The organism is Cellulosimicrobium cellulans, from assembly GCF_016907755.1.
GTDB classification, from domain to species: Bacteria; Actinomycetota; Actinomycetes; order Actinomycetales; family Cellulomonadaceae; genus Cellulosimicrobium; species Cellulosimicrobium cellulans_D.
In genome coordinates this window covers 3,271,682-3,329,352 of sequence record NZ_JAFBCN010000001.1, presented here as the reverse complement: position 1 = coordinate 3,329,352, position 57,671 = coordinate 3,271,682, and the positions used below count along the sequence as shown (strand labels likewise).

General features: G+C 69.9%; 43 protein-coding genes, 3 tRNA genes and 1 pseudogene (2 of these 47 running past the window's edge). 29 read left to right on the top strand and 18 right to left on the bottom strand.

What is annotated here, in order from left to right:
• Positions 1-1,096, top strand: partial view of a DNA primase gene (dnaG, locus tag JOE63_RS14540; protein WP_087469252.1) — the 3' portion only. The gene continues 851 nt to the left of window position 1, outside the view; the window shows 1,096 of its 1,947 coding nt (coding positions 852-1,947); the start codon falls outside the window, past its left edge; the stop codon is at positions 1,094-1,096.
• Between the two features lie 13 nt (positions 1,097-1,109).
• Here the strand turns inward: dnaG and JOE63_RS14535 are convergent, their stop codons facing one another.
• From JOE63_RS14535 to JOE63_RS14525, 3 genes are all read right to left on the bottom strand, one after another.
• A complete protein-coding gene (locus JOE63_RS14535) occupies positions 1,110-2,573 on the bottom strand; it encodes an MDR family MFS transporter (protein ID WP_204542297.1) in 1,464 nt (487 codons plus the stop codon).
• 131 nt (positions 2,574-2,704) lie between these two features.
• Positions 2,705-2,777: transfer RNA gene (locus tag JOE63_RS14530), tRNA-Asn, on the bottom strand.
• Between the two features lie 55 nt (positions 2,778-2,832).
• Positions 2,833-3,348: a hypothetical protein gene (locus JOE63_RS14525; protein WP_087472407.1), complete on the bottom strand. Its 516-nt coding sequence runs from the start codon at positions 3,346-3,348 to the stop codon at positions 2,833-2,835.
• Positions 3,349-3,486: 138 nt separating this feature from the next.
• Here JOE63_RS14525 and JOE63_RS14520 point away from each other — a divergent pair, with 138 nt between their 5' ends.
• Positions 3,487-4,335, top strand: a complete 849-nt coding sequence (locus tag JOE63_RS14520) for a hypothetical protein (RefSeq protein WP_204542295.1) — start codon at positions 3,487-3,489, stop codon at positions 4,333-4,335.
• A gap of 36 nt (positions 4,336-4,371) precedes the next feature.
• Here JOE63_RS14520 and JOE63_RS14515 read toward each other — a convergent pair.
• Positions 4,372-4,445: transfer RNA gene (locus tag JOE63_RS14515), tRNA-Ile, on the bottom strand.
• Between the two features lie 85 nt (positions 4,446-4,530).
• Here JOE63_RS14515 and JOE63_RS14510 point away from each other — a divergent pair.
• Positions 4,531-4,890, top strand: coding sequence for a DUF488 domain-containing protein (locus tag JOE63_RS14510; protein WP_204542294.1), 360 nt, complete (start codon positions 4,531-4,533; stop codon positions 4,888-4,890).
• Here the strand turns inward: JOE63_RS14510 and JOE63_RS14505 are convergent.
• The gene (locus JOE63_RS14505) at positions 4,863-5,975 is read right to left on the bottom strand and encodes an acyltransferase family protein (protein WP_204542293.1); all 1,113 of its coding nucleotides are present in this window, start codon (positions 5,973-5,975) and stop codon (positions 4,863-4,865) included. The two genes, JOE63_RS14510 and JOE63_RS14505, sit on opposite strands and share 28 nt — an antisense overlap.
• 142 nt (positions 5,976-6,117) lie before the next feature.
• Here JOE63_RS14505 and JOE63_RS14500 point away from each other — a divergent pair, with 142 nt between their 5' ends.
• The 3 genes from JOE63_RS14500 (at position 6,118) to JOE63_RS14490 (ending at position 8,151) form a co-directional block, all read left to right on the top strand.
• The gene (locus JOE63_RS14500; protein ID WP_244286196.1) at positions 6,118-6,924 is read left to right on the top strand and encodes a DUF1206 domain-containing protein; all 807 of its coding nucleotides are present in this window, start codon (positions 6,118-6,120) and stop codon (positions 6,922-6,924) included.
• A 68-nt stretch (positions 6,925-6,992) separates the two neighbouring features.
• Positions 6,993-7,478, top strand: a complete 486-nt coding sequence (gene def / locus JOE63_RS14495; RefSeq protein ID WP_087473029.1) for a peptide deformylase — start codon at positions 6,993-6,995, stop codon at positions 7,476-7,478.
• Between the two features lie 172 nt (positions 7,479-7,650).
• Positions 7,651-8,151 carry a DUF3145 domain-containing protein gene (locus tag JOE63_RS14490; protein WP_047233028.1) on the top strand — a complete coding sequence of 167 codons (501 nt, stop codon included), beginning with the start codon at positions 7,651-7,653 and terminating at the stop codon, positions 8,149-8,151.
• An 81-nt stretch (positions 8,152-8,232) separates the two neighbouring features.
• Here the strand turns inward: JOE63_RS14490 and JOE63_RS14485 are convergent, their stop codons facing one another.
• The 6 genes from JOE63_RS14485 to JOE63_RS14460 form a co-directional block, all read right to left on the bottom strand.
• The gene (locus JOE63_RS14485; protein ID WP_204542292.1) at positions 8,233-12,261 is read right to left on the bottom strand and encodes a choice-of-anchor G family protein; all 4,029 of its coding nucleotides are present in this window, start codon (positions 12,259-12,261) and stop codon (positions 8,233-8,235) included.
• 327 nt (positions 12,262-12,588) lie between these two features.
• Positions 12,589-13,833 carry a beta-ketoacyl-[acyl-carrier-protein] synthase family protein gene (locus JOE63_RS14480; RefSeq protein ID WP_087472403.1) on the bottom strand — a complete coding sequence of 415 codons (1,245 nt, stop codon included), beginning with the start codon at positions 13,831-13,833 and terminating at the stop codon, positions 12,589-12,591.
• Positions 13,834-13,932: 99 nt separating this feature from the next.
• Positions 13,933-14,181, bottom strand: coding sequence for an acyl carrier protein (locus JOE63_RS14475; protein WP_021482065.1), 249 nt, complete (start codon positions 14,179-14,181; stop codon positions 13,933-13,935).
• A gap of 164 nt (positions 14,182-14,345) precedes the next feature.
• Positions 14,346-15,353, bottom strand: coding sequence for a beta-ketoacyl-ACP synthase III (locus JOE63_RS14470; RefSeq protein WP_087472402.1), 1,008 nt, complete (start codon positions 15,351-15,353; stop codon positions 14,346-14,348).
• Positions 15,350-16,339 (bottom strand): ACP S-malonyltransferase, encoded by a 990-nt coding sequence (locus JOE63_RS14465; protein ID WP_204542291.1) that lies wholly within the window; start codon positions 16,337-16,339, stop codon positions 15,350-15,352. Before JOE63_RS14465 ends, JOE63_RS14470 begins: the two co-directional genes overlap by 4 nt.
• Positions 16,340-16,470: 131 nt before the next feature.
• Positions 16,471-17,670 (bottom strand): PucR family transcriptional regulator, encoded by a 1,200-nt coding sequence (locus JOE63_RS14460; protein WP_374059044.1) that lies wholly within the window; start codon positions 17,668-17,670, stop codon positions 16,471-16,473.
• A gap of 120 nt (positions 17,671-17,790) precedes the next feature.
• Here JOE63_RS14460 and JOE63_RS14455 point away from each other — a divergent pair, with 120 nt between their 5' ends.
• Positions 17,791-18,477 carry a hypothetical protein gene (locus JOE63_RS14455; protein ID WP_204542290.1) on the top strand — a complete coding sequence of 229 codons (687 nt, stop codon included), beginning with the start codon at positions 17,791-17,793 and terminating at the stop codon, positions 18,475-18,477.
• A 126-nt stretch (positions 18,478-18,603) separates the two neighbouring features.
• Here the strand turns inward: JOE63_RS14455 and aceE are convergent, their stop codons facing one another.
• A complete protein-coding gene (aceE, locus tag JOE63_RS14450) occupies positions 18,604-21,366 on the bottom strand; it encodes a pyruvate dehydrogenase (acetyl-transferring), homodimeric type (protein WP_204542288.1) in 2,763 nt (920 codons plus the stop codon).
• Positions 21,367-21,795: 429 nt separating this feature from the next.
• Between aceE and JOE63_RS14445 the strand changes: the two genes are divergently transcribed.
• From JOE63_RS14445 to drmB, 10 genes are all read left to right on the top strand, one after another.
• On the top strand, positions 21,796-22,209 hold the full coding sequence (locus tag JOE63_RS14445; protein ID WP_087472398.1) for a DUF3052 domain-containing protein: 414 nt from the start codon (positions 21,796-21,798) through the stop codon (positions 22,207-22,209).
• The gene (locus JOE63_RS14440) at positions 22,193-22,690 is read left to right on the top strand and encodes a peroxiredoxin (RefSeq protein WP_204542287.1); all 498 of its coding nucleotides are present in this window, start codon (positions 22,193-22,195) and stop codon (positions 22,688-22,690) included. The genes JOE63_RS14445 and JOE63_RS14440 overlap by 17 nt, the downstream gene beginning before the upstream one ends.
• A 129-nt stretch (positions 22,691-22,819) precedes the next feature.
• Positions 22,820-22,896: transfer RNA gene (locus JOE63_RS14435), tRNA-Val, on the top strand.
• Between the two features lie 162 nt (positions 22,897-23,058).
• The gene (locus JOE63_RS14430) at positions 23,059-23,709 is read left to right on the top strand and encodes a hypothetical protein (RefSeq protein WP_204542286.1); all 651 of its coding nucleotides are present in this window, start codon (positions 23,059-23,061) and stop codon (positions 23,707-23,709) included.
• A complete protein-coding gene (locus JOE63_RS14425; protein ID WP_204542285.1) occupies positions 23,706-25,124 on the top strand; it encodes a hypothetical protein in 1,419 nt (472 codons plus the stop codon). Before JOE63_RS14430 ends, JOE63_RS14425 begins: the two co-directional genes overlap by 4 nt.
• Before the next feature lie 210 nt (positions 25,125-25,334).
• Entirely contained in the window at positions 25,335-26,297 is a 963-nt protein-coding gene (locus JOE63_RS21085; protein ID WP_239576719.1) for a hypothetical protein, read from the top strand.
• Positions 26,294-27,820, top strand: coding sequence for a hypothetical protein (locus tag JOE63_RS14415; RefSeq protein ID WP_204542284.1), 1,527 nt, complete (start codon positions 26,294-26,296; stop codon positions 27,818-27,820). The genes JOE63_RS21085 and JOE63_RS14415 overlap by 4 nt, the downstream gene beginning before the upstream one ends.
• Positions 27,817-29,514, top strand: a complete 1,698-nt coding sequence (locus JOE63_RS14410; protein ID WP_204543752.1) for a nuclease-related domain-containing DEAD/DEAH box helicase — start codon at positions 27,817-27,819, stop codon at positions 29,512-29,514. Before JOE63_RS14415 ends, JOE63_RS14410 begins: the two co-directional genes overlap by 4 nt.
• A complete protein-coding gene (locus JOE63_RS14405) occupies positions 29,511-32,984 on the top strand; it encodes a helicase-related protein (protein WP_204542283.1) in 3,474 nt (1,157 codons plus the stop codon). The genes JOE63_RS14410 and JOE63_RS14405 overlap by 4 nt, the downstream gene beginning before the upstream one ends.
• An 11-nt stretch (positions 32,985-32,995) precedes the next feature.
• Positions 32,996-34,903: a DUF1998 domain-containing protein gene (gene drmB, locus JOE63_RS14400; protein WP_239576717.1), complete on the top strand. Its 1,908-nt coding sequence runs from the start codon at positions 32,996-32,998 to the stop codon at positions 34,901-34,903.
• Positions 34,904-35,498: 595 nt separating this feature from the next.
• On the opposite strand, the gene JOE63_RS14395 is transcribed toward drmB, so the two are convergent.
• On the bottom strand, positions 35,499-36,395 hold the full coding sequence (locus JOE63_RS14395; protein ID WP_204542279.1) for a NaeI family type II restriction endonuclease: 897 nt from the start codon (positions 36,393-36,395) through the stop codon (positions 35,499-35,501).
• Positions 36,396-36,583: 188 nt separating this feature from the next.
• Here JOE63_RS14395 and JOE63_RS14390 point away from each other — a divergent pair, with 188 nt between their 5' ends.
• On the top strand, positions 36,584-37,609 hold the full coding sequence (locus JOE63_RS14390; protein WP_204542277.1) for a DNA cytosine methyltransferase: 1,026 nt from the start codon (positions 36,584-36,586) through the stop codon (positions 37,607-37,609).
• A 13-nt stretch (positions 37,610-37,622) separates the two neighbouring features.
• Here JOE63_RS14390 and JOE63_RS14385 read toward each other — a convergent pair whose 3' ends face one another.
• Positions 37,623-38,273 carry a hypothetical protein gene (locus JOE63_RS14385; protein WP_204542276.1) on the bottom strand — a complete coding sequence of 217 codons (651 nt, stop codon included), beginning with the start codon at positions 38,271-38,273 and terminating at the stop codon, positions 37,623-37,625.
• Positions 38,274-38,436: 163 nt separating this feature from the next.
• Here JOE63_RS14385 and JOE63_RS14380 point away from each other — a divergent pair, with 163 nt between their 5' ends.
• Genes JOE63_RS14380 through JOE63_RS14370 form a run of 3 tightly spaced genes read left to right on the top strand, consistent with a single transcriptional unit; the run spans position 38,437 to position 42,489 of the window.
• Positions 38,437-39,843, top strand: a complete 1,407-nt coding sequence (locus JOE63_RS14380; RefSeq protein ID WP_204542275.1) for a ParB N-terminal domain-containing protein — start codon at positions 38,437-38,439, stop codon at positions 39,841-39,843.
• A complete protein-coding gene (locus JOE63_RS14375; RefSeq protein WP_239576715.1) occupies positions 39,843-41,672 on the top strand; it encodes a DEAD/DEAH box helicase in 1,830 nt (609 codons plus the stop codon). The genes JOE63_RS14380 and JOE63_RS14375 overlap by 1 nt, the downstream gene beginning before the upstream one ends.
• Positions 41,656-42,489, top strand: a complete 834-nt coding sequence (locus tag JOE63_RS14370) for a protein NO VEIN domain-containing protein (RefSeq protein WP_204542274.1) — start codon at positions 41,656-41,658, stop codon at positions 42,487-42,489. The genes JOE63_RS14375 and JOE63_RS14370 overlap by 17 nt, the downstream gene beginning before the upstream one ends.
• A 15-nt stretch (positions 42,490-42,504) precedes the next feature.
• Here JOE63_RS14370 and JOE63_RS14365 read toward each other — a convergent pair whose 3' ends face one another.
• Positions 42,505-42,939 carry a very short patch repair endonuclease gene (locus JOE63_RS14365; protein WP_204542273.1) on the bottom strand — a complete coding sequence of 145 codons (435 nt, stop codon included), beginning with the start codon at positions 42,937-42,939 and terminating at the stop codon, positions 42,505-42,507.
• A gap of 238 nt (positions 42,940-43,177) precedes the next feature.
• On the opposite strand from JOE63_RS14365, the gene JOE63_RS21080 reads away from it, so the two are divergent.
• The 3 genes and pseudogenes from JOE63_RS21080 to JOE63_RS14355 all read left to right on the top strand — a co-directional run bounded on the left by JOE63_RS21080 (position 43,178) and on the right by JOE63_RS14355 (position 45,017).
• Positions 43,178-43,738: a hypothetical protein gene (locus JOE63_RS21080; protein ID WP_239576713.1), complete on the top strand. Its 561-nt coding sequence runs from the start codon at positions 43,178-43,180 to the stop codon at positions 43,736-43,738.
• Positions 43,735-44,085 carry a winged helix-turn-helix domain-containing protein gene (locus JOE63_RS21075; protein ID WP_307840112.1) on the top strand — a complete coding sequence of 117 codons (351 nt, stop codon included), beginning with the start codon at positions 43,735-43,737 and terminating at the stop codon, positions 44,083-44,085. The genes JOE63_RS21080 and JOE63_RS21075 overlap by 4 nt, the downstream gene beginning before the upstream one ends.
• A gap of 118 nt (positions 44,086-44,203) precedes the next feature.
• Positions 44,204-45,017 (top strand): annotated as a pseudogene (locus tag JOE63_RS14355) (IS5 family transposase).
• Between the two features lie 120 nt (positions 45,018-45,137).
• On the opposite strand, the gene JOE63_RS14350 reads toward JOE63_RS14355, so the two are convergent.
• Together JOE63_RS14350 and JOE63_RS21470 are read right to left on the bottom strand one after the other, a co-directional pair.
• The gene (locus tag JOE63_RS14350) at positions 45,138-47,159 is read right to left on the bottom strand and encodes a TY-Chap2 family putative peptide chaperone (protein ID WP_204542271.1); all 2,022 of its coding nucleotides are present in this window, start codon (positions 47,157-47,159) and stop codon (positions 45,138-45,140) included.
• A 141-nt stretch (positions 47,160-47,300) separates the two neighbouring features.
• Positions 47,301-47,429, bottom strand: a complete 129-nt coding sequence (locus JOE63_RS21470) for a hypothetical protein (protein ID WP_275582788.1) — start codon at positions 47,427-47,429, stop codon at positions 47,301-47,303.
• A 1,294-nt stretch (positions 47,430-48,723) separates the two neighbouring features.
• On the opposite strand from JOE63_RS21470, the gene JOE63_RS14345 reads away from it, so the two are divergent.
• Positions 48,724-49,044 (top strand): nucleotide pyrophosphohydrolase, encoded by a 321-nt coding sequence (locus JOE63_RS14345; protein WP_204542268.1) that lies wholly within the window; start codon positions 48,724-48,726, stop codon positions 49,042-49,044.
• Positions 49,031-50,746, top strand: coding sequence for a DUF2075 domain-containing protein (locus JOE63_RS14340; protein WP_204542266.1), 1,716 nt, complete (start codon positions 49,031-49,033; stop codon positions 50,744-50,746). The genes JOE63_RS14345 and JOE63_RS14340 overlap by 14 nt, the downstream gene beginning before the upstream one ends.
• Positions 50,747-50,848: 102 nt before the next feature.
• Here the strand turns inward: JOE63_RS14340 and JOE63_RS14335 are convergent, their stop codons facing one another.
• Positions 50,849-52,321, bottom strand: a complete 1,473-nt coding sequence (locus JOE63_RS14335; protein WP_204542264.1) for an NAD(P)-binding protein — start codon at positions 52,319-52,321, stop codon at positions 50,849-50,851.
• Between the two features lie 258 nt (positions 52,322-52,579).
• On the opposite strand from JOE63_RS14335, the gene JOE63_RS21705 reads away from it, so the two are divergent.
• The 3 genes from JOE63_RS21705 to JOE63_RS14320 all read left to right on the top strand — a co-directional run.
• The gene (locus JOE63_RS21705) at positions 52,580-56,308 is read left to right on the top strand and encodes a DUF4132 domain-containing protein (RefSeq protein WP_204542262.1); all 3,729 of its coding nucleotides are present in this window, start codon (positions 52,580-52,582) and stop codon (positions 56,306-56,308) included.
• 164 nt (positions 56,309-56,472) lie between these two features.
• Entirely contained in the window at positions 56,473-57,609 is a 1,137-nt protein-coding gene (locus JOE63_RS14325) for an ATP-binding protein (protein WP_204542260.1), read from the top strand.
• On the top strand, positions 57,600-57,671 hold the start of the coding sequence (locus JOE63_RS14320) for a DUF5682 family protein (protein WP_204542258.1). Its footprint extends 2,433 nt past the window's final position; 72 of the gene's 2,505 nt are visible here — the first part of the coding sequence; its start codon is at positions 57,600-57,602; its stop codon lies off the right edge, out of view. The genes JOE63_RS14325 and JOE63_RS14320 overlap by 10 nt, the downstream gene beginning before the upstream one ends.

Genomic DNA, 57,671 nt, shown 5'->3' with positions numbered 1-57,671 from the left:
CGCCGTCGCGACGTGCGGCACCGCGTTCGGCTCGGACCACGCGCGCATCGTGCGCCGTCTCCTCGGCGACACGACCGCCGGGGGCGGCATGCAGCTCGCGTCGGGCGCGTCCGTCGGGGGCGAGGTGGTGTTCACGTTCGACGGCGACGCGGCGGGCCAGAAGGCCGCCGTGCGCGCGTTCGGCGAGGACCAGCGCTTCTACGCCCAGACGTTCGTGGCCGTCGAGCCGAGCGGCATGGACCCGTGCGAGCTGCGCATGGCGCGCGGCCCCGACGCGGTGCGCGCCCTGGTCGACGGGCGCCAGCCCCTCTTCGAGTTCGTCATCCGGACGACCCTCGCGACGTTCGACCTCGACACCGCCGAGGGCCGCGTCGGTGCGCTGCGCGCCGCCGCCCCGGTCGTCGCCGGGATCCGCGACGCCGCGCTGCGTCCCGAGTACGCCCGCATGCTCGCGGGCTGGATCGGCATGGACGCCGAGCGCGTCCGGCGCGAGGTCGCCGCGGCGGCCAAGCGCGGCAGCGCGCCCGGGCCGGTCCGCACGTCGCGGCCTGACGGCGCCCGCCCCGGCGGAGAGGGCACGGAGCCCGAGCCCGCCGTCCCGGCACTCCCCGCACCCGACCCGCGCGACCCCGTGGCGCGCCGTGAGCGCCTCGCTCTCGCCGCCGTCCTGCAGTACCCCCAGCACGTCCCGCCCGTCTTCGACGACCTCGGCGAGGACGCGTTCGCCGTCCCGGCCTGGCGCGCCGTCCACGCCGCGATCCGCGCCGCGGGCGGGGTGCGCGAGGGCGCGACGCTCGGCGCCGGGCACTGGGTCGAGGCCGTCGTCGAGCAGGCCGCCGAGCCCGTGCGCGGCCTCGTGACCGAGCTCGCCGTCGCACCGCTCCCCGAGGACCGCGAGAACGTCGTCGGCGGCTACGTCGCCGGCGTCGTCCGTGGCCTCGTCGACCTCGGCCTGACCCGCCGCGTCGCCGACGCGAAGAGCCGCCTGCAGCGCCTCGACCCCGCGGCGGACCTCGCCGCATACCAGGAGGCGTTCGCCGCGCTCCTCGCGGTCGAGGCCGAGCGTCGCACGCTGCGCGAGGGCGAGATCGCCTGAGCCCTCCGGGAGGTCAGGCCGTCGCGTCCACGGTCGCGGCGGTCGTCGCCGCCCGGCGGTCGCGCGCCGCCTGCCGGTCCGGCGGCATGAGGGCCGCGAGGACGACGAGGACCGCGGCGCTCGCGGTGAGCAGGACGAACACGACGTGGATCGCGCTCATGAGGCCGGGGCCCTCGGGCGTGCCGTCGGCGCCGAGCGTGGTGCGGGCGTTGATGATCGCGCCGCAGACCGCGACGCCGACCGCGGACCCGAGCGACCGCGCGAACATGTTGGTGCCCGTCACGGCGCCGCGCTCCGTGAACGCGGCCGACGACTGGGCGGCGATGAGCGTCGGGACGGCGGTCAGCCCCATCCCGACGCCGACGACGAACATCGTCGCGGCGACCGCGACGACCGACGACGACGCGCCCAGCAGCAGCGTGAGCGACGTGCCGGCGAGGACGAGCGCCGACCCGATGACGGCGGTCCAGCGGAAGCCGATCCGCAGGTAGAGACGCCCGGCGTTCGAGGCGGAGATCGGCCAGCCGACCGTCATCGCCGCGAGCGCGAACCCCGCGACGAGCGGCCCGACGCCGAGGACCCCCTGGGCGTAGATCGGCACGTACGTGGACAGCGCGAGGACGATCACCCCGACGAGGAGCGAGACGGCCGTCGAGACGCCGATGACGCGCCGGCGCAGGATCGCGAGGTCGACCACGGGGTAGCGCGTGCGGCGCGCGTGCACCGCGAAGACGCCGAGCAGGAGGACCGCGGCACCGAGGACCGCGACCGAGGCGGGGGAGGCCCACGCCCACGTGGACCCGCCCTCGAGGAGACCGAGCAGCAGGAGCGTGCTGCCCGCGGTGAGCAGCGCCGCGCCGACGTAGTCGATGGGCTCGCGCGCACCCTCGCGGGGGGACTCGTGGTACCGGCGGTGCAGCATCCACGCGGCCAGGGCGCACAGCGGCACGTTGACGAAGAAGATCCAGCGCCAGCTGACGAACTCCGAGAACACGCCGCCCAGCGTCGGGCCGACGACGGACGAGATCGCCCACACCGACGCGAGGTAGCCCTGCGCCTTCGCGCGCTCCTCGAGCGTGTAGATGTCCGCGGCGATCGTCTGGGAGACGGGCATCACCGCACCGGCGCCCAGACCCTGGAGCACGCGGCCGGCGACGAGCGCGGGCATCGACCACGCGAACCCGCACAGCACGGACCCGAGGAAGAACAGGGCGACCCCCGCCAGCATGAGTCGCTTGCGACCGAGGACGTCGGACAACCTGCCGAAGACGGGCGTCCCGACCGCCTGCGCGAGCAGGTAGCTGGAGAAGAGCCAGGGGAGCTGCGCGAACCCACCGAGCTCGCGCGCGATCGTCGCCGACGCCGTCGCGATGATCGTCGCGTCGAGGGCGACGAGCGCGGTGGACAGCATGAGCGCGAGGAGGACGGGGCCGCGCTCGGAGCGCAGGCCGATCCCGGCGGAGGACGTCGTGGTCACGACAGACGCAAGCCTCAGGCAACGGTCCCGTATTCCCGGCCGCCCCCGCCGCGCCGCGTCGACGTGCGGGCCGGGCGGGAGAAACGACTCGGCCCCGGACCGCTGTGCGGTCCGGGGCCGAGCTCTCGAGGCTCCCGCGGTAGGACTTGAACCTACGACCGTCCGATTAACAGTCGGATGCTCTGCCAGCTGAGCTACGCGGGATCGATCATGGCTGCCACGGTGTGCACCGCAGCGACCGGGGAAAACTCTAGCAGGCTCAGAGGGGTAGTCCGGACGCCGACCGGACCCGTCCCTCGGCGGCGTCCACGCGGGCGGTGACCTCCGGGTCCGTCAGGTCGACGCCCGGGTCTGCGACGACCTGCGAGAAGAGCTCGCCGTCACCGTCCCGCCGCACGGCGACCCGGGCGGTGAGCCCTGCGGCGAACGTCACGGTCTCCGACAGGACCACCGACGACTGGACGCGCTCGCGCAGCGTCTGGGCGAGCGACGTGCGGCGCGCGTCGGCCAGCGCGAGGGCCAGGGGAGGGGCGCCGTCGACCCACGAGACCGTGATCGTGGCGGTCTCCGGCGCGTACCCCGCCCGGTCCACGTCCGACCACGGGCGTCGTGCGACCACCCTGCCCGTCGGGTCGCTCGTGAGGAGCTCGGTGCGGGTCGCGACCGCCCACGAGCCGTCGGCCAGCTCGGCCGAGGCGAGCACGCGATCGCTCGCCGGGACGTCGAGCGCGCGGCGGACCGGGTCGGGGAGCGCGGGGCGGCGGAACCAGGACACGCACCCACCGTAGCCGCTCGGTGGGTGCGGGCCGGCGCGCGAGCCGGCCGATCGGCTCTCGGTGGCTCTCCGCTGGCCGATCCTCCCGAAGGCAGCGAGCATCCGAGGGAGCGAGGTTCACGAACGAGGGGACGACCCATGATCGCAAGGACGGCTGCAGGACTCGTCACGACGATCGTCGCGCTGCTGTGCATCGTGCTCGCCGCGATGCCGAGCGCGGCCCTCTCGTACTCCTACCAGGCGGGTCACCCGATGTACTTCGGCGGTCCTCGCTCCGGCGTCCTGTGCACCGGCTCCTACACCATCACGGGGACGAGCGGGTCGTTCCCGGTGACCGCCGCGCACTGCGCCACGCCGCGAACCACGGTGTTCGGCACCGATGCGGCCTGGGGCGCCGTCGCCTACTCGAAGACGTACCCGAACACCGACACGGCGCTGGTCCGCGCCTCCGGCGGTGTGGGGCTGTACCAGGTGGTCGTCGACCCGCGCACCGGCGCGACGCCAGGTGACGGCAGGGTGACCGGCATCCTGCGGACGAACGCGCAGGTCCGGGACGCGCTGGTCGGCAAGATGGGTGCGACGAGCGGCTGGCAAGAGGGGCGGATCACCTTCTGGGGGTACCACCCGCAGTACGGCGGCGTCCTCGTCTGTCACACGGCGACGACTCTCGCCGGCGACTCCGGTGGGCCCGTGTGGCGCCTGGACGAGCACGGACTGCGGGCGGTCGGGATCACCGTCCTGCGGCTGGCGGACGGGTCCGGGGGGTGCTACCACCCGATCGACCACGTCCTGAAGGCGTGGGGCGCACGCCTGAACGTCTTCCCGAGCGGATCGGTGACCTACTCCGAGGCGACGCTCTCCGTGCCCGGCAGCCTGCCCTTCGTCAACCTCACGCTGGGAGGCGCGTCCGCCCGATCGACGCCGAGCTCTGGCGACACCCCCGGCACGCCGGGACGGGATGCGCCGACGGTGGTCGTGACCTATTGATGCGGCGTAGTGCCGCCAGACCGATCCCGGAAGCCGTGCCCCGTGCAGGACTTGAACCCGCGACCGAGAGATTATGAGTCTCCTGCTCTGACCAGCTGAGCTAACGGGGCGCGCCGGTGAGCATACCGCCGCGGGTCGTCCGGCGGGCGCAGGGATCGACGTGCGTTCCGGCGCGGGCAGCGGTCTCATGGCGTCATGACGATCCACATCAAGCGGGTGTACGAGCCGGCTGAGGACGGCGACGGGTTCCGCGTGCTCGTCGACCGGCTGTGGCCGCGCGGCGAGAGCAAGGAGAAGGCGCACGTGGGTCTCTGGCTCAAAGAGGTCGCGCCGTCCACCGAGCTGCGGCGGTGGTTCCACCACGAGGAGCGGCTGTTCGACGAGTTCGCCGAGCGGTACCGGGCCGAGCTCGACGCGAACGGCGACGCGGTGGGGGAGCTGCGGGACGTCGTCGGGCAGCACCCTGTGGTGACGCTCGTGTACGGGGCGCGCGACGAGGAGCACAACCAGGCCGTCGTGCTGCGGGACTACCTGGCCGCGACCGGCTCGTCCTGACGGGCGGGGACGTGCCCGCCCGGGCGGGCACGGTCGCGCCGGAGGTCGCGGTCGAGGGCGCGGCGCAGCCGCGGGCCGAGCGGACGCTCGACGGCGCGGTGGACCACCCAGGCGAGCGCGAGGCACGCGGTGACCGCGACGGCGAGCGTCGCGGCCCGGGACAGGTACGGGTGCACCGACTCGATCACCCACCGCCCCCACGACGCGTGCACGAGGTAGAGCGGGTAGGTGAGCGCGCCCAGCGCGGTGAGCCAGCCCCACGAGACTCGCGCGAGCGGGGTCAGCGTCGCGACGGCGACGACGGCGAAGCACAGGACGATGGCGACCCACCCGACGGCGGGGGACACGACGACGTCGGTGCTGTTCTCGATGCGGGCCGCCTGGATCCGGCCCGACACGGCGGCCGCGAGGACGACGTCGAGGGCGAGCGCGAGCCAGAGGACCGGTGACCGGCGCTCCCGCGTGAGCAGGTAGAGCACCATCCCGCCGGCGAAGAGCGGGGCGTCGGGCGCGACGAGGACGGTCGCGACGAGGCCGGAGCCCGCCTGCGTGGCGATCGCCCCCGCGACGGGCCAGAGCACGACGAACGCGAGCACCCGTGCCCGGGTGAGGCCGACGGCGACGAGCAGGCCGACGAGGACGTAGAACCGCAGCTCCGACCAGAGCGTCCAGTAGACGGCCTCGAGGTCGGGGATCCCGAACGCGCGCTGGACCATGGTGAGGTTGGCGGCCGCCTGCGGGAGGTCGACGTCGCGCCGGCCAGGGATCACGAGGACGAGCAGGGCGAGCGTGAGGAGCACGGCGGCCCAGTACGCGGGGAACAGCCGGCCGGCTCGCGAGGCGACGAAGCCGCGGACGTCGCGGCCCCAGGCCGTCATGAGGATGACGAAGCCGCTGACCACGAAGAAGAGCTGGACGCCGAACGAGCCGTACGCGGCGACGCCCTGCACGCCCGGCAGGGAGTCGCTCGTCCGCTCGCCCCACGCGTGGTGGTTGACGGCGACGAAGTGGTAGACGAGCACTGCCGCGGCGGCGGTGAACCGGAGTCCGTCGAGCACGGCGAGGCGCGGGTTCGTCGTGGGCATCCGAGGCACGTTACCAAACCGTGATCTGAGCTTCCCGAGGTCGGCGCTCGGCGTGCGTGCGGGGCGCGGTGCTGGCACTGTGTCCGGGCCGGAGAACCCGGCGGCGCGCTGGGGGCGGCGTCCCGACGACCGAGGAGGTCCAGTGGCACCGAGCATCAGCTCGACGGGCAAGGCGGCGGCACGCGGCGCGCGGGGCAGCAGGCTGCTCGAGATCCTCGCCCGTGCCGGGTACGCCGTGAGCGGCCTGCTCCACCTCGTGGTCGGGGTGCTCGCCGTGCAGGTGGCGACCGGTTCGACGTCGAGCGAGCAGGCGGACCAGACCGGCGCGCTCACCGCCATCGCGCAGACGCCGGGCGGGACCGTCCTGCTCTGGTTCGCCGTCGTGGCGTTCGCCGCGCTCGCGCTGTGGCAGCTCACCGTGGCGATCAGCGGCGCGGCCGAGACGTCCGACCGGCTCAAGGCCGCCGGCAAGGCGGTGCTCTACCTGGCGCTCGGCGTGCTCGCCGTGCAGGTCGTGAACGGGTCCGCGGGCGGCTCCGGCCAGGAGGAGAGCATGACGGCGACGCTCATGCAGAAGCCGGGCGGCGTGCTCCTCGTGGGCGCCGTCGGCGTCGGGATCGTCGCCGCAGGCGTGTACCACGTGGTGAAGGGCTGGCGGAAGAAGTTCCTCGAGGACCTCGAGGGCGGCACGGGCGGGAACGTCGGTCGCGCCGTCGTGACGCTCGGCCGGGTGGGCTACGTCGCCAAGGGGGTCGCGCTCGGCGTGCTCGGCGCGCTCTTCGTCGTGGCAGCCGTGCAGCACGACCCCGAGCAGGCGGGCGGGCTCGACGCCGCGTTCGCGACCCTCGCGGCCCAGCCGTTCGGCGCGGTGCTGCTCGTCGCCGTCGGGCTCGGCTTCGCGGCGTACGGGCTCTACTCCTTCGCTCGCGCCCGGTACGCCCGCATGTGACGCGGGCCCCAGGCGTGCGGGTCGTGGACCCGGCGGTCCGTCGTCGTGCGCATGGAAGAATGGCGCCCATGGCGATGAGAGAGATCCGGACCATCCCGGACCCCGTGCTCCGCACCCCCTGCGACGAGATCACCACCATCGACGACCGTGTGCGCTCGCTCGTCGCGGACCTCGTCGAGACCGTCGACCACGAGGGCCGCGCGGGCCTCGCCGCCAACCAGATCGGCGTGAACCTGCGGGCCTTCTCGTGGAACATCGACGACGAGATCGGGTACGTGCTCAACCCGCGCATCGTCGAGCTCTCCGACGACTACCAGGACGGTGACGAAGGCTGCCTCTCCGTCCCCAACCTCTGGTACCCGACGCGGCGCGCCTGGTACGCGCGCGTCGTGGGGACGGACCTCGACGGCAACGAGGTCGTCGTCGAGGGCACCGAGCTCATGGCGCGCTGCCTGCAGCACGAGTGCGACCACCTCGACGGGATGCTGTACCTGGACCGGCTCGACCGTTCCGTGCGCAAGAAGGCGATGCGGGAGCTGCGCGAGCACCTGTGACGACGCGCGGCGCCTGACGACCTCCGGGCTCGCCCGGCGAATCTGTCGCGCGAACGCGCCGGATCGTGCAAGATGGGCACAAGACACGCCGCGACGTACCGTGTGACGTGCTGTGACACCACCCTCGGTGAGGACGTTGGGGAAGACGCAACCTCGACCTAGGGAGGCAGACATGGCCGGTGCCATCACCCGCGGTGTTCTTTACGTGCACTCAGCACCGCGTGCTCTGTGCCCGCACATGGAGTGGGCCGCGGGCAACGTCCTCGGCGTGCGCGTGTCGCTCGACTGGACCGAGCAGCCCGCCGCGCGCGGCCTCTACCGGGCCGAGTACTCGTGGCAGGGCCCGCAGGGCACGGGCGCCAAGCTCGCCTCCGCGCTGCGCGGCTGGTCCCACCTGCGCTACGAGGTCACCGAGGAGCCCAGCCACGGGGTCGACGGCGGCCGGTGGTCGCACACTCCCGACCTCGGCATCTTCTACGCCCAGACCGACGTGCACGGCAACATCGTGGTCCCCGAGGACCGGATCCGCGCCGCGCTGGAGCAGGTGAGCGAGCCCTGGGCCATGCGAGACGCGCTGCACCTGGCGCTCGGCAAGGCGTGGGACGACGAGCTCGAGCCGTTCCGCTACGCCGGTGCCGGCGCCCCGGTGCGCTGGCTCCACCGCGTCGGCTGACGCCGCGCCTCCACCACCCCCACGACACGACCGAGGGCGCCTGCCGGGAGATCCCGGCAGGCGCCCTCGGTCGTGGTGCGCCTAGCCCGCGCGGCGTGCGCGGTGCGCGCGCAGGCGGACGACGGCGCCGGTGGCCACGAGCAGCAGCGCCGCGACCAGGAACAGGCCCAGGTCGTCGGTGCCGGTCCGGGCGAGGTAGTCCGACCCGCTCCCGTTGCCCGCGTGGGTGGAGCCGGAGCCGGAGCCGGGGCCGGAGCTGCCCGGTCCGTCGCCGCCCGTGGGCGTGAGGTAGACCTCGAACGACGCGACCGTGGAGTCGCCGACGTCGACGCTCGTCGCCGTGCCCGTGTGCGGTCCGACCTCGAAGTCGGCCGGGACGACGAACGTCCAGCTGACCTGGCCGCTCGCGTCGGCGGTCGCCACCGGAAGGATCAGCGGCTCCGAGTTGATGACGGCCTGGACCGACTCGCCCGGCTCGAAGCCCGACGCGACGAACGTCTGCTCCGCGCCGCGCAGCACGCGAGGCGTGACGAACGACGACACCAGGGCCCTGTCACCGGCGGCGACGACCGTGAGCGGCGCCTCCGCCTCGTTCCCGGCGTCGTCGGACGCGTGCACGGTGTAGTCGCCCGGCGTCGCGTCGTCGGGCACCGTGATCGGGGTGGTGAAGCTCCCCGTGTCGTCGGTCTCCACGTCGACCGTCGCGACGACGTCGCCGTCCTCGTCGACCAGGTCGACCGTGACCGTGGTGTTCGGCGGCCAGCCCTCCCCCGTCACGGTGACCTCGTCGCCGGGGTTCGCCGTGGTCGGGTCGACCGTGACGGTCGGCTCGGACACCCCGACGCCCCCGACGCCGAGCGGGGTCTCCGCTTCGGTGGAAGTGGTGTCGTCGATGCCGACGACGGTGTAGTCGCCGGGGGTGGTGCCCTCGGGGACGGTGACCGGTGTCGTGAACGCCCCGTCGCCGTCGGTCGCGACGTCCTCGACGGTGGCGATGACGGTGCCGGAGCCGTCGCGGATCTCGACGGTGACCGTGGCGTCCGGGGTGTAGCCCGTGCCGTCGACGGTGACCTCGTCACCGGGGTTGGCGGTGGCCGGGTCCACGGTGAGTGCGGGCTCGATCGCCGCAGCTTCCACGACCAAGGGCGTCTCGGCCTCGGTGGAGGTCGTGTCGTCGACGCCGACGACGGTGTAGTCGCCCGGTGTCGTGTCGACCGGGACGGTGATGGGGCTGGTGAAGCCGCCGTCGCCGTCGGTCGGGACGTCGGTGAGCGTGGCGACGACGGTGCCGCTCGTGTCCCGGACCTCGACCGTGACCGTCGAGTCGGGCGTGTAGCCCGTGCCCGTGACGGTCGTCGGGGTGCCTGCCGGAACGGTGGTCGGGTCGACGGTCACCGCCGGGGTGAGGGCGGCTGCCTCGACGGTGAGCGGGGTCTCCGCCTCGGTCGAGGTCGTGTCGTCGATGCCGACGACGGTGTAGTCGCCGGGGGTGGTGCCCGCGGGGACGGAGATCGGGGTGGTGAAGTTCCCGTCGCCGTCGGTGGGGACGTCGCCCAGGGTGGCGACGACCGCTCCGCTCTCGTCGCGGATCTCGACGGTGACGGTCGAGTCGGGGGTGTACCCCGTGCCGTCGACGGTGACCTGGTCACCCGGAACGGCCGTCGTCGGGTCGACCGTCACCGCCGGGGTGAGGGCGGCTGCCTCGATGGTGAGCGGGGTCTCCGCCTCGGTGGTGGTGGTGTCGTCGATGCCGACGACGGTGTAGTCGCCGGGGGTGGTGTTCGCGGGGACGGTGATGGGCGTCGTGAAGCCGCCGTCACCGTCGGTCGGGACGTCGCTCAGGGTGGCGACGACGGTGCCAGTCGTGTCCCGGACCTCGACCGTGACCGTCGAGTCGGGCGTGTAGCCCGTGCCCGTGACGGTCGTCGGGGTGCCTGCCGGAACGGTGGTCGGGTCGACAGTCACCGCCGGGGTGAGGGCGGCTGCCTCGACGGTGAGCGGGGTCTCCGCCTCGGTCGAGGTCGTGTCGTCGATGCCGACGACGGTGTAGTCGCCGGGGGTGGTGCCCGCGGGGACGGAGATCGGGGTGGTGAAGTTCCCGTCGCCGTCGGTGGGGACGTCGCCCAGGGTGGCGACGACCGCTCCGCTCTCGTCGCGGATCTCGACGGTGACCGTCGAGTCGGGGGTGTAGCCCGTGCCGTCGACGGTGACGTCGTCACCGGGGTTGGCGGTGGTCGGGTCGACCGTCACGGAGGGCGTGAGCGCAGCCGCCGTCACGGCGAGAGCCGTCTCGGCCTCGGTGGAGGTGGTGTCGTCGATGCCGACGACGGTGTAGTCGCCCGGGGCGGTGTCCACGGGGACGGTGACGGGAGTGGTGAAACCGCCGTCGGCGTCGGTGGGGACGTCGGTCAGTGTGGTGATGACCGTGCCCTCGCCGTCGCGGATCTCGACCGTGACCGTGGAGTCCGGCGTGTAGCCCGTGCCGGTGACGGTCGTCGGCGTGCCTGCCGGGATGGACGCCGGGTCGACGGTCACCGCCGGGGTGATCGCCGCGACCGTCGAGCCACGGACGGTCGCCGACGCGAGGTGGAGCTCCGCGAGGCCCGTGCCCGTCCCGACCTCGAGGATCGACAGGGTCAGGGCGCGCTGCGTGAACGTCGCGTCGGCGACGGACGGCTCGGGCTCCTGGACGTTGACGACGAGGCTCACGACCTCCGTGAGGATCTCGAAGACCGGCGAGAGCGCGGTGAGCACGGGACCGGTGACCTCCGACGTGATCGTCCCGGCGAGCGTGCTCACCAGTCCGGTCCCGTCGGCGAACAGCACCGTGTCGAGCGGACCGGCCAGCGCGCTGACGAGGTCGCCCAGCGGGAGCGTGAGCGGCACGCCGGTGAGCGCGATCGTGATGGTGGCGTCGGCGGGGTCGACCGTCCCGTCGACCACGTCGCCGACGGTCGTGTCGAGGTTGATGGCCAGGTTGAGGAGGTCCGGGGCGAGGGGCACCGGGTTGTCGACGACGGCCTCGACCGTCAGCGTCAGGCTCGCGGCGTGCAGCGCCGTGTCGACCGCTCCGACGAGCGCTGTCGTGAGGTCGTCGAGGGCCGCGCTGAGCCCGTCGAGGATCGCGTTGATCGCGGCGTCGTCGAGGACCTCGGTGTTGGGGTCGAACCCGTTCAGCGACCCGGTGCCGCCGAGGATCGTGTCGAGGTCGACCGTCACGGTCCCGTCGCCGACGTTGATCACGACGCCTTCGTCGCCGAAGTCCTGGTCGAGCACGGGCGCCAGGGCGCTGTCGAGGTCGACGTCGATCGCGACCGTGGGTTCGAGGTCCCCGCCGAGGACGGTCAGCACCTGGGCGAGCGCTCCGATCCCGTTCAGCGCCTGGGCGAGCAGCCCGTCGGTCCCGACGAGCTGTCCGACGGCGCCGTCCACGAGCGGGACGACCTCGTCGTCGACCGCCGTGGCGATGCCCGAGACGGCCGGGCTGTCGAGCGTGAGGGTCGCACCGGCGATCTGGTAGTCGCCGGTCGGTGCCGCGCCGCCAGTCGCCTCCGCCGTCGCGGACAGCGCGCCGAGCGACAGGTCGAGGTCCGCGACGACCGACTCGAAGCCGGGGCCGAGGAGCTGTGTGAGGTTGAGCTGCGCGTCGGACGGGAACTCCTCGCTGCCGCCGACCGAGATCGCGCCCTGGTCCGAGACCGCGCCCGAGGCGGCCCGTGCGGAGCCGTCGTCGTTCGCCTCGCCGTACTGGTTGACCGCACCGAGCTGCAGGATGCCGTTCGGACCCAGCAGCTGCAGGGTGCCCGTCAGGTCGATCCCGAGCGACTGGAAGACCGTGGCGGCCAGGGGGTTCGTGACGACCGGGTTCGCCCCGGACGGGTTCTCGGCCACGGCACCATCCAGCGCCGCGATCGTCGCGAGGTCGAGCCCGGCGACGGTGCCGCTGAGGAACTGCCCGCTGCCCTCCGAGTCGTCCGTCGGGGCGGCGGTCGCGGCGATCCCTCCCGCGAAGGTCAGGGCGCCGACGACACCCCCTACCGCCGCGAGCGCCGTCGCTCGCCTCCAGCGGGGTGGTGCCTGGGTGGAGAGATGTCTCGCCGTTCGGGTCACGTGCCTGTCCTTCCGCTCGCCTGCCTCGAGGTGGTGATGTGGCAGGCGCCACATCACGCCCACAGGGTCGGCGATGGGACGGAGGCGTGCTCGACGGGTGACAGGAGGCGCGGGGTGAAAGCCGACGGGCGGCGGCAGGGCGGGGTGCTGCGTCCGGATTTGGCGCGGCTTGTCCGGACAAAAGGGATGGGTGAAATCGCAACGATCTGGACGATCGTCCATCTCAGGAGCCGAGACCTCGGCGTCCGGATCGTCCGGCCTCCGGCGCGCACGAGCCCCGGGGCGACGGCCGCTCGGCCGTCGCCCCGGGGCTCGAGGAAAGGCTGCTCAGACGCTCGCGACCGCGAGCGCGACGTTGTGGCCGCCGAACCCGAACGAGTTGTTCACCGCCACGATGTCGCCCGTCGGGAGCGGCGCCGGGGTGTCGCGCACGAGCGGCACCTGGAGCTCCGGGTCGGGGTTCGCGACGTTGATCGTCGGGGGAGCGAGGCGCTCGGCGACCGCCTTGATCGTGAAGATCGACTCCAGCGCGCCCGCGCCACCGAGGAGGTGCCCGGTCATCGACTTGGTCGCCGACAGCAGCACGTGGTCCGTGTCGGGGCCCAGGAGGGAGCGGATCGAGCGGGTCTCCGTGAGGTCGCCCACCTTGGTCGAGGTCGCGTGCGCGTTGACGTGCACGACGTCGCGCCCGGTCACCCCGGCCTCCTCGATCGCACGGCGCATCGCGGCGACCTGGCCGCGACCGTCCGGGTCGGGAGACGTGATGTGGTACGCGTCGGAGGACAGGCCGACGCCGGCGAGCCGCGCGTACACGCGGGCGCCGCGCGCGGCGGCGTGCTCCGCGCTCTCCAGGACGACGACGCCCGAGCCCTCGCCGATGACGAAGCCGTCGCGGTCGACGTCGTAGGGGCGCGACGCGCCCTGCGGGTCGTCGTTGCGCAGCGAGAGCGTGCGCGAGGCGGCGAAGGCCGCGATAGGCATGGGGTGGATCGTCGCCTCGGTGCCGCCCGCGACGACGACGTCCGCGCGGCCCGCGCGGATCATGTCGACGCCGTAGCCGATCGCCTCGGCCCCGGACGCGCACGCCGAGACGAGCGCGTGGGCGCCTGCGCGGGCGCCGAGCTCGAGCGACACGTAGGCGGTGGGGGAGTTGGGCATGAGCATGGGCACGGTCATGGGGAGCATGCGGCGGGCGCCGCGCTCGCGCAACGTGTCCCAGCCGTCCAGCGTGGTCCAGATGCCGCCGATGCCGGACGACACGACGGTGCCGAGCCGGTCGCCGTCGACCTCGGGGCTGCCCGCGTCGGCCCACGCCTCGCGCGCGGCGATGATGGCGTACTGCGTGGACGGGTCCATGCGCTTGATCTCGGGACGCGCGAGGACCTCGGCGGGGTCCACCTTGAGGGTCGCGGCGAAGGTCACCGGGATCTCGTAGCGCTCCGCCCAGTCGTTGTCGAGGGTGCGGGCGCCGGACTCGCCGGCGAGCGCCGCGGCCCAGGTCGAGGGCACGTCGCCGCCGAGCGGCGTGGTGGCGCCGAGGCCGGTGACGACGACTTCAGTAGCGGCGGACATGGTGCTCCTCGGGTGGGGTGAGGCGGGGGCGGGAGGACGGGCGGGCCGGCGTGGGTGACGCCGACCCGCCCGCAGGCCTGCGGGGCAGGCGGGGCGTGCTCAGGCCTGGGCGCCCGTGATGAAGGACACGGCGTCGCCGACCGTCGTGAGGTTCTTGACCTCGTCGTCCGGGATGCGGACCCCGAACTTGTCCTCGGCGTGCGTGACGATCGTCATCATCGACAGCGAGTCGATGTCGAGGTCGTCGGTGAAGGACTTCTCGAGCGCGACGGCGTCGGTCGGCAGACCCGTCTCCTCGGCGACGATCTCGGCGAGGCCGGCGAGGACTTCCTGCTCGGTGTAAGCCATGGTTTCTCCTTGTCGTGGGGCCGGCGGCGACCGGTCCCGGTGGCGGTGCCCGGTGGGTGTCCCGGGCGGTACAGCGGTAGACGGTGCGTGCGACGGACGGGTCCGCCGACGGCGTGGGTCCCCCCGCGTGGGGAGGGCGGCCGTCCGTCCAGGGTGATTCTCCCTTACGGCAGGACGACCACCTGCGCGGCGTAGACGAGCCCGGCGCCGAACCCGATCTGGAGCGCGAGGTCTCCGGAGCGGACCTGGCCCTCGTCGAGCAGACGACGCGTGGCGAGCGGGATCGAGGCGGCCGACGTGTTGCCGGTCTCTGCGATGTCGCGGGCGACCGCGACGGTGTCGGGGAGCTGGAGCTGCTTGATCATCTGGTCGATGATGCGCATGTTCGCCTGGTGCGGCACGAAGGCGCCGATGTCGCCGGGCGTGACCCCGGCCTCGGCCATGGCCTTGGCCGCGACGGGCGCCATCTGGAACGCGGCCCACTTGAAGACGCTCTGCCCGTCCTGGCGCAGCGTGGGCCAGCCGAGCGACGGGTCCTCGCGCAGGTCCGACCAGGCGTGCGTCTGGCGGATCGCCTGGGCCTTGCCGCCGTCGGACCCCCACACGGTGGGGCCGATGCCGGGGGTGTCCGACGGGCCGACGATCGCGGCGCCCGCGCCGTCGCCCAGGAGGAACGAGATCGACCGGTCGGTCGGGTCGATGAAGTCGCTCATCTTCTCCGCGCCGACGACGAGCACGTGCGTCGCGGTGCCGGCGCGCACGAGGGCGTCGGCCTGCGCGATCGCGTACGCGTACCCGGCGCACGCGGCGGAGACGTCGAACGCGGCGGCGGGCGTGGCCCCCAGGCGCTCGGCGAGCACCGCGGCGGCCGCGGGCGTCTGGTGGAAGTACGTGACCGTGGAGACGATGACGGCGTCGATGTCCGAGCCCTGGAGCCCGGCGCGGGCGAGCGCGTCGAGCGCCGCGGCCTCGGACAGGTCGAGCACGTCGACCTCGGCCCCGGCGCGACGGCGCGTCACGATCCCGGTGCGCTGGCGGATCCACTCGTCGGACGAGTCGATCGGCCCGGCGACGTCGTCGTTCGTGACGACGTTCTCGCCGCGCACGCCCCCGATCGCGAGGATCCGCGAGTACGCCGGGCCGGTGGCCTGGCGCAGCGTCACGCCGCTCACGCGTCGTCGCCCGGGGCGGGCGCGCCGCCCACGACGGAGTGGCGGGCGATCAGGTCGCGGGCCGCCTCGACGTCGTCGGGCGACTTCACGGCCACCGACTCCACGCCCTTGAGCGTGCGGCGCGCGAGGCCCGTGAGGACGCCGCCCGGCGCGAGCTCGAGGATCGCGGTGACGCCCAGCTCGGCGAGCGTCTCCTGGCACAGGTCCCAGCGCACGGGTGCGGCGATCTGCGCGGTGAGGCGCCGGACGACGTCGCGCGCCTTGCCGGACGTGCTGCCCTCGATGTCGATGGTCGCGTACGACTCGCCGTCGGCGTTCGAGAGGAACGGCAGGCGCGGGTCGGCGACGTCCCACGACGCGGCGACCGGCTCGAACTCCTCGAGCGCGGGCTGCATGAACGGCGTGTGGAACGCCCCGGCGACCTGGAGCGGGATGACGCGCGCCTTGGCGGGCGGGTTCTCGGCGAGGGCCGCGAGGTGGTCGAGCGCGCCGGCGGCGACGACCTGGCCGCCGCCGTTGACGTTGGCGGGCCACAGGTGCGCGGCCTCGATCGCGGCGAGCACCTCCTCGGGGTCGCCCCCGACGACCGCGCTCATGCCCGTGGGCGTCGCGGCGGCGGCCGCGGCCATGGCGCGCGCGCGGTGCGCGACGAGCCCGACCGCGCCGACGTCGGTCAGCGCGCCCGCGACCGCGGCGGCGGCGAGCTCGCCCACCGAGTGGCCCGCGGTCACGTCGACGACGTCCGCGGTGTCCCGGCCGTCGAGGATCGCCCGCAGCGCGACGAGCGACGACGCGACGATGAGCGGCTGGGCGACCGCGGTGTCACGGATCGTGTCGGCGTCGGACTCCGTCCCGTGCGCGCGCAGGTCGAGGCTCGCGGCCTCGCCGAACGCGGCGACCTGGTCGGCGACGCCGGGCAGCTCGAGCCAGGGGGCGAGCATTCCGGGGGACTGGGAGCCCTGTCCAGGGCACAAGACGGCGAGCACCCGTCAACTGTGCCGTCCCGGGGCTCTCGTGCCACGTCACGACCCGCACCAACCTTGCGGAGGGTGATTGTGCCGAACCTACAAGGGTGCCGAGAGCGGGCGCGTCCGCCGGTCCCCGCGCACGAGTGGGCTCAGCGCGTCGTGGAGAGCTGCCCGAGCGCGAGCGCGACCTGCAGGACGAACGACTCGCGCGCGTCGAGCGGGTCCCACCCGGTGATCTCGGAGACCTTGCGCAGGCGGTAGCGCACCGTGTTGGGGTGCACGTACAGCGAGCGGGCGGCCGCCTCGAGCGACCGGCCCGTGCCCAGATAGGCCGACAACGTCTCGAGCACCGACCCCGTCGCCTCCGCGAGCGGCCGGTACGCCTGCGCGACGAGCGTGCGGCGCGCGGTCGTGTCGCCCGTGAGCACGCGCTCCGGCAGCAGGTCGTCGGCGAGGACCGGGCGCGGCGCCTGGGGCCACGCCGGCGCGGCGCGCAGGCCCGCGAGCGCCGCCTGGGCGGAGCGCGCCGCCTCCTCCAGGCCGGGGACGGTCGGGCCGATGACGACGGGACCGGGCCCGAACCGCGGCAGGAGCGACGCGGCCGCGGCCTGCAGGTCGCCCTCCCCGCCGAGCACGAGCACGAGGCGGTCGCCGTGGATGCCCACGAGCGCGTCGCCCGCCGCGCGCCGCGTCGCGCGCCGCAGCTCGGCCGTGCGCACCTCGTCGAGCGTCGAGGCGATCGTGCCCGCCATGACCAGGGTCGGGCCGTGCCCGCCCCAGCCGAGCGCCGAGACGCGCGAGCGCAGCGAGTCGTCGCCGTCGCCGCGGATCAGCGCGTCGACCACGAGGGCCTCGAGACGCGCGTCCCACGCGCCGCGCACCTCGGCGGCGCGCGCGTAGACCTCGGCGGCGGAGAACGCGACCTCGCGCGAGTAGCGCAGGACCGCCTCCCGCAGGTCGCGCTCGCCCCCGGGGGCCGCGAGCTGGTCGGAGTACGCCTCGACGACCTCGACGACGATGCGGACCAGCTGGAGCGTGTTCTGCAGGGAGATCGAGCGCGTCAGCTCGGGGGGCGCGGCCGCGAAGATGTCGCTCACGCCGTGCGGCGGGGCCAGCGGGTCCGCGTACCAGGTGACGAACGCGGTGATGCCGGACTGCGCCACGAGCCCCACGTACGAGCGGTCCTCGGCCGGCAGCTCGCGGTACCACGGGATCTCGTCGTCCAGGCGTCGCAGCGCGGCCGACATGAGCAGGCCGCTCCCGTCGCGCAGGCGCTGGAGGTTGTCCGCGTTGCCCGTCGGGCCGCTCGGGGCGGACGCGCTCGCGGGCGTCCTGGGGGTGGCCGTCACGCGCCGAGCATACGGTCCGTGCTTGTGGACAGTCCACAAATGCGCTCGTGCACGCGAGGCTCGACGGCGCCCGACCCGGGCCGCTGGGTGAGCGTCCGGACGACCCGCTAGGGTCGGGACATGGCCCTCATGCCCCGACTCCGACAGCTCATGCGTCGGCCGACGTCCGCGTCGACCGTCGGCACGCGCCGCCCGCGGTCCGGGGAGAAGCGCGGGGACACGGTCCACGAGGACGCGCTGCGGGCGATGCTCGTCGACGACCCCAACGACGAGCGCGCGTTCCGGGCGCTCGCCGAGCTGGTCCGGCGCCGCGCCGCCGAGGGCCCGGCCACCGACGACCCGCTCGCCGCACCCGTGGACGACACGGAGAAGCAGCGCGCCGCCGACCTCGCGGTCTGGGCGCTCGCGGAGGAGCTCGCCGGGCACCCCAAGGGGTGGTACCCCCTGGTCGAGCTCGGGCGCCTGTCCCTCGACGACGACCAGGAGGCCGCGCTGCGCCGGTTCGCGACGGCCGCCGAGCGCGACCCGTCGGGGCGTGCGCTCGCGCAGTCGATGGAGGTGCTGCGCACGGCGGGCCTGCCGGTCGAGGCGCTGGGCCTGGGCGTCGGGCACTGGCGCGCGCGCGAGCACGAGCCCGAGGTCGGGCGCCAGCTCGTCCTCGCCGCGATCGACGCCGACCGTCCCCTCGAGGCACGGCACCACCTGGAGTCGCTCGTCGAGTACGGCGACCCCCAGGGCGTGGCGTCCCTGCGCGCGGACCTCGAGCGCACCGTCGCGCAGGCCGAGCAGCACCGCGCCGGCACCTGACCACCCCCCCGGGCGAGGATGCGGCGGGACCGCTGCCGCGCCGTCGGGCCGCCCACCTGCCCGTACGACGACGGCCGGCCGCCCCGCAGGGTGACCGGCCGACGTCGTGCTACCGGGCGGGGACCGTCAGGCCTCGCCGCCCGCGTTGCCGGACGTGCCGGCGGTGACGTCCATGAGGCGGTACTTCTCGATCGCCTGGGCGGACGCGTCCGCGGGGACCTTGCCCTGCTTGGCGAGCGCCTGCAGCGTGCGCACGACGACGGACGGGCCGTCGATCTTGAAGTGCCGGCGGGCCGCCGCGCGCGTGTCTGAGAACCCGAAGCCGTCGGCCCCGAGCACCTCGTAGTCGCCCGGGACCCACTTGCGGATCTGGTCGGGCACGAGGTGGTCGTAGTCGCTCGTCGCGACGAACGGGCCCTCGAGGCCGGACAGCTTCTCGGTCACGTACGCGACGCGCGGCTCGGCGGCCGGGTCGAGGAACGCGGCCTGGTCGGCGGCGAGGCCGTCGCGGCGCAGCTCGTTCCAGCTCGTCACGCTCCACACGTCGGCCGCCACGCCCCAGTCGTCGTGGAGGAGCTGCTGCGCCTCCAGCGCCCACGGGACTCCCACGCCCGAGGCGAGGATCTGGGCGCGCGGCCCGTCGCCCTCGCCGACGGAGAGGCGGTGGATGCCCTTGAGGATGCCCTCGACGTCCACGTCCTCCGGCTCGGCCGGCTGGACCATCGGCTCGTTGTACACCGTGAGGTAGTACATGACGTTCTGGTCGCGCCCGTCCGCGCCGACGCCGTGCTCGCCGGGGCCGAACATGCGCTCGATGCCGTCGCGCACGATGTGGCGGATCTCGTACCCGTAGGCCGGGTCGTACTGGACCATGGCCGTGTTCGTGCCCGCGATGAGCGGCGAGTGGCCGTCGGCGTGCTGCAGGCCCTCGCCGGTCAGCGTCGTGCGGCCCGCGGTCGCCCCGACGATGAACCCGCGGGTGAGCTGGTCGCCCGCCGCCCAGAACTGGTCGCCCGTGCGCTGGAAGCCGAACATCGAGTAGAAGATGTAGAACGGCACCATGATCTCGCCCTGCGTGGCGTAGGACGTGCCGACCGCCTGGAACGCGGACGCGGAACCGGCCTCGTTGATGCCGGTGTGCATGATCTGGCCGGCCTCGGACTCCTTGTAGCTCAGCATGAGCTCCCGGTCCACGGCGAGGTAGTGCTGGCCCTGGGTGTTGAAAATCTTCGCCGACGGGAAGATCGAGTCCAGGCCGAACGTACGCGCCTCGTCGGGGATGATCGGCACGATGCGCTTGCCGAACTCCTTGTCCTTGATGAGGTCCTTGAGGAGCCGGACGAACGCCATCGTGGTGGCGATCTCCTGCTGGCCAGAGCCCTTCTTGAGGATCTCGTAGGACTTGTCGCCTGGCAGCGTGATCGGCTTGGGCGACGAGCGGCGCTCCGGCACGAACCCGCCGAGCTGCTGACGACGACCGAGGAGGTACTGGATCTCCGGCGCGTCGGGGCCCGGGTGGTAGTACGGGGGCTCGTACGGGTTGGCGTCGAGCTCCTCGTCCGTGATCGGGATGCGCAGCGAGTCGCGCAGCGTCTTGAGGTCGGCGAGGCCGACCTTCTTCATCTGGTGGGTCGCGTTGCGCCCGGCGAAGGTCGAGCCGAGGCCGTAGCCCTTGACCGTGTGCGCGAGGATCACGGTCGGCTGGCCCGTGTGGGCGCGTGCCGCCGCGTACGCCGCGTAGATCTTGCGGTAGTCGTGGCCGCCGCGCTTGAGGTTCCAGATGTCGTCGTCGGTCATGTTCTCGACGAGCTGCTTGGTCCGCGGGTCGCGGCCGAAGAAGTGCTCGCGGATGAACGCGCCGGACTCCGCACGGTACGTCTGGTAGTCGCCGTCGGGCGTGACGTTCATGAGGTTGACCAGGGCGCGGTCCTTGTCCGCGTTGAGCAGGACGTCCCACTCACGGCCCCAGATGACCTTGATGACGTTCCAGCCCGCACCCCGGAACTGCGCCTCGAGCTCCTGGATGATCTTGCCGTTGCCGCGCACCGGGCCGTCGAGGCGCTGGAGGTTGCAGTTCACGACGAACGTCAGGTTGTCGAGCTGCTGCTGCGCCGCGAGCTGGAGCATGCCGCGCGACTCCGGCTCGTCCATCTCGCCGTCGCCGAGGAACGCCCACACGTCCTGCTGCTCCGTGTCGCGGATCCCGCGGTTGTGCAGGTACTTGTCCGTCCACGCCTGGTAGATCGCGCTCGCCGGGCCGAGACCCATGGAGACCGTGGGGTACTCCCAGAAGTCGGGCATGAGGCGCGGGTGCGGGTACGACGGCAGGCCGCCGCCCGCGTGCGACTTCTCCTGGCGGAACCCGTCGAGCTGGTCCGCCGAGAGGCGACCCTCGAGGAACGCGCGCGCGTACACGCCGGGGGAGGCGTGGCCCTGGAAGTAGACCTGGTCGCCGCCGCCGGGGTGGTCCTTGCCGCGGAAGAAGTGGTTGAGGCCCACCTCGTACAGTGTCGCCACCGACGCGTAGGAGGAGATGTGACCGCCGACGCCGATGCCGGGGCGCTGCGCGCGCGTCACCATGACGGCCGCGTTCCAGCGGATCCACGAGCGGTAGCGGCGCTCGAGCGCCTCGTCGCCGGGGAAGTAGGGCTCCTCGTGCACACCGATCGTGTTCACGTAGGGCGTGGTGAAGGAGGTCGGGACGGCGACGTTGCGCTCCCGGGCCCTCTTGAGCAGGTTCAGCAGGACGTAGCGGGCGCGCGGGCCCCCGCGGTCGTCGATCAGGCCGTCGAGGGCCTCGACCCACTCGCCGGTCTCGGCGGGGTCGAAGTCCGGAACCTGGCTGAGCAGACCGTTGATCAGCGGTCCGGTCTCGTCGTACGAAGCCACCAGCAACCTCATATCTCGTCGGATGCCGGGCGCACGGCCGCGCGGTACACGGCCGACACCCGTCTTGGGGCCACTCCGGGCACGCGGCCGCGGCCGCTGGTGGCGACCGCGCCTCTTCACGAGACCAGGGTGGTCTACCCATTGTGTTCACAACGCGCGCGTAAGTCACACCATCGGGTGGTCAAGAGGGCGTGATTTCGGCGACACGGCCCCGCAGGGAGGCTTCCCGGCGTCGTGCGGGTACGGTGCCCGACGACGGGCCGGGTGCCACGTACCGGACCGGGCGTCCGTGGCGGGACCTTGCCAAGCAACGGATCCTCCGGTGGGCTACCTTTGCCAGACACGGCAGGTCGTCGTGCGCGCGGGCGTCCGCCCGCGCGTCGGGCCCGCCGCACGGACGCACAGGACGAGGAAAGGAACGACACGACAGTGACCGAGACCGCAGGACCCATCGGGGCGGACCGCCTGGGGTTCGCGCCCGGCAACGTGGTGCAGGAGTTCGGCTGGTCGGAGGACGTCGACGACGACCTGCGCGGTGAGCTCGAGCAGCTCGTCGGCGGCGAGCTCGTGGACGAGGACTACGACGACGTCACGGACGGTGTGATCGTCTGGTACCGCGAGGACGACGGCGACCTCACCGACCTGCTCGTGGACGTCCAGACCGTGCTCGACGACGGCGGCCTCATCTGGGTGCTCACGCCCAAGCCGGGACGGTCGGGGCACGTGGGCCACAACGACATCCAGGAGGCCGCGACCACGGCCGGGCTGCACGCGACGAGCACGTTCGCCATCGCGCCCGACTGGTCCGCGACGAAGCTCGGGACCCGTGGCCGCGGTCGCTGACGAGGGCGTCGCCGACCTCCGGGCCGCGCCGCCCGGGCCGGGCGACCCCGCACCCGACTTCACGCTGCCCGACACGCACGGCACCCCCGTCCACCTCGCCGACCTGCGCGGCGGGCCGGTGCTGCTCGTGTTCTACCCGTTCGCGTTCTCCGGGATCTGCACGGGCGAGCTCTGCGAGCTGCGCGACAACCTCGAGGACTTCGAGGCCGCCGGCGTCACGCTGCTGGGCATCTCGTGCGACTCGGTCTTCACGCAGAAGGCGTGGGCGGCCCAGGAGGGCTTCGAGTTCGACCTCCTCTCCGACTTCTGGCCCCACGGCGACGTCGCCCGGGCCTATGACGTGCTGGACGAGGAGAACGGCCTCGCACTGCGCGGCTCCTTCCTGCTCGACGCCGACGGGATCGTGCGCTGGTCCGTCGTCAACCCGCGCGGGCAGCGCCGCGACCTCGACGGCTACCGGCGGGCGCTGGAACAGCTCTGACGCTGCGCGCCGCGCGGTGGGGGGCCTCACCGGGCGCGAGGGCAGACGGCGGTCCTCGTGTCGGGTCGTGGCGCCGCGGTGTGGCCGGTGGCGAGGTCCCGACCCGGTAGGCTGTGCTCCGCTGTTCCAGGGCCTGTAGCTCAGCTGGTTAGAGCGCCACGCTTACACCGTGGATGTCGGGGGTTCGAGTCCCTCCGGGCCCACCACCAGGGGTGTTTCCTCTCTGACCTGCACGTTTGCTGATGGGCTTCGTGGACCCTCGCGGACCGAAAAGGACCCTCGTGGGGCTCTACAGCCCCGCCACAGCCCCGCCACAGCCCCACGGGACTCGCGACATCCACCGCGCACCTACCGTCTGGAAGGCGGTGGTGACCGTGCCTAAGGGTGGCTTTGGCTCCGTTGAGTCTCGGCGCAGCAAGACCAACAACAAGATCATCGGTGCCCGGGCTCGCTACTGGGGACCGGACGGCAAGCGGTACACCCGGACGTTCGGCGACAAGCTCTCCGCGCAGATCTGGCTCGTGGAGGAGCGCAAGCTCGTCGACCGCAGCGAGTGGCGTCCGCCGAACCAGCGCGAGGTCGTGCGCAAGCTGACGCTGTCGGCGTGGGCCTCGGAGTACGTCGAGTCGCGGACGCTGGCTCCCGCGACGCGCCGCAACTACGTCCGGTGGCTGGCGGTGTATGTCGAGCCGTCGATCGGGCGCAACTACTTGCTCTACGGCATCGCGCGCACGCACCTCGTCGCACTGGCCAAGACAGTTCCGGCGACCAGCCTGACCGACTACTGGTTCGTGCTGCAGGTCCTCGACTCGCTGCACGACCCGATGAACCGGCCCTCAGCCGAGCAGCCGGCCACGAGCTCCCCGCCCGTGCACTACGCGGCGGCCCGCGCCGCAATCACCGCGCTCTGCGCGTTCGATCTGGACAACCGCGCCGTCCTCTCGATCCGGGATGTCCTCGACCGCGAGTGGGAGAACAACCCCGAACACACCTCCCACCCGGCTCTGGACCGTGCGTGATGTACGGCCAGGTCACGAGTGCGCTGCATGCGTCGATGACGCAACTCCTCGCTATGCGCCGACCGTCGTTCTACCTCGGCGGCGCCAACGGCAACCGCAAGGCGACGACGACGGCCGGGGAACGCGCCGCCGCGACGGCGAGGATCCTGCGCTATCGCAAGGTGATCTGGGACTACGCGCTGGCGGTCACCGAGGCTGCGACACCCGTCCACGTCATCGACGGCTGGGAGACACCGCACCGCCTGCTGCACTGGCTTCGGACGGACCAGCCCAGGACGGATGCACTTCCCGGCGGGCGCGGCGTGAACGCCGCCGAGCTCGCCGCGGTGCAGGACACCCGACTCACCGAGACGTGGCGCAGAGCCGCGGTGGCCGCGATGACCGGACGCGAGCGCGAGCTGCCCGCCGTCGCCGACAGGGTCCGGTTCGACGACGCACGCGTCCTGCTGCGAGACGCCGCTGACCTCACCTGGGCGCTGATAGCGCTCGACGCCCGGTACTTCCCGCTACCCGGCTGGCAGCGCCTCAGCACGAAGTCGAAGTGGCAGGACTCGTTCTCCACGAAGGTGCCTCACCTCGTCGACTCCGCGCTGTCCGCCGCGCAGCTCTGCAGCCAGTGGGCGGCGGGCGTCACCGACGCCGAAGCCAGCGCCGTCGACCGGCTTGGGTACCGGCCACTGTCGGCGCTCCTGCGGATGCCCTACCCGTTCGGGTTCGATGGCGCGATCGCGGCCCAGCACAACCTGCTTGTCGGGCTCGGGGCTGAGTTTCCGTCCGTGGACTCGCTGATCGCGATCGTACGCGCGCAGCGGCTGGTGTCCGCTCTCGTCACTAGGGCGGCTGAGGCGGTCGAGGCCCACGACCTGGCGATCCAATTCGCGAGGCGCGCCGAGAACTATCAGAAGCTCCTCGGGATGCTAATGGAGCGCGTGGCAGGCGCCGCTGGCCGTGGCCTGGGCGCCGTCGTGGACGCTGAAGCCGCGCAGCGCGCGATGGAAGACGCTGTCGGAACGGGGGAGCCAGTCAGCGGTGACCAGCTCGCGTGGCTGCGTCGGCTCTTCACGATGACCGACGCGTGCCTTGCCGTTCGGGTCAGGCAGGGCATCGATCAGCGGCGGTACTTCGTCTGGAACGAACTTTCACTGTCAGGAGTCGGCGTTGGCGGTGTGCGGCGAGCGGTGCGGAAGTACGAGCCGATCGACGGCCGCAACCACCCGAACCTCTTTACGGCAGTGAAGGCGTTGGCGCCGGCCACGGAGGTGTCGATGCCAGTGGAGGGCGGGCCGCGGCGCGACCGGTTCACGAAGGTCGTCGAGATGTCGCGCGAGCAGGACAGGCTTCGTCGGTATGGCGACATCCCTTTGCGCCAAGGCGGCAAGTCGCAGACCCATGTAGTGGCACTTCCGCCCATGTAGCGGGCGATTCGTCGCGAGGGGTCTCTCGCGCTGACCTGCACAGTTTCACCCGTTGGTACTGTGCCGCCGATAGGCAGTCGTCAGTATTGTCTGGAGCATCACACTGGCAGGTTGCTGAGGGGTACGGGTTTAGCAGTGGTGCTCATGCCTGGGGCGAAGTCGCCGATGCACACGTCTGGCGGGGAGCGCCGTGCCGCCAGACTCCTGGCGATGACGGATGATCCGACGGTCCCTGCCGTCCCGGCGGAGTGGATCGGCCCAATGCTCGCCCTTGGCACAAGGACGCGCCGCTACGTCGAGTGCAACCGCGGTCGGCAGCTGATCGTTGCGGTCTCCGTCCCGCGCCGGGAGTTCGCTGCGGCTCTCGTTGCGTGTGGCTGGACGATGACCAACCCCGCTCTACATGCCGATGACCCAGTTGATGTCCTCAGGTCGTTGCCAAGCAACTCCGCTGTACGTCTAGTCACGAAAACCGAGGTCATTCACGACACTCTCGTCAGGGTCGACGCAAGCCGGACCTCATCCCGCGTCCAGTTGCGTGGACCCACCCTGCTCGCGCAGGTCATCGTCGCCGCTTCTCCGGCGCCAGCTACCGAGACGCCAAGACGGAGCCCAAAGCCGGTGCCCGGAACCCTTGGGGTGCTCGCGCGTCTTGAAGAGACATGGGACTCGCGGCTATCGGCCCCGATTGCTGATCTGGCTGTCGTCGGCACGAAGGCATGGCTGCGAGAGGACCTGTCGGCTTTTGTAAGCACCGAGCCTGGACTTGTGATGGCGCCGACGCGTGCACAGGCGTACCAGGCGGCAGAGCGTCGTACGAATGGAAGTCTTGTCGGCTACGGCACCCTTGCAGACATCGTTCTCCCCGACGATGAAGGAGCCGCAACATGGGCAACGCGGCTCTACTCGGCGGCAAAGTTCGCTGAACAGCTGCCGCTGCCGTCGGACGTCGAGGCGGTCGTCTTGGACGGTTCGGGTGCGATCAAGTACACGGCAGAGATAGAGGCCCCTGTGATCATCTGTGTTATCGACCGCTCAGTTGCCGACGACTCCGCCGCCGAGATCCTCATTCAGCTGCGGAACACTCGTGGTACGCCGGTGTCATTGAGCCGCGACCTCGGCTGGAGCGCGCCGGCGGGTGTCGAGGGCATTTCGTTCACGGTGGCGCTGTGACAACCGTCGCACTGCTCAACCAGCGGTACCGGGCAGTCGCCGACCTGACCCGGAATGGACTAGAGATCATAAGCGTCGGCGACCCAACGGGCGCTGCGTTCAACTCGACGGTCCGATCGCTCCTGCGCGTTGCTAGCGACGATGGGCACGGGCTCTGGGACGACCTCATCGGTGCAGCAAAATCGCTTCGATGGAAGATGCTTGCGCATCCGGCGCCCATCGCGGTCAACCCAGCACTGCCTGAAGCCGTCGCGAAGGTGATTGATCAGTGCAGGCGATTGCGAGGCGCAGTCGCTGACTTGGGGCTGATTGATGAGCTGCGAATGTCTGCCGAGGCTGTCGCTGTGAGCGACCCTCCCGTGGGCTGCTTGCTGCTCGAGTCTATCGAGGAGGTTGTGGTAGAGAACTGCGTGGTCGTTGCAATGAATGGAGCTGCGCAGGCAGCGATGCACGAGTGGCTCGCACCGCATGGAGCGCTCGTGCTGACCCCCGGCGATCTTGAACGTCGGCAGCCGGACCGCGAGGTCACGTACGCTGTCGGGCCGCCTCGCTTCTTCCGTTCCTCACTCGTTACGGCTCCCGTGACCGGCGAGTTGGGGTTCCTGCTTCCCGAGTGGTTCCGTGACCGGACCGTTCCTGCCTCCGCGATCGCTGAGTACGCCGAAGGGGCCATCCGCATCCGACCCCGGCACTTCACTAGCGGTGTTCAGGCCGCGCCAGACGGCGGGCGCGTCGACGGTGAGGAATCAGCCGTCGAGGACGACCTACTGCCCGAGCCGGTCTGGGGCGAAAGAAAGACCGCCACGCGACCCCCAGGTGTTGACGAAGTCGAGGCTCGGAAGGTGCTGCTTGCAGGCGGCTTCGCCATGTGGCTGGATGACGGAGAGCGGATCCGAACGCTTGAGCCGCGCCAACCCGCGCGAGAACGTGTTACGTACACGGAGGTGTCGTCGGTCAGGCCCGGTACCTACCTGCTCCTGCGGATCGGCGCCGGAGAGCGAGGTGCCCTCTACGAGTCGGCGTTGCGGGAGTTGGGAAGCGCGGCGGACGGTATCGCCGAGACGCAGGCCGCCTGGAAATGTGCGCTCGCGCGTCGCCTCGATGACCTCGGCAAGGGCGAGGTCGTTCGGCGGCTCTCGAAGCTCGGCGTGAAGGCGAGCGAGCAGGCTCGCGCGTGGACCGACCCGAGCTTCGTACGTCCCAACCGTGATGAGGACATGCGCTTAACGCTTCGCTGGCTCGGCGTCTCAGCTGAGCCGACCCTTGGGAACGCGACGAAGCTGCGGCATGCGGTACACAAGGCGAACGCGGCTGTTCGGAGAGGGCTGGAGGCTGCCGTGGCGGCGGCCGACCTCAGCGGCCTCGAGTCGACGGGCCACCTCCAGTTGGCGCTCACGACGTCAGAGGGTGCGCGGCCGATCGTTGCGACGAAGATCCTGGCTATCGCGCCGTTTAAGGAGATCCAGATGCGCCATGACGCCCGGGTTCCCTTCGAGGATGCAGGTGCTCAGTGGCTCGAATGATCCCCGCGTTCTGCCCGGAGGATGCGCCCCCGGGCGAGAAGGCGCTCTACACAGCGCTCGCGACTGACCGTGCTACGGACGACTGGGTCGTCTTGCATTCAATGGGCATCGCACGTCACACGCACCAGGTCGAGGGCGAGGCTGACTTTGTTGTGGTCGCACCCGACGCTGGCATCCTCGTCATCGAGGTGAAGTCGCACCTAGCCGTCAGGCGACGTGATGACGGCCTATGGGTGCTCGGCAACGACGCACCAAAGAAGCGAGGACCGTTCGAGCAAGCACGCGAGGCCAGGTACTCGATCGGCGGCTATCTCAAGCGCAAGGGCATTGATCTCGATCACGTCGCGATGCCCTACTCGGTCTGGTTCACGCATGTGCGCGCGCGTACAACGCTTCCAGAGTCGGTCGAATGGCATCCCTGGCAGGTCCTCGACTCCGAGGACCTGCGGATCGATGCCGCAGAAGCGGTCCGTCGGACGCTCACTGCTGGCGCACTCCATCTGCGTGAGAAGCGCGGCGGGTACGCCGCGTACGGCACCGGTCCGTCGGCGGACCTGGCGGCCCGCGTGGTATCGGCACTGCGGCCGCGCTTCGAGATCGCTGCTGTTCACGGAGACGTCCGACGCGCCCGCCGCGAGCAACTCGTGGAGTTTGTCGAGGAGCAGTATCAGGCGTTGGACTCGATGTCTGACAACCACGCCGTTCTCTTCACGGGTCCCGCGGGCTCCGGCAAGACTTTTCTGGCCGCTGAAGCAGCTCGGCGCGAAGTCGCCCAAGGGAGCAATGGGCAACTCTTCTGCTTCAACCGATTCCTCGGCGTGCACCTCGCCACTGAGATGTCTACCCTGTCGGGCCTTCGTGTCGGCACCTTCCACCAAGAGTTGCTTCGTCTCGCTGGCGAGACTGCTCCGCCGAACGCCGATTCGACCTACTGGGAGGAAGAGCTTCCGGACCGGGCCATTGAGGCTCTACTTGCGACCGACGAGCCAGCCAGCGACTTCCTCGTCGTGGATGAGGTCCAGGACCTGGTGTCTGAGCGCTATCTCGACGTGCTTGACCTGATAGTCGAGGGTGGTCTCGCTGGTGGGCGCATCCTCGCGTTTGGAGACTTCGAGCGTCAGGCTCTGTTCTCTGCCGCTGACGGGCGAGACACACTGCGCGCTCGCGCACCCCACCTCGTTCATATGCGCCTCACTGAGAACTGTCGGAACCTGCCGAGGATCGGGTACCAGGTCAATCTCTTCTCAGGCCTCAACCCTGGGTACCGGAGATTCCGCCGACAGGACGATGGCGTTGATCCGACGCTCATCTCGTATAAGGACAGCAACGAGCAGCAGTCCCACCTGGTGGTAACGCTCAGGATGCTCAAGGACGAGGGATATGACCTCAACGAGATCGTGGTCCTGAGCCCCCTGCGAGACTGTTCGACCGCGAGCCTCGCAACCGACCCTTGGCTTCGACAGGTATTGCAGCCGATAAACGGGCGTCCGGCGAAACCCGGCAGAGTTCGGTTCGGAACCGTCCATTCCTTCAAGGGCTTGGACGCACCCGCCGTCGTCGTGACAGATCTGGATAACGGGTCTGTGGCCAACTTTGACTCTGTCCTGTATGTCGCACTCACCCGAGCGACGGATCGCCTCGTCGCCTACATCGAGGCAGGCACGTACCGAGCAGCACTTGGAGGTGCAGCATGACGGGGATTGAGGCACGACAGATCGTCGAGGACGCCGTACGGCGGGAGCTGTTCGGCCCAATTTCGGGCCAGGGGCCGCAGGGCAAGCCTATCGACTGCTCGGTCAGGAAGGTGAAGTTCCCCACCGCCGAGGAGAGCCGCGGTGTGTTTCACGACGCAACGACTCTTGAGGAAATTCTCACGCAGACGGAGCCGCTGAAGCGATACGGCATCGGAGTTCTCTACAGCGGAGCAGCAGCCAGCGGGACGTCCATCGCGGAGCCGGCGACTGGCATTCCCGACATCGATGTGTCTTGGGTACCGGGGCTCGCTAATAGCCCGGAGGACCCGTCCGTCGAGCCAACGGGGCTGAAGGGCACGCCTCGCTCCGACGAGCCAGACTCGGACGACTTCGATCTCTCAGACGCTAATCACTTCAAGCCGTCCGCGATGGCGGTGTCGTTCAAATGTCGCGTTTCGGCGGGAGGCGCCCTCAACATCGAAGTCCGTGGCGCTTACTACGACAAAGTCGCAGCGGAGATCCCGGGGGTCGCCCGAGCTCAGGACTGGTGGGTCAGGGTCCCGTTCGTGATCAGTGGATCCGTTCCCGCCGATTTGTTGCTTGGATCCGTCAACAAGCTGATGAACATCCCGATGTCCGTGGCTTCGGGACCAGAGCAGCCGCGACTAAAGCCGATAACTCAGGTCTTCAGCCGCCCCGTTCCAGGCGAAGCTGGCCATGACCTGCGGCTGGTGACGGTTGCTGTCGCCAACCAGACAGTCGGAAGCGGTTCGGCGAGCGCTCTGTTCCAAGTCAGCTTCCGTGCGTCGGCTGGAGAAGGCCTGGCGATCGAGCCCTACCCGGACGTCGAACAGCCAGAGGGGGATGACGAGGAGCAATCGATCGCGCTCCTCTACAGGCACAAGCTGACATATGCAATTGGGCATGGGTGCGCGGCATCGTGGGCCGATCCAACTTCCGAGGCCAGCACTTCGAGCGCCTGGGTGGAAGCGGACCCGATCCCCGTCTATGAGGTAGTCAGCCTGACTCCAAACGTGTACATCGGAGAAGGTTCAAATCGCCGCGCGGTGACGGTGAGCATGGCAGCACTCGCCGCTGGCAGCGATGACGGCCGCGAGCAGGTTGAGACCGTGCTGCGACTATACGAGGAGTGGATCGGTGGACTTGAGGGTCAGATAGACGACCTCCCGGCGCATTTCCACCCAGCGGCACGCGACCACGTTCGTCGTTGTAGGGAAGCGCTCTGTCGCATGGTGGAAGGCTGGAAGCTCGTCACGACGCCATCCCTAGCGAGCGACGCCTTCAAACTCGCGAACGAGGCGATGCTCCAGCAGCAGGTGCGGTCGCGGTTGCCACTCCGCGAGGTGGAGCAGGGGAAGGACAAGATCTGGCGCGTCGCTGGCGCGCACCCGGCGGCGGCTCCTCAGCCCGGTCAGGGTCAGTGGCGCCCGTTCCAGATTGGCTTCATCCTGGCGAGCCTGCCCGAGTTGATTGATCCGTCTCACGCTGCGCGCGAGCTCGTCGATCTCATCTACTTTCCGACGGGCGGAGGCAAGACCGAGGCATACCTCGGCGCCTCGGCCGTCTCCCTGCTCGCCCGTCGTCTCCGCAACAAGGACGACGCGGGCACTGACACACTGATGAGGTACACACTCCGGCTGCTCACTGCACAGCAGTTCCTGCGGGCGTCAGCACTGGTCTGCGTGCTCGAGGACCTGCGCTCGAAGGCCCCCGAAAAGTTGGGCGATACGCCATTCGGGATCGGAATCTGGCTCGGTGGATCATCCACACCGAACCGGTGGACCCAAGCGGTTGATTCGCTGAAGCAGCTCAGACGCAGCCCACAGGCCCAGAACAAGTTCCTGCTGCTGCGCTGCCCCTGGTGCGGTGCCCAGATGGGCACAAAGCAGAAGGGCAGTCAGCAGGAGGTGATCGGTTACGAGCAGGTCGGAACCAAGGTGGTACTCCGGTGCATCGACCCGGCTTGTCGGTTCACGGGACGTAAGGGGCTGCCGGTTCACGTCGTCGATGAAGACATCTACGCTGTGCGTCCATCGATCATCATTGGAACTGTCGACAAGTTCGCCATGATGGCCTGGAGGCCAGAGGCGCGGCGCATCTTCGGCCTCGGCGACGACGGCGTCCGTGAGGTCTCGCCACCGAGTGTGATCATCCAGGACGAGCTGCACCTGATCTCCGGGCCGCTGGGATCGATGGTCGGGCTTTATGAGCCGGTGATCGATGAGCTCTGTACCGATAGGCGTGGTCCGGCGCCAGTTGCCCCGAAGATCATTGCGTCAACCGCAACTGTGCGTCGCTACGAGCACCAGATACGCGGCCTGTTCGGCAGGACGGAGGTGGCGTTGTTTCCACCCCACGGACTTGAGGAAGGTCGTTCGTTCTTCGCTGAGCCGGAGGCCCAGTCGGATGGGTCACCAGCACCCGGGCGGCGCTACCTCGGCGTGATGAGCTCCTCGCTTGGGTCCATGCAGACGGTCCAGGTCCGCGTAGCGGCGTCGACGCTCCAGGCCGGCGCTTCGATCTCCGAGGCTGACCGCGACGGCTACTGGACTAATCTCAACTTCCTAAACAGCCTTCGCGAGCTCGGGAACACCGTTTCCCTTCTCGAGTCGGACGTCCCCGACTACCTCACTGCCCTCCGTCGTCGTGACGAGATCGATCCGCGCTGGCCCAGGAACACGATGGAACTGACCTCGCGTCGACGGAGCGACGAGATCCCTAAGGCCATCGAGCAACTGCAGATTCGTGTCGATGATGACTCGTGCGTCGACATCTGCCTTGCGTCGAACATCATCGAGGTCGGCGTAGATATCGACCGCCTTGGGCTCATGACGATTGTCGGACAGCCCAAGACCACGGCGCAGTACATCCAGGTGAGTGGTCGTGTCGGGCGAAAGCCAGAAGTCAGTCCGGGCCTGGTCATCACCATATACGGTGCCGCAAAGCCTCGTGACCGAAGCCACTACGAACGGTTCAGGACATACCACCAGCAGCTGTACGCACAGGTCGAACCAACCTCGGTGACGCCATTCGCCACTCCGGTGCTCCGGCGAGCACTTCACGGAGCTGCCGTGGCCTACATCAGGCAAGTTGCGCCCACCGCTGAGCCGTACCCATTTCCTCGCGAGGAGTACGACGCGGCGATTGAGCTCCTTCGGACGCGGGCGGAGATCGCTGACGAAGGCGAGTTGCCCGTCCTCGACATCCTTGCCGCCAAGCGATCCCAACAGTGGGAGGCCTGGGAACGGACGGAGTGGGAGGCGAACGTGATCGGCGGCAACCCGAAGCAGGGGCTCATGCGGTACGCGGGCACCCTCCCTGACCTTGATGCGAAGACGCCAATCTGGGATGTCCCGACGAGCATGCGCAACGTTGATGCGGAGTGCCGCCTGCAGATCTCGCAGGCGTATGCGATGGCCGACGCCGAACTGGGAGACGAGATTCTGTGAGTACGGGGAACATGCGACGAGCGCAGCTCGTCACGCCGTTCGGCGTCGGCGCGATGAGCGTTCTAGTCAACGGCACATCGGTCATCACCGCTGGCCTCGACCACTGGTACGAGTTCGATCACACAGGGAGCATCCTGGCGCTCGAGGAGTATCAGGAACATGACTGGAGGCTTGAGTCCCGCCTGCGCGTTTCTGAGTTCCGGTTGCCGCCGGATTACCGGTACTCAGGGTCCGGCACCGATCAGCGCAACGTGAAACTGACGGTTCCGGTGCTGCGCTTCCCTCTTTGGTGCTTCTGTCCGTACTGCAAGCGGCTCAAGAAGAGCACCCTCACAATGCGCCAGCAAGAGGAGTGCAAGGACTCGTCGCACGCGACTTGGAAGTACAAGCCAAAGATGGCGCAGGTGCCGTTCGTCGCGATCTGCAGCAAGGGTCACCTCGACGACTTTCCCTTCGACAAGTGGGTTCACCACTCCCATCAGCCGGGGTGTGCGGGCGTCCTCCGGCTCACCTCCCGAGGCGGTGGAGGCCTTGAAGGCCAGGTCGTCAAGTGCGACAAGTGCGGCAAGGAGCGCTCGCTCCGCGGCATTACGGAACCGTCTCGGGACGTCTCGGGGAACGAGAGCACCGCGCTCACGGAACGTCTCGTCGGCCCATCCGAGCCGTACTACTGCCCCGGGGCGCGGCCTTGGCTAGCCGAAAAAAATGGCCCGTGCGACCAGCCGATTCGTGGTGCCCTGCGTGCAGCAGGCAACGTTTACTTCCCGAAGGTGGAGTCTTCCATCTACCTGCCCCGCGTGGAGGGCGCGGTCTCGGCCGAGATGCATGAGCTGCTGCGTCACCCCGCCGTCAGCACGACGCTGCGCACGCTCCACGATGCGTTTGAGGGTTCCGTGACTATCGAGATGCTCCGCAAGTCTCTCGAGCGGAACGTGCCGGCAGAGCTGTTCAGGCCGATCACTGACGAGGAGTTGTGGGCCGGCTACCTCGATTTCTTCGGCGTAGGTACCCCCAAGCCGGAGTCCGCTGAGTCATCTGGTGAATCGGAACTTCTTACCGGAGATGACGAGTGGAGACACCCCGAGTATCTGAAGATCAGGGAGGAGCCTAAGGACGACTTCCTCGCCGGGAAGGATCCCGGGATTGACGATGGCCTGCGCCGCCACCTCGGCCGCGTTCGGTCTGTCAACGTGCTTCGCGAGACGCGGGCCCTGCGAGGATTCACACGTGTCCGCGACGACGTGCTGAAGCTGAGCGAGGGGAAGGCGCTGCTCCGTCGCGACTCCCTCCCGCCTCTTCAGGACTGGCTCCCGGCCTATGTCGTCAAGGGCGAGGGCATCTACGTGGAACTCGATCGAGATGAGCTGTCCCGCTGGGAGAGTCGCGCCGAGATCCAAGCGCGCGCGGACAAGATTGCCAAGCAGTACGGCCATGTTGCCACGCAGCGGGGCCTTCAAGAGCGAGTGCTGAGCCCGCGGTTCATCCTCCTTCACACCCTTGGACACCTGCTCATCAACGAGCTTGTGTTCGAGTGCGGTTACAGCTCGGCATCGCTTCGGGAGCGCCTGTACGCGTCGACTATGCCCGGTCGCGAAATGGCCGGCCTGCTCATCTACACAGCGGCCGGCGACTCGGAGGGCACCATGGGCGGGCTCGTTCGCATGGCGCGGCCCGAGAAACTCCGGGCAGTCGTCGGCGCTGCCGTCAGAGACGCGCAGTGGTGCTCCACCGATCCGGTGTGCATGGACGCCGGCGAGAGGGGGCAAGGTCCCGATTCATGCAACATGGCGGCCTGTCACGGATGCGCGTTGCTTCCGGAGACGAGTTGCGAGGAGTTCAACCGCTTCCTCGACCGCGGCATGGTGGTCGGGACGTTCGCGGACCCGACGCTCGGCTACTTCTCGAACCTCGAGATCTGACTGAAGCGGCCGGTCGTGGTTCATGCCGTGCGTAGGAACCGCGACCGGCAAGGCAGACGGCTGCGCGGGCAACGCGACGCTGTCGTGGAAAACTGTAGCCATGGAGAGCCGCCCTACCCCGCGTGCCTGGTTGCTCATGGCAGCCGGTGATATCCGTGGGCACGGCGGCAACGCCTGCTACGACGACCAGATCGACGCCTACTCCTGGGGCTCTAGGGTACCCAACCACAAGAAGTTGCAGGTTGGCGATCCGATCGCGCTCTTGGGACAAGGAGAGGCTGCTCGGCGTCTCGGTCATTGAAGAGATCACGACGTCGAAGGGACTCAAGCTCGTCCGACGGTGCCCGAATTGTCGGCTGACCCGCATCGCGCCGCGGAAGAAGTTGACGCCGCGTTTCCGCTGCATGAAGTGTTTACACGAGTTCGACCTACCGATCGTCGACCAGGAGACCGACGCGTAATTCACGGCCCGGTATGACGCAGCCTGGACACCCCTCGACGGTCTTCTCAATGGTGCCGAGCTCACGCCGAGTTCGGCGTCACCCATCGATGGGGGCCGTGGGCACTGGGCCTGCCAGCCTCTGGGGACAGATTCTCAAGCCTTGAGCCGTAGCGGCGGCACGGTGATTCCGGTAGCGAGAAAGCGTGCCAGCGGGACTGCAACCCAGTCCTCGGGACCGATCACGTGCCCGAAGGTGCGGGCTGCCGCCCGCTCGTCGACCCACTTGCCTACGAGCACGATGAGGTCATGGTGGTCGCGGAGCGTCTGCTTCGCCTCGCGGATCCGCTTCATGGGGTCGTCCAGGTTGGCACCGACGGTTGCCAGTGCCGACCGCGGGATCACGACCTCGGGCAGGAACCGGAACAGCGCCGTGGCCCGCTTCCGGAGGCCGTCGGTCCCGAAGACGGTCTGGAGCTGGCTGAGCGTGAGTAGCTTCAGCGGCTGCGGCGGCAGGTCGGCCCACGTCACTACCGGCAGGGCATACGCCCTGAATGGGCCGACCAGGGGCGACCGCTTCAGGTCCTGGTTGCCCTTCCCGCCGCTGAGCCATGCCCGATGGGTGCGCATGAGCCACGCGGCGAACCTGTGGGCCTTCGGGTCGATCCGGATCATCAGGGTGACCTGGCACTGGCCCTCCCGCGGGATCATCCAGGGCGCGGTGGCGTCCTTGACGGTGCCTTTGATTTCGACGGGCACCCCGGCTATCTCCGTGTCCAGGGGCGGTACCTTCTGCAGGCCGAGGCGCTCGATGACGTGGTACTGGAGCTTGGTGCCCACAGACGACCGCTCGTCGGAGTCGACGCGCGGGTCTAGCAGGTCGAACCGCCACGTGCGCGCCCCGTCGAGCACGTACTGCACGGCGTCATCGGCTGCGATCCGGAGGAGGTCCTCGACCGGCTGCGCCGTCAGCCACTGGTAGACCGCCTGGAGCTCCGAGTCCTGCTGAGGATCGAGGATCACGTGGGCCGGCGCCCGGACGCCCTTCCGCATATCTGGCTGGCACATGGACCCGGGTGTCACGGCTGGCGGTCTTGGCGGCACCTGGCGAGGCTAGTGCAACACCCGCGTCGGCGTGACCCGAATCCCGGCTGGACTCAAGAAGGCCTTCCCGATGTATCGAACATGTGTTCGACGGCGTGCCTGCTCGGGATCTGGCCCGCGGACCGTAGGCTACGGCTATGACGAGCCGCTCCCTCACCTCGATTGAAATCTGCGCGGGTGCCGGTGGCCAGGCGCTCGGCCTAGAGCAGGCGGGCTACGAGCACAAGCTGCTCGTTGAGTACTGGGAGCCAGCATGCAAGATCCTCGAGGCGAACGAGCCCGGGTGGCGCGTCGAGCGTAAGGACGTGCGCGACGTCGACTTCCGTGAATTCCGAGGCCACGACATCGACCTCGTGGCGGGCGGCGTGCCCTGCACCCCGGCATCGAAGGCGGGCAAGCAGCTGGGCGCCTCCGACAGTAGGAACCTGTGGCCCGAGGCGCTCCGCATGGTCGAAGAGGTCCGGCCGCGGGCCGCCATGTTTGAGAACGTCAGGGGCCTCATGGACGACAAGTTCGCGGGCTGGCGGCAGGAGACAATCGACCGGCTCGAGGAGCTCGGCTACAGCGACCCCGTCTGGAAGATGGTCTACGCGGCCGACTTCGGCGTTCCGCAGCTGCGGCCCCGCTCGGTGCTCGTGGCGTTCCGTGACGCGCAGGACCGCGAGCGCTTCGTCTGGCCGGAACCCGTCACCCCGGCCGGGTCGCGCGTCACGGTGGGTGAGGCACTCAAGGACCTCGTCGCGGCGAACGGCTGGCAGGGTGCCGAGCGCTGGGCCACCGAGGTGGCGACTGCCATCGCGCCGACGCTCGTCGGCGGTTCCGAAAAGCATGGCGGCGCCGATCTTGGCCCCACCCGGGCGAGGGCGCAGTGGCTGCGCCTCGGCGTTGACGGGCTCGGCCTGGCTAACCATGGGGTTGCCCCGGAACCCAATTGGCCTGAAGGCAAGCCGTTCAAGCTCAACGTGCGGATGGCCGCGCGCATCCAGGGCTTCCCCGACACATGGAAGATCGACGAGGTCCTTCGGAAGACCAACGCGTACAAGACGATGGGCAACGCGTTCCCGCCACCAGTGGCGCGGGCGATGGGAATCGCGATCCGCGACGCGCTCGAGCCCGGATGGGCTTCCCGGGACAGCCGCATCGCGTCGGAAGGTGCTGCCTGAGGACGGCGTCCCGCTACTGGGCCTCGCGGAGCCGCTCCCCGACCTGCCTTCGCTCGTCGGGAGGCACACGCAGGTATGCCGCCCAGGCCCGGTCGAGCTCGGTAGCGCCCCGGCGGCCCCGCTCCATCCACCGGAGCAGCCGTCGCAGCTCGCCCGGGCTCAGGTCAGTGGCCGCGGCGACCGCACCCTGAGCGTCCAGCGGCGCGGGGGCGTCGCCGGACCGGCACCTCTTGCACTCGGTCACCAGTGCCTGGCTCTCCCGCCCGTCGTCCGAGACGACGGCGCGCCGGGACACTGCCAGCACTGCAGTCACAATTGGGTCGTCGGGATAGGGCTCGCCGCCGGCGATGCCGCACAGCGTACACATGTGCCCGTCACGGGCGAGCACCGCCTGGCGCTCCTTGGCGCTCATGGCCTTCTCAGGTGCGTTCGCACGCCGAGCCCTGGGGTCCCAGACAGGAACGCCGGCCTTCACAAAGCGCTGGTCCTCGCGGAGAAGGGTGGCGTCCTCGGCGCTGGAGTACACGACCCACCCGTAGTCGCGGAGGTCCCGGATCCGGCGGTCCACCTGGGAAACTCCTGGGAAGGCATCCCGCAGCTGGTTCTTCGTGAAGGTGTTGCCCTCGCCGATGATCTGCACGAGCCACAGCGCTCCGCGGATCATGGCCCCTCCCGCACTCGGGTCGTCCCATGCTGGCTGCTGCACTGAGCTGTGCCTCCCTCGTACGGCGTTCACCCTACTGATCTGTTGAGAACTGTCGGTGCCCTTTGCAAGGATGCGCGGGATCCAGTTTTCGCCGCGAACACGAGCAAGAAGGAGAGCCTCCATGGCCGGCTTCGGCATCCCTCCCAAGGGGGAGGAGATCAGGCAGATTATCAGCCAGCGGCTGAAGCAGGCGATGGTTGAGGACGGTGCCAAGGTCACGATCGACTGGCGCGGCGAGCAGCGGCACCTCTACGTGATCTCGATGCCCGTCGAGATGCTCTACTTCAACCCCGACACCCACCGGATTCGCGCCCAGCGCACGCTGGACCCCGAGCGGAACGAGAACCTCGACGAGGACCCCTGGGGGCAGGAGGCCCAGGACTACCTCCGCGACCTGCTCAAGCAGAGGCCCTCCAACCCTGACCAGACCGACCCCGACTTCATCGCCCTCATGGACGAGCTGGACGACTCCGGGCAGCGTGAGCCGGGCATCGTCAGCCCGCACGGGATCCTCGTGGACGGTAATACCCGAGCCGCTGCGCTGAAGGAGCTCGGTGTCGCGAACATCAGGGTCGGCGTCCTGCCCGAGGACACCTCGCGCCAGGACATCAACGATGTCGAGCTCTCCCTGCAACTCCGCAAGGACCGTCGGCGCGACTACTCCTACATCAACCGGCTGATCGCGATCGACGAGGAGCTCGCCCGCGGGCGCTCGGAGGCCGACGTCGCCAAGGACTTCAATATCAAGCTGGCGACCCTCCAGCGGGACCGCTGGGTGTACGCACTCATCCTCGAGGCGATCGACCGCAGCAAGACCGCTGACGGCGCCTCCCTGCGGCTGATCGATTTCGAGCAGCACCAGGAGAAGCTGCGCGAGCTCCACCGCGACTACACCAAGCTCGCTACGACCGACTCCGACGCCGCGAACCGCCTCAAGCAGTCGCGCCTCGCGATGGTGCTGCTCGACTACCCGAAGACGTCCCTGCGACTCGCCGAGGAGGACTTCCACACCCGCTACCTCGAGCGCCGTCTCCCCGAGGAGCTCAAGCCCAGCGTGGCCTCTGCGGAGCCCTTGTCGGTGCCGGGGATCCACGGGGCGATCCTGCCGGGTCAGAGCAGCAGTTCGGCTGCAGCGGAAGCGCTCACGGACCAGCTTCTGCGCGCCAAGGCGATCGCGAGTGATGGCAAGAGCGCGACACCGGAGGATGTCGCCAGGGCATCTGCCGTGGTGAAGCAGGCACGCGAGACGTTCGACTTCGCTGTGAAGCTGGCCGGGCAGAACGCAGAACTGGTCAAGCGGCAGACCCAGGTACCCGAGCGGCTGACCGACGCGGCAGAGTATGTGACCCAGTGCGCGAACGAGTTCGCGGAGGCGAAGGCCAAGCGTGCGCTCGACGAGGAGGCGTTCGACGACGCCCTCATCGTCCTCCGCGAGAGCCTGGAGATCCTCGCCCGTCAGGCCGGCCGCACGTTCACGGCGCCCGGGGAAGGCGTAGCTTGGCTCCTCGACGCCGTCCGGTCCAGGTGATGGCAAGCGACGCCCCGAGCCTCGCCATCGGGCTCGCGTCCGAGGTGACGCGAGCGCGACTCACAGCGCGTCCAGGCATGGAGGGTGATCTCCGCCGGCTGGCTGTCGGCTTCCAGTCCAGCACCCAGCGCACGCCGGGCAGCGTCGAAGTGGAGCTCGACGACCTTCTGACCAATCTGGGCGTGCTGAACCGGTGGCCCCACAAGGATGACGGCCAGGTCGCCTGGGACCCGCAGCTTGAGGCGTTGGTTGTGGACTCGCTGCAGGACGCGCAGACCGTGTCGGCGCGGCTGGACTCCCCGGAGGCGCCGCCCGCGGTCAGCGAGGATGTCCTTCCTGGGCTCCTTGGCCCGGCGTGGACCGGCGGTCTCACAGCATTCCAGCGCCGCGACATCGCGAAGCTGCTGTCGCTGCGGCACGGGGCGAACTTCTCGGTGCCGGGTGCCGGCAAGACCCGGGTCGGCCTGGCCGTGTATCAGGCACTGCGCCACCACGATGGCATCGAGCGGCTGCTCATCGTCGGGCCGAAATCTGCCTACGGCGCGTGGGAGGAGGAGAATACCGAGTGCCTCCAGCCGCCGCTCGTTATGGAGGTCTCGGACGGTGTCCCGTCTGGGACTGCGGACGCGATCATCGTGAACTACGAGCGGCTGCCGAACCTCGTCACCTCGCTCGGGCGCTGGCTGACCGAGCGGCCGTCCATGATCATCCTGGATGAGGCGCACCGGATGAAGCTCGGCGCGGAAGGCGCGTACGGAGCTGCCTGCCTGGCGCTGGGCCCACGCGCACGGCGGCGGCTCATTCTCACCGGGACGCCAGCCCCGAATGGCGTCCGGGACCTCGAGAACCTCTTCGGGTTCGTCTGGCCCGGCACCGGACGCCAGAGCGTCCTGCGGGCGGTGGCTGGCGGAGACCTCTCCGCGGCCAGCCGCGCACTCAAGCCCCTGTTCACCCGGACGACCAAGAGCGAACTCGATCTGCCTCCTGTGGACACATCGATCCGCACCGTCCCGCTCCCGCCGCTCCACGCCGAGATCTACGAGGCCTTGCTGGGGCAGTTCTCCGCACGGGCGGCCGGCGCCGAGGGTGACTTCCAGGCGCTGGGCCGTATCCTCATCTACATGCTGATGGCGGCCACCAGCCCTGCCCTGCTGACGGTCGGAACGACCAGGTACGAGCCGCTGGCCTACCAGGTAGCGCCGCTCGCGGTCCCGGAGGGATCGTCGCTCTACGAGCTGATGCAGGACCTGCCGGCCTACGAGATGTCGCCGAAGTACCACGAGGTTCTCGCGATCGTTCGCGAGAACGCGGCGCAGGGGCGCAAGACCCTGGTGTGGTCGACATTCATCCGGAGCCTCAACACCCTGCAGCGCATCCTCGGGCAGTTCGGCCCTGCCATGGTGCACGGCGGCACCCCGGATCGCGAGGAGCAGATCCGGCGGTTCCAGAGCGATCCGGACTGCATGGTGTTGCTGTCCAACCCCGCGACGCTCGGCGAGGGGATAAGCCTCCACCACGAGTGCCACGACGCCGTCTACGTGGACCGCGACTTCGCCGCGGGACGCTTCCTGCAAAGCCTTGACCGGATCCACCGCCTCGGGCTGCGGCACGACGTTGCCACGCGCATCACGGTGCTCGCCTCCGAGGGCACGATCGACGAGGTCGTCACCGCGCGGCTGGCGGCCAAGCTCACGTTCATGGGCGGAATCCTCGACGACCCCGCCGTGCAGCAGCTTGCTGATCTGGATGAGGAGCCCGCGGCCGGGGGCGGCCTCGACCGCGGCGACCTCGAGGCGCTGATGGGCCACCTCCGTGCGCCTGCCTCCTGAGCCGGTCCTGCTCGCTGCGAAGCGCTGGCTGGAGGTACTCCCGTCGAGCGGTGGCATCCCGCGCGCACAGGCTCTGCTCACCACGCACGAGCAGTACAGCGAACTCACACCCACCCAGTACGCGACCGCCCTGACCTGGCTGAAGGACCTGGGACTCCTCGAGCACCGGGGATCGCAGGTGCCACCGGCGACAAGGGTGCTGAGCACGATCTTCGAGCGGGTGGCGCCGCCGTGGGTGCAGGACGCCGACCAGCTTGTCCGCTCGCCGGACGAGCTGCCCTCCGACATCGTGTCTGTGGGAGTTGCGCTCGGGCTGGATGCCGACGAGGTGTTTGGGCAAGTCATGTCGAGCTGGGGCAAGGTCGACACGGCTGCCCGTGAGCAAGTGGGGGCGGCCGGGGAGGGGGCCCTCGTGGCCCTCCTCGGGGAGTGCCCGGGTGCCCGCGTCGACCACGTGGCGGCGTGGTCTGACGGATTCGGCTACGACATCGCCTTCGCCCACGGCGCAGTCACGGCGCACCTGGAGGTGAAGTCCACGACGCGCTCCGGGCGCTTCACCGCGTACCTGTCGCGGCACGAATACGGCGTGATGGTCCGGGACAGCCGCTGGTTGTTCGTGACCGTCCGGCTGACCCCTGAGATGGAGATCGCCGGGGTAGGACACGTTCCGCGCGAGTGGATCGACGCGAACGTCCCCGGCGATGCTAGCCCGTTCGGGAGTTGGGAGGCGGTTAAGCTCGAGGTCCCCGCCGGGGTGATCGTCAGCGGGGTACCCCAGCTCGGGGACGATGCGGCGGCCCGGGTCCCGGCCTGGTGACGGAGGTCTCGCGGCTCAGGCCCCAGCTAGCGGCTTGCCTGCCTCTCGCAGCGCTTGGATAACCTGTTGCACACACTCGCCGGGCCGGGCACGGACGTCGACGTCCCACACCCTGATCACGCGCCAGCCGAGTTCCGCAAGGGCTGTGTCAGCGGCCCGGTCCCGCTCGATGTTGCGCGCGATCTTCTGCCGCCAATAGTCGGAGGACGCCTTCGCCGGGTTCCAGTGATCCGGGTGCCCGTGCCAGAACACGCCGTCGACGAACACGGCGACCTTCCAACGGATGAAGGCGATGTCGGGCCGACCCGGCAGGTCCCTGCGGTGCACGCGGTATCCAGTCGCACCGGCCTGCCGGAGTGTCAGGCGCAGTGCGAGCTCCGGCTTGGTGTCCTTCGCCCGGATCGCGGCCATGTTCCGTGAGCGGCCCTCTCTGCTGAGGTGATCAGCCATACCCCCATCCTGGCGCGCGCGGGGGTGTCTGCGTGGCGTTCCGAGGAAGTCCTCGCGAAGGCCCAACCCGAGGAAGGCTTATGAGAGCTCGTTTCAGAATGGTTAGCCGGGGAGTTTGCGCCAGCAGATGATGGCGTAAGCGAGGTTTAGAGGACGTCTCACGTGGCTGGCTGCGTCGTTGTAGGTCCGGGCCGCGCGGCTTGTTGACGACACTTGCTCGGTCAGGCCGAGTGAATCCATGACCAGCGCACCGGAGTACGTGGCAGCGATCCAGGCGCAGCAACGCGCGGTCCGGCACGCGACGTCGTTGCCCCTGGCCGTCAACGCTCTGGCCATGGTGTTCCTGACGTTCGCCGAGGCGACCATGCGGTGGTACCTGTTCCCTCAGGCGCTCGTGCCTGCGTTCACCTACGCATTGCTCCTGGTCGCCATGCTGATTCAGCGTCGCGTGACCGGCGTCGGGGTGGGTAGTGACCGGTACGGCCTCATCGCGCTCGCTCTACTGGCCCTGCTCTTCGTGCCGTTCGGCCTGGTCGCCGTCATCTTCGTCGGGCCTGCGTTCTTCCTGGGCCTCGGGCTCGTCGTCCTCGGGTGGCGCGGGCGCGACGCATGGCTCTGGGGGCCCGGGCTGTTCCTGATGGCGCTGAGTCCGGTCGTCACGCTCGGCACTCTGAGCAATCATGCTGCGTTCCTGGGCGGCGGGGTCGGGGGCATGGTGATCGGCACGCTCGTGGTCCTGATCCTCGCGATCGTCACGTTCGTCCGCGAACGACGAGGTTCCGGACCAGTCACAGCGTGAGCTCCCCTCCTGAGCAGCATCCGCTCGCCCAGCTCGACGAGACGGTCCACCAGCGGGCACGGTTGGGGATTTTGGCGATCCTCGCTGAGACGCGAGGTGCAGACTTCACACACCTCAAGCGCGTGCTCCAGCTCACCGACGGCAACCTTGGACGACACCTCGAGGTGCTGGTGACCAGTGGCTACGTCACCCTCCGCAAAGGCAGCGATGGTCGTCGCTCCCGCACCTGGGCTCGGATCACGCCAGAGGGACGCCAGGCGCTTCTCGTCGAGGTAGAGCTCCTGCGAGGGCTGCTCAACACCCTCGCGGCGCCCCACCCGTCTCGAGCCAACCCCGACGACACCTGACGACTCCGCGCAGGCTCATTGCCAGACAACTGCCCTGCTGGAGGATGTCGCAAACGGTTCGCCCCGGTTCGGCGTGGATGCCCGGTTCGCGGGGTTCGGGTGGCCATGATCTGATCTCGTGAGCGATGCGTTGGGGTTGCGGCTGGTGCCCGACGAGTTGTGGAAGCTCGTCGAGCCCGAGCTGCCAGACTTCGAGACGCGACCGCAGGGCGGCGGGACGGCGCCGGTGGACGCGCGGGCTGTGTTCACGGCGATCGTCTACGTCCTGACCAGCGGGTGCGCGTGGCGGATGCTGCCGGACTCGTTCGGCGTCTCGCGGCCACGGCGCACCGCCGGTTCACCACCTGGACCCAGGCCGCGGTGTTCGCCCGCGTGCAACGCCAGGTCCTGGACCGGCTCGGGGCGGCCGGGATGATCGACTGGAGCTCGGTGATCCTGGACGCGGCGAGCGTACGGGCCAAAAGGGGGGCTCGCTGACCGGCCCGAGCCCGGTGGACCGGGGCAAGAAGGGCTCCAAGATCCACGTCCTGACCGACGCGAACGGCCTGCCCCTGGTCGTGGGCGTCTCGGCAGCCAACCTGCACGACTCCTTGGCCGCCGAACCGATGGTCCGCGGCATCCCACCTGTGAAGTCGCGCCGCGGACCGCGCAGGCGCCGGCTGGTCAAGCTGCGCGCCGACAAGGGCTACGACGTCGAGCGCCTGCGCTCCTTCCTGCGCGAGCGCGGCATCACCCCCAAGATCGCCCGCCGCGGCATCGACTCTTCCGAGCGCCTCGGACGCCACCGCTGGAAGGTCGAACGCACCCAGGCCTGGCTCACCGGCTACCGCCGCCTGACCATCCGCTACGAACGCCACGCCAACCTCTTCGCCGCCTTCGTCGCGCTCGGGGCCACCATCACCGCGTTCAAGAAGCTCCAGGCAACCACGTGAGACGTCCTCTAGGGGGTGCCTCGAGAGTTGCCTGGTGGCAGCGGGTGAATTCGGCGGTGTGTGCCTCAGCGTTCGGGTGAGGCGTGACCTGACTTGGCCGGGTCGCGCGACCCGGCGGGCTCAGACGAAGCCACCGAGCAACGCCGTTGCTGTCACCGCGATGGAACGGGAGGACCGGTACTCAGCAACGAGATCGAGCTTGCCGCGCTCGCTCCACCCTCTTCCGCGGTCGCTCACGAGTGCAAGAGCTCGGCCCTCGCGCTCCAGGACCCAGTACCGATAGTGATCCCGGCGGATCGCCTCGTGCTCGAGCGCATCCGCAGGAAGCTGGTGCGCGAACGCGTCAGGAATGTCGACGACCGAGCCCATCGACGAGTCGATCACGACGTTGCGGCAACGCACCGGCCTTCGCGTCACGGCCGTGGCCGACATGACATGGGAGATGAGCCGGTAGGTGAGCGTTCGGGAGGTTGTCGGTCGGGCGCGAGCGACAGGTCGGTACCCGACCGCGCGCTCCAGCTCCGCGATCATGTCGAACGGGTCTCCCGACTTGATCAGATGTGTCCATGGATCGTCTGAGAAGGTTATGAGGTTCGGCCCGGTGTGCGCGGCACCGCCGGCACGATCGAGGGACCAGAGGACCGTGAAGTCGAGCTCCTTCTCGGGGTGCCACCGACCCACCCAGAGTCGATCGGATATCCCGCTGGGCATGTGAACCTGGACGATGCTCGTGTCGGAGTGGCGGCGAGCGAGCTCGGTGGCGACGACCCATGACGCCGCGTGCGCCCACCAACCGCCGCTTCCCGATGCCGGCATCTCGACATGCGTGGTCAATTCGCCGTAAGTGCTGCGCACGGCGTCAAGATGACCGATCCTCGTGCGGACCGGGCCATGGTGCTGCTGAGCGGCGTTGCGGGCGGCCTCGAAGGCGTCGGACGCGGTTCCGCCGGCGTTCGCGACGTCGGTCTTCAGGGCGTCGAGATCTGCGGTCGACTGGCCGCCGTCGAATGAGAGGACGCCGGTCCGGTCACGGTCATCAGTCCAGTAGATGCCGACGCCGGGGTCGCGGAACCACCGGCCCTCCGAGCGAGGGATGGTTCCGGTGAAGGGCGGCGACCCGGCGGCCTCGACGTGCAGACCGGAGATGTCACCAGCGCGATCACGTGTTACGAGATCCCACCGTTTCCTCGTCTTGGCGTGATCCGAGGAGGCGCCGAGGTAGTGCTCTGCCCAGCCGAGGCGTTTGAGTCTCTCGCGAAGGGCTGCCTGAAGCGGTGCGACGGGGGCTGCGTGTGACCACATCGACTGGGCATAGTCCGATATCGCGGGGGCAAGGATTTTCGTCACCCTTTGCCGAACGGCCGGGTCCATCTCGGTCTTGGAGCCGATCATCGTGAGATGCGCCAGCCACTCGCCGAACACTGAGAGCTCGAGTTCGAGTTCCTCGCGCCCCAGCGACGGGACTCGTTCAGCCAGGTCGTGGACGAGCTGGTGAATGCCGCTCGATCGGACCGCTGCAGCGTAGGTCTCCGCCTGTTCCAGCAGATACGCGGCGGCGAGTTGGGCCGTGGTGCCCCGGCCCGGAATCTCGGTGATCAGGCCGCCGGTCTTCCGACGAAGTTCGGCCGTGATGATCGTCGCCCAGAAATTGTCCACGACGGTCCATTCCTCGGCCCAGCGCGCGCGGCGCTCGGTGAAGAAGAGCAGCGCCCGGAGCGTGTCGACGCCGAAACTGGCGAGGTCGAGCGTCCCCTCCGCGGAGGCCGCTCGCGCCTCGTCCAGGACGCGGGATGCGACCTGAGTATCCCCGTACCAGCGGGAGTAGCCGTCGTAGGAGTAGGTGAAGCGGTTCCAGCGCTCGTCGTGGTGGCGGAACGGCCCCTCAGGCACGACGACGGTCCCTGCGCGGCGAACTCGCGTCTCGACAGGTTGCGCGACCCACGTGGCCAGGTCGGGCAGGCTTGTGCCCGCTGAGAGTCGTGCCTCGGCATTGATGGTCTCGCCGGCCGGTGTCACGATCCAGGGCCAGCAGATCGCTGCCCGCACCTCGCCGTTCATGATGACGGCTTCGATCGGCTCCGTTTCGGAGACCAGGTCGTGTCTGGTCGCGAGCCAGCCGGCCAGGTTGTCCCGGTCGGTCATGACTACCTCGACCGGAGACCGTTCGGCGGTACCAAGCTCCACCAGAGCGCGGACGAGATCGTTTCTTCGGATACGGCTCATTGAGCACCCCCGGTGGCTTCTGCTGTTGACCCCCGATTTAGATGGGCAGCGACAAGACTCTCACCGCGCGTAGCCGACCTTCGACTCGTGGGCGACGCCGTCGACGAGCACGTCGAAGATGCGGGTGTTGCTGCGACAGATCTCGAGGCAGTCCAACCGTCGAGGCGGGACCTGCCTGTCAGTGCCCATGGGCGACGCACCCAAGATGCTGGCGAGGTGGTCCTCGCCGCTCTGACCGGTCGGGTAAAAGGCTGACGTGGTCCGTCCGGCGGGCACGCTGCCCGGAAGGGCTGCTACGACATGGTCGAAGTTGGTGCGACCTTGAGCCAGCAGTAGGAGTTGCTCCTTCGTTGGAGCCGGCGCGCGTCAGACCGTTCCAGCTGGGCACCGTCGCCTTGACGGCCTCGACCCTGACCGCCGCCGGCACCTTGTCGAGAGCCCCGATGGCGGCGGCTACCTGGGTCGCGAGCTTGGGGTTGCGCGCGACGAACGTCGCCACCTTGACCGGGATCGCGACGGCGTCGCCAACGCCCGGCGCGACACCCACCGCGGAGAAGCCCGCGCCCACCCAGTCGGCGTGGATCGCCGACCCGATGACGTCGCGGACATCGGCAACGGAGCCGACGACCTATCCCACACCCGGAAGGAAGCTGGACCCGCCCGACACGAGGTTCCCGGTAAGCCACGCGAGCGAGTTTCCTGGGCTGAGGTCGCCGAGGATCGCGCCCCGTGCAAAAGTCCGTGGCGTAGTCCCACGTGCTGACCTTGACGTCGACCCACAGCGGGTCGAGACCCCGGCTCTCCCTGTTCGCGTCCTCAAACCCGTCGTCGATGCCGTCACCACCCGGTGTCGGCGAGGTCGGGAGCTGTGCCGATCTCCTCGACCTCGATGCGGTCGTCGGGCTGGTCGTCGTCGTTGTCCGGGTCGAACGCGTCGAGCCCGAGGTCGGTCCGCCGCGTCCCCTAGTATTCCGTCGCCGTCCGTATCTGCCACCAGCGGATCGGAATAGCTGACGTGGTACTCGGCACCGGAGACGTCGTTCGCGACATGCTTGCCCGCCTCGTCAGCAATCCGTCTGCCCCAGCTGGTAGCGCGACCAAGGCGCCATAGTCCGTCTGTCGCGCGTCACCTACCGCCGCCGGGAACTCAACATCTGCCGTGCCATCCTGGAACGCATGATCACCGACCGCGCGCTCCAGCCCCGCGATAGGCCCGCGGCTCATGATTCCGTCGCAAACATGCAGGTCAGGCAGACTTTCACCAGTTGCACCGTGGATGTCGGGGGTTCGAGTCCCTCCGGGCCCACCACCTCGGAAGGCGCGGCCCGCCCGAGGAGACCGAGCGCGAATCCTCTGAGGGTGGTCGTGGGAGGACGCGAAGCGGACCGGTCAGGCGTGGCATGTCGGCATCGTCTCGGCAGGCCATGGCGAGAAGCGGCGTGTGCGTGGGAAGTTGCCCCGCTGAGCGAGTACCCTCCCCGACATGCGTGACACAGAGGTCATTCGGGCGCTTCGCGAGTTCGTCGCAGAGCGCGACTGGGGGCAGTTCCACACCCCGGAGAACCTGGCGAAGAGCATCTCGATCGAAGCGGCCGAGCTTCTCGAGTGCTTCCAGTGGAGCTCGGACTTCGTTCCCGAGGACGTGGAAGCCGAGCTCGCCGACGTCCTGACATATTGCCTGCTCCTCGCGGACAGGCTCGGCCTCGACGTCGATCGGATCGTCCTGGAGAAGCTCAAGACGACGAAGGAGAAGTACCCGGTCGAGAGGGCGCGTGGCCGGAGCACGAAGTATGACCAGGTTTGAGGTCGAGCACCTTCCGTTCCATGCCGATGCGGTCAACACTCGCCGGGGGGATCGTCGGCTCACCAACTGGCCCGTCGTGTACGCGATCGACGGCGATCGCGACATCTACGTGGGCGAGACCCTCAACGCCGTTGCTCGCATGCGACAGCACCTCGACACGAGCGGCAAGGCGCATCTGAGGGGTGTTCGCATCGTCGTCGACGAGACGTTCAACAAGTCGGTCTGCCTCGACCTCGAGTCGCACCTGATCCGCTGGTTCTCGGGGGACGGCCACTATCAGGTCCTGAACCGGAACTTCGGCATCGTCGATGCCGACTACTACGACCGGAGCCGCTACCGCGACACGTTCCGAGCGGTCTTCGAGGAACTGCGCGCGCAGGGGCTCTTCACACGGTCGATCAGCCAGATCGAGAACAGCGACCTGTTCAAGCTCTCGCCGTTCAAGGCACTGAACTCCGACCAGGCGATCGCCGTCGAGGACATCCTCGAGGGCCTCTTCGACGATCTGCGTTCCGACCGCCAGAGCACGATCGTCGTCCAGGGTGACCCGGGCACCGGCAAGACGATCGTCGGCATCTACCTCATGAAGCTCCTTCGTGACATCGAGACGGCCGACCTCACAGAGGCGCTGAGCGCCGAGACGGTGTTCTCCGAGTTCTTCGCGGAGGGCTACCCCGAGCTTCTCAAGGACTTCAAGGTCGGCCTCGTGGTGCCGCAGCAGTCGCTGCGTGCCTCGATCCAGGAGGTGTTCCGCAAGACGCCTGGTCTACGCAAGGACATGGTGCTCACGCCCTTCCAGGTCGGCGAGAGCACGGAGACGTTCGATCTGCTGATCGTCGACGAGACTCACCGGCTCAACCAGCGCGCGAGCCTCGCGTCAGGCGTTCTGAACGCCAAGTTCCCCGCGATCAATCACCGGCTCTTCGGTGCGGACGACCTCACGATCACCCAGCTCGACTGGATTCGAGAGAAGAGCAGGCACCAGATCTTCCTGCTCGACTCGGGTCAGCGTGTGCGTCCGGCCGATCTGCCGACCGACGTCCTCGACAGGTTGGTCGAGGAGGCGCGCGAGGCGCACCGCCTCTACCCGCTGTCCTCGCAGATGCGTGTCCTCGCGGGCCACGACTACGTCGCGTACATCCGAGAGATCCTCGCCGGGCAGAGCCCGACGCCGCGACGCTTCGGTGGCTACGAGCTGCGGATGTTCGACGATCTGGGTGAGATGCGCGACGCGATCCGCGCACGGGAAGCCGAGTACGGGCTTGCGCGTCTGGTCGCGGGATATGCCTTTCCGTGGCGCAGCCGGGCCGACCCCTCTGCTCCCGACATCGACCTCGACGGTCTGCAGATGCCGTGGAACCGCACCTCGACGGACTGGATCAGCAGCCCGACGTCGATCGACGAGGTCGGTTCGATCCACACGGTCCAGGGATACGACCTCAACTACGCAGGCGTGATCATCGGCGGCGACATGCGCTATGACCCGGCGAGTGGGCGCCTGTACTTCGAGAGGGGGTCCTACTTCGACTCGAAGGGGATGCAGAACAACACGAAGCGGGGAATCACGTACGACGACGACGACCTGTTGGCGTTCGTCACGAACATCTATGCGGTGCTGCTGACGCGAGGGATGCGCGGGACGTTCGTCTACGTCGTGGACCCCGAGCTGCGAACGCACCTTCGGGCATTCATCGACCCCTGAGCCGGCCGAAACAGCGCCATCGACGTCGAACGTGCTCGGCCGGGGAGCGGAACCGCCGATGTCGCTCGTGAGACCGACGCGGCTGTCGACGACGCGCCGTGGTCAGCGGCGAACGCTGACCACGCGGGCGTTCAGCGTGATGTTCATGGCGCGCTTCGTGACCATCTGGTCCCAGACGTCTTCCCAGCCCTTCTGCCAGGCCGTGACGCCGCTCGTACCGCCGAAGGGTTGCGCGATGTCCGGTGTGATCCACACGAGACCGTAGTACGCCGGGATCTTGTCGAGATCCCCGTAACCCTGCACCTGGTAGGCGTACATCAGATAGCCCTTCAGCACGCCCATGCCGTTGTCGTCGAGGAACTGTGCAAAGGTCTTCGAGAAGACGCCGTGCGGGTCGCCGGCCGGCCTCGAGGTCGGCATGACACCATCGATGGTGCCGAAGATCTCGAGGCGTAGGCCCACGTAGAACAAGGCGGCTTCGATGAGCTTGAGGTACGCGGCATCTTGCTTCGCCTTGCTGCACGGCCACCCGAACCCCAGCGACTGACAGGCGACCATGAGCCCGTAGTCGCTGTAGGCCATCACCGTCTCGTTCGGCGGAGCGCCGACGACGATGCCGCGTTCGGACCCATGGGCCACGGGTACGCGCGCGTTGCCGACGGTGAACTCCGAGAGCGCCCGTGCCATCTCGTCGTACGCCGGCGACAGATAGCACGTGCCGAGCTCCGCGATGGACGTGCCGCCCTGGTCCGGCACCTGCAACGAGTGCGTCTTGCCTGCGAAGCGGTTCGTGGACTCCAGCAGCGAGACGTCGGTGAAACCCTCGTCGATGAAACGCTGCGCGAAGAGAAGTCCGCTCACACCCGCGCCGATGACCACGATGGTGCTGTCCTTGGGGGCCGCGAGCAGCTGGGGCCTCGCGGCGAGAAGGATGTTCAGGTAGGACCAGCAGTGCAGGACCGACTCGAAGCACGTCGACGCGTGGACGTACACGGTGTCGTTCATGCCCTGGATGTTGAGCCATCGCCATGGTGCCCCGGCGCCGAGCGCAGCGGCGGGGAACTGGTTGAAGTAGGGCGTGAACAACGGGTTGACGGCCGGGTGGACTGCGCCGTCCTGATGCTCCTCGACCTGCACGATCTCGTACCGGCCGGGCTGGAAGGGCCACCACGACGGCGGATCGTCCAGGAACGCGCTGCGCTGTGCGGCGAGGGTCGCAGGATCCGACGCGCCGTTGATCCCGACCATCTGATATGTCGTGACGACATTGGTCGTGGCGCTGTTCGCGGCTGGAAGACCCCACTGTTTCGCTGTCTCGTTGCGGTACCCCTGCACGAGGCCTGCCTGCGACTCGACGACGTCGGGAGCGAGGATGACGACCCGGTCTTGCGTCGTGCGCGGGTAGACCCGTAGGCACGTCGTGTAAAAGGTGAAGTTGCGGAGAGCGTCCAGCAGTGGCCGTTCCTGGGGGGTGAATTCCATGACCGGCTCGAGGCCGCGTGGATCGCAGGCGATCACGAGAAGGTCGGGATTGACGACGACGCGCTTTCCGTCGCTTTGGTACACCAGCTCCATGGAGACCACCCCCAGGGTGACGCTAGCACCGGTTCGGAATTCGGGCGCGTGAACGCGATTCCGCCCTGACACTTCGAGCCATTCTCCGGTGGCCCGTATCGCCGTCCCGCGCGGCGCGGCGTTCGCCCGTTCGTGGGCTGCCTCCCGACGTCGATGTGCGACCCCTGGGCGTCGGGCCTCGCGCCAGCCCGGCTCGTGTCGGCGCCCGCCTCTAGCATCGGCCGCACCAGCAGCGACGACGTGACGGTGAGGTAGAGGGTGCTCGAGAAGGTCAAGGGTCTGTTCCGGCGCGACGAGGAGCAGGCGGGAGGTGGCCGTCCGAGCGCTCGGCTCGTCGACGCGCTGAAGGTGCTCGCGGTCGAGTCGCCGGCGCTCGCGGACCGCGCGGTCGCGTACGTGCACCGGGGAGAGGGCCCCGAGGTGCTGCTGGAGCTCGAGGCGCTGCGCGGCGGTGACGTCGAGGTGCTGCTGGGGCGGCCGGGCCAGTCGGGGATCTACTCGTGGACGACGCCCGCGCAGGACGACCGACTCAAGACCGCGGTGCCGGGCTGGACCTCCGCGAAGGCCGTCACTGCCCGGTCCAACCTCTACACGCTGAGCGACTCGGTGACGATCCCTGAGCTCGTGCGGATCGGCCGGGTGCTCAGCGCCGTGTCGTCGGAGGTCGACCGCGAGCGCCCCGCCGACCCGCGCTGGCTCACGGTGCTCGTGAATGACATGTCGCGGCGCGCGAACGACCGCCGCAAGGGCAAGAACGGCAAGCAGACGCCCGACCGCTGGACGCCGGACCTGCTGGTGGCGCTCGCGGTCGAGGGCGGCGTGCCGGAGACCGACGCGACGGCGGTGGTGCTGCGCGAGCTGTTCGAGCGCCCGACGTCGTCGGGCTGGGCCTCGCGCCACCTGGGCCCGGCGCTCCTCGGCGAGCCGGCGCGCGACTTCGTGGTCGCGCACGTCGACGTGGCGACCCAGGCGCTGCCGGGCGTGAGCGCCGCGGGGCGGACGGAGCTGATCGAGCTCGTGGCGTCCGACGCTGCGGCGACGGCGGCGCTCGCCCCGCTCCTGGCTCGGCTCGCGGCGGACACGAGCAAGGGCGTGCGTGAGGCGGCGGTGGCCGCCGTCGCGCAGCTCCCGGGTGAGCGCCAGCGCGAGATCCTCACCCCGCTCCTCACAACCCTCGCGCCGTCCCGGCTCGGGACGGTCGTGACGCGCCTCGCGCAGGTCGACGGCGGGCTGGTCGACCTCGAGCGGGCCGCCGAGCAGTCGACCGGGGCGCGCGCGACGCTCCTGCGCGACACCGTCGAGCGTGCCCGCGTGCTCGACGCCGCGCAGGAGGACGAGCCGGCGATCGAGGTGCCGCCTTTCGAGCTCCTGCCGGAGACGGTGCTCGGCGATGAGTTCGTGCAGGCCGCGCGGGCCGCGATCGATACCGCCCTCGAGCGCGCCCGCGCGGAGCTGGCGGCGCACCCCGGCAAGAAGGACGACGACGGGTGGCCGCGGTGGCGTCGCCAGGCCGTCGAGCAGGACCTCAAGGAGCTGCCGGGAATCTCCGACGACGACCTCCGGATCTTCGCCGCGTTCCTGTCCGGGACGAGCACGCGTCGCCCGGGCGGCATCGCGATGCGCCGGCTGGCCGCACCGGGCGTCTTCTCGCGCCTCCCCGGTATCACCCTCCTGCACCGGCTGCGGCTCCAGGCGAACGAGGCGCGCGGCCACAGCGAGCGGTTCGGCTGGTATCGGCTCAACGAGGGCGACATGCTCGACGTCGACCTGCGCGTCCTCGACGAGGCGCTGCGGCGGATCGGTCGCGACGACGCCGAGGCACTGATCGACGAGCTGTACTTCTCCACGTGGTGGGCCATGGACACGGTGACGCCCGAGAACGCGTGGCCGTACTACGCGGGGCGGCTCGACCGGCTCGCCGCGGCGCTGGACGACCGCGAGCGCACGTACGGCACGACGAAGCCGGCGCGGGCGCTCGCGGTGCTCGCGCAGCTCCCGCACGTCCCGCGCACCTTCCTGCCGCGCCTCACCGAGCTCGCGCTCGGCGAGGGCCGCACGTACCGGGCGACGGCGCAGGAGGCGCTGAGCACGCACCCCGGCGTGCGGGGCCTGGCCGAGCAGGGGCTCGGCAACGGCCGGTCCGAGGTGCGCCGCACCGCCGCGGAGTGGCTGGCCCGGCTCGGCGACGCCGACGCGGTGCCCGCACTGCGGGCCGCGCTCGCGAAGGAGCGCAGCGAGGTCGTCCGGGCGGCGATCCTCACGTCGCTCGAGGTCCTCGGGGAGGACATCTCGGTCGACCTCGCGCCGGAGGTGCTGCTCGCGGAGGCGACCAAGGGACTGCGCGGCAAGGCGCCGGTGAGCATGTCCTGGTTCGACCTGGGCTCCCTGCCGGACGCGCGCTGGGCGGCGGACGGCTCGCCGGTGGACCCGACGATCCTGCGCTGGTGGGTCGTGCTCGCGGTCAAGCTCAAGGACCCGAGCGGCGCGGGGCTGCTCGAGCGATACCTGTCCCTCCTGCAGGAGGAGGACCGCGCGCGCCTCGGCAGCCACGTGCTGGCCGCGTGGGTCGCGCAGGACACGCGCAACCCGTCGGCGCAGGAGAGCGACGCGCACGCGACGGCGGGCGCGCAGCAGCGGTACGACCAGTACCAGGCGTGGGCCAAGCGCTCGCCGGAGTACTACTCGGTCGAGGCGTCCAAGACGGTCGAGGACCACCACCGCGACCTCTACCGGGAGCACCAGGCGACCTACCTCGGCTCGGCGGTCAAGGACAAGGGGATGCTCGCGCTCACGGTCGCGATGCCGGGTGGCGAGCTCGCCGCGACGTTCCAGCGCTACGCGAAGGCGCACGTCGGTCGCCGGGCGCAGACCGAGGCGCTCGTCCAGGCGCTCGCGGCGAACGGTCAGCCTGCCGCGATCCAGGAGCTCCTCGCGGTCTCGCGCCGTTTCCGGCAGGCGACCGTGCAGGAGACGGCGCAGCGGCTCGCCGCCGAGCTCGCGGACCGGCGCGGATGGACGGCGGACCAGCTCGCGGACCGGACGGTCCAGACGGCGGGCTTTGAGGACGACGGCCTGCTCCACCTCGACCTCGGGTCCCGTGAGTACGTCGGGCGCATCACCCCCGCGTTCACGCTCGAGCTCACGAGCGACGCGGGCAAGGTGGTCAAGGCGCTCCCGGCCGCGCGGGCGCAGGACGACCCCGAGCTCGTCTCGGCCGCGAAGAAGCAGCTCACCGCGAGCCGCAAGGAGCTCAAGGCGGTCGTCGCGCTGCAGACCCAGCGGCTCTACGAGGCGATGTGCGTGGGCCGCACGTGGACGGCGCAGGAGTGGCAGGAGTACCTGCTCGGCCACCCGGTGATGTCGCGGCTCGTCGAGCGGCTCGTGTGGGTCGAGAACCCCGGCACGGACGAGGCGCGCCCGTTCCGTCCCGACGGCGGCGCGCTCGTCGACGCCGACGACGAGGACGTCGTGCTCGGCGAGGGGTCGACGGTCGGGCTCACCCATGCGGTCCTGCTCGGTCCGGACGCCACGGCTGCCTGGTCGGCGCACCTCGCGGACTACGAGGTGACCCCGCTCTTCGCGCAGCTCGACGTCGCGACGCCCGACGTCCCTGCCGGCGCGACGGCGATCGACGACCACAAGGGCTGGTTTTCCGACAGCTTCTCGATCCGGGGACGCGCCACCAAGCGCGGCTACACGCGCTCCCAGGCGGAGGACGCCGGGTGGTTCAGCGCGTACACGAAGTCGTTCGCGAGCGCGGGGGTCGTGGTGCAGATCGAGTTCACGGGGTCGTTCGTCCCCGAGGAGAACATCGCGGCCGCGGTGACGGCCCTGACGTTCGAGCGCATGGGACGCGCGTCGGGCCGGGGGACCGCGCGCATCGCGGACCTGCCGCCCGTGCTCGTCGCGGAGGCGTACCGCGACTACGTCGCCGTCGCCGAGGCGGGATCGTTCGACCCCGACTGGGAGCGCAAGAGCCAGTACTGACCGTGCTCGTCGGTCCGCGCCAGGACCGACCGGCACGGTGCGGTACGGGAGCGGTGCGGCGTCGGGACTCGGCGCCGCGCCGCCCGTCGTGTGGGACGTGGCTCCTACGCTGACCTGCAGGACCACGGGCACGACGCCCGCGACCCGACGAAGGAGGAGCCCGGGTGACGAGCACGACGACCGGTGACGCGCAGGTCGCGGCCGGGGGACCGGGCGAGCTGCGGCCGCCCGCCGAGGTCCGGTACGCCGACGAGCTCGCGGCGCTCGCCGCAGCGGACGCGCGCCGCGGCGCCGACGTCCCGCCGGGGTGGCGGCTGAGCCCCCGCGCGGTGCGCGCGTTCGTCGTGGGCGACGCCGAGCTGGGCGTGAGCCGGAAGTTCTTCGGCGACGACCCGCTCGTCGACCGCGCGGTCGTGTCGCTGCTGGGTCGCCAGGGGCTCATGCTCGTCGGCGAGCCGGGCACCGCGAAGTCGCTCCTGTCCGAGCTCCTGGCCGCCGCCGCGAGCGGCACGTCGACGCTCACGGTCCAGGGCACCGCGGGCACGAGCGAGGACCACGTGCGGTACTCGTGGAACTACGCGCTCCTCATCGCCGAGGGGCCGAGCGAGCGCTCGCTCGTCCCCTCGCCGGTCTTCCGGGCGATGGAGAGCGGTCGGGTCGCGCGGTTCGAGGAGATCACGCGCTGCGCCCCCGAGATCCAGGACACGCTCGTGTCCGTGCTCTCGGAGAAGCAGCTCATGGTCCCCGAGCTCGGCGCCGACGCGCGCGTCGCGGCGCGGCCCGGGTTCAACGTCCTCGCGACGGCGAACCTGCGCGACCGCGGCGTCCACGAGATGTCCGCGGCGCTCAAGCGCCGCTTCAACTTCGAGACCGTCGCGCCCATCCGGGACCGCGCGTTCGAGATGGAGCTCGTCGAGAGCAGGCTGACGGCCGAGCTCGGTCCGGCCCCGGAGCGTCCGCGGCTCGACCGCGACGTGCTCGAGGTGCTCGTCACGGTCTTCCAGGACCTGCGCACGGGCACGACGGCGAGCGGTGCCCCGGTGAAGCGGCCCGAGACCGTGATGTCGACGGCCGAGGCCGTGAACGTCGCGATCGCGGCGTCGCTCGAGGCCCGGTACCTCGGCGACGGCACGGTGACCGCGGGCCAGGTCGCGCGCCAGGTGGGCGGCGTCGCCCTCAAGGGCGACGAGGAGGATGCGCGCCGCCTGCGGCACTACGTGGACAACGTGGTGCGCGAGCGCGCGCGCTCGGACGCGCGCTGGAAGGACTTCCTCACCGCGGCGGGCGACCTGTGGCGGTAGCCCTGCGCGCCGCGTGGGACGCTGCGCCGCCCCGGCTGCGGCAGGCAGCCCGCGACCTCGTG

What these genes read in the sequence shown, in the direction of transcription:
- JOE63_RS14520 (WP_204542295.1), top strand. Translation starts at nt 3,487, where the DNA reads ATGATCGCAAGGACGGCTGCAGGACTCGTCACGACGATCGTCGCGCTG.
- JOE63_RS14510 (WP_204542294.1), top strand. Translation starts at nt 4,531, where the DNA reads ATGACGATCCACATCAAGCGGGTGTACGAGCCGGCTGAGGACGGCGAC.
- JOE63_RS14505 (WP_204542293.1), bottom strand. Translation starts at nt 5,975, where the DNA reads ATGCCCACGACGAACCCGCGCCTCGCCGTGCTCGACGGACTCCGGTTC.
- def (WP_087473029.1), top strand. Translation starts at nt 6,993, where the DNA reads ATGGCGATGAGAGAGATCCGGACCATCCCGGACCCCGTGCTCCGCACC.
- JOE63_RS14490 (WP_047233028.1), top strand. Translation starts at nt 7,651, where the DNA reads ATGGCCGGTGCCATCACCCGCGGTGTTCTTTACGTGCACTCAGCACCG.
- JOE63_RS14480 (WP_087472403.1), bottom strand. Translation starts at nt 13,833, where the DNA reads ATGTCCGCCGCTACTGAAGTCGTCGTCACCGGCCTCGGCGCCACCACG.
- JOE63_RS14475 (WP_021482065.1), bottom strand. Translation starts at nt 14,181, where the DNA reads ATGGCTTACACCGAGCAGGAAGTCCTCGCCGGCCTCGCCGAGATCGTC.
- JOE63_RS14455 (WP_204542290.1), top strand. Translation starts at nt 17,791, where the DNA reads ATGGCCCTCATGCCCCGACTCCGACAGCTCATGCGTCGGCCGACGTCC.
- JOE63_RS21085 (WP_239576719.1), top strand. Translation starts at nt 25,335, where the DNA reads ATGACGGATGATCCGACGGTCCCTGCCGTCCCGGCGGAGTGGATCGGC.
- JOE63_RS14410 (WP_204543752.1), top strand. Translation starts at nt 27,817, where the DNA reads ATGATCCCCGCGTTCTGCCCGGAGGATGCGCCCCCGGGCGAGAAGGCG.
- JOE63_RS14405 (WP_204542283.1), top strand. Translation starts at nt 29,511, where the DNA reads ATGACGGGGATTGAGGCACGACAGATCGTCGAGGACGCCGTACGGCGG.
- drmB (WP_239576717.1), top strand. Translation starts at nt 32,996, where the DNA reads ATGCGACGAGCGCAGCTCGTCACGCCGTTCGGCGTCGGCGCGATGAGC.
- JOE63_RS14395 (WP_204542279.1), bottom strand. Translation starts at nt 36,395, where the DNA reads ATGCGGAAGGGCGTCCGGGCGCCGGCCCACGTGATCCTCGATCCTCAG.
- JOE63_RS14390 (WP_204542277.1), top strand. Translation starts at nt 36,584, where the DNA reads ATGACGAGCCGCTCCCTCACCTCGATTGAAATCTGCGCGGGTGCCGGT.
- JOE63_RS14385 (WP_204542276.1), bottom strand. Translation starts at nt 38,273, where the DNA reads ATGATCCGCGGAGCGCTGTGGCTCGTGCAGATCATCGGCGAGGGCAAC.
- JOE63_RS14380 (WP_204542275.1), top strand. Translation starts at nt 38,437, where the DNA reads ATGGCCGGCTTCGGCATCCCTCCCAAGGGGGAGGAGATCAGGCAGATT.
- JOE63_RS14375 (WP_239576715.1), top strand. Translation starts at nt 39,843, where the DNA reads ATGGCAAGCGACGCCCCGAGCCTCGCCATCGGGCTCGCGTCCGAGGTG.
- JOE63_RS14365 (WP_204542273.1), bottom strand. Translation starts at nt 42,939, where the DNA reads ATGGCTGATCACCTCAGCAGAGAGGGCCGCTCACGGAACATGGCCGCG.
- JOE63_RS21080 (WP_239576713.1), top strand. Translation starts at nt 43,178, where the DNA reads ATGACCAGCGCACCGGAGTACGTGGCAGCGATCCAGGCGCAGCAACGC.
- JOE63_RS14350 (WP_204542271.1), bottom strand. Translation starts at nt 47,159, where the DNA reads ATGACCGACCGGGACAACCTGGCCGGCTGGCTCGCGACCAGACACGAC.
- JOE63_RS21470 (WP_275582788.1), bottom strand. Translation starts at nt 47,429, where the DNA reads ATGGGCACTGACAGGCAGGTCCCGCCTCGACGGTTGGACTGCCTCGAG.
- JOE63_RS14345 (WP_204542268.1), top strand. Translation starts at nt 48,724, where the DNA reads ATGCGTGACACAGAGGTCATTCGGGCGCTTCGCGAGTTCGTCGCAGAG.
- JOE63_RS14340 (WP_204542266.1), top strand. Translation starts at nt 49,031, where the DNA reads ATGACCAGGTTTGAGGTCGAGCACCTTCCGTTCCATGCCGATGCGGTC.
- JOE63_RS14335 (WP_204542264.1), bottom strand. Translation starts at nt 52,321, where the DNA reads ATGGAGCTGGTGTACCAAAGCGACGGAAAGCGCGTCGTCGTCAATCCC.